Genomic DNA, 57671 nt, shown 5'->3' with positions numbered 1-57671 from the left:
CAGCTCGTTTCCGCGGCGAGCCGGTCCGGATCGGCTCGAGTATCGTGCTCGACTTCGACACGCTCGTCGTCGAAGGTGACGTCGTCGGCGTCGAGTGACTCGTCGGGCAGGCGTCGTGATTGCGTCGAGCGGTCGGTCCCGAAGTTACGACGGTGATTGGCGAGAGACCGCTCCGGAGATGGGGTTGAAACGGGGGACGATTCCCACGGGCTGGGAAACCACCCGTTATACATGGGGTTTTGAAACCTACTCTCGAGCGAGAACGCCACACAACCCCAAAATCGCTGGCGTTCAGTTACGTATGTCCCGAACGACCGCCACCGCCGTCGAAAACCAGCGGCCGGAGGAAAGCGAGCACACTACCGCGGCCCCGGAGCGGGAGCAGGGGCAGATGCGAGAGCGGGCAGAGCGGGAACCGGAACCGGAACGAGCACGCTGTCCCGAATGTGCGGGCCGAATCCGTCCCGACTCCGATCGCGGCGAACGCGTCTGTGCGGACTGTGGGTTAGTGTCCGACGGCGACGAGATCGATTACGGTCCCGAGTGGCGCTCCTTCGAAGGCGAGACGAGCGATCGAAGCCGCGTCGGCGCACCGATCACGGAACGGAGACACGACAAGGGACTCAGCACCACGATCGGCTGGGAGAACCGGGACGCCTACGGAAACACGATTTCCGGCGAGAAACGAGCACAGCTGAACCGGCTTCGCACCTGGAACGAACGGTTCACGTCGAAAGACGCCCGAGAGCGCAATCTGAAACAGGCCCTCGGCGAACTCGAACGCATGGCCTCGGCGCTTGGCCTCTCCGAGCCCTGTCGGGAGACTGCAGCGGTGATCTACCGCCGCGCCGTCGAGGAGGAGTTGCTCCCCGGTCGCTCGATCGAGGCGATGACGACCGCTTCGCTGTACGCTGCCGCCCGCCAGCAGGGTACCCCGCGGACGTTTTCGGCGTTCGAATCGGTCAGCCGCGTCGACGACGAGTCGACCAAACGCGCCTATCGCTATCTCTCGAGCGAGCTCGAACTCGAGATCGCCCCGCCCGAACCCGAGCAGTACCTCCGGCAGTTCGCCTCCGATCTCGCGGTCAGCGACGAGACCGAACGGCTCGCTCGAGACGTCCTCGAGGCGGCGAAAGCCGAGGAGTTGCACATCGGCAAGAGCCCGGCGGGGCTCACTGCGGCCGCGATCTACGCGGCCGGTCGGCTGACGAACGATCGAGTAACCCAGGAGACGATCGACGAGACGACCGGCGTGAGCAAGTTCACCGTACGGAATCGGTATCGGGAGCTGCTCGAGGCGTACGGAATCTACGACGCCGACGAGGCGGGTGCCTGAGAGCGATCCGGCCAGTGGGAACGGAGTGCGAACGCGACCCCCCTACTGGAGAGGCCGGCGAACACGCCGACGCTGACCGATCCCGCGGCACCGATCAGGGAGTGGGATGTCCGCACGGAACCGAGTCCGAAACCGGGTCCGTACCGCCGAACGGCTCGGGAAACCAACCGGAGTCGATCTCGGTGGCTACGCTCGCTCGTCCTGCTCGGCGTCTCGGAGTTCGACGCGGCGGATTTTTCCGCTCGAGGTCTTGGGCAGTTCGTCGACGTACTCGATCCGACGCGGGTACTTGTACGGTGCGGTCTCCGCCTTCGTGAACGCCTGGAGTTCGTCCGTGAGTTGCTGGGTTGGCTCGTAGTCTTCGGCGAGGACCACGTAAGCTTTGACGACGCTGCCACGCTCTTCGTGTGGACTCCCGACGGCGGCGGCCTCGGCGACGGCATCGTGCGCGACGAGTGTATCCTCGACTTCGAAGGGACCGATTCGGTAGCCCGACGAGATGATGATGTCGTCGGCCCGCCCCTCGAAGAAGAAGTAACCGTTCTCGTCTCTCGAGGCCAGGTCGCCGGTCCGGTAGTACTCTCCGGAAAGAGCCCGCTCGTCGAGATGCGGGTTCTCGTAGTAGCCGTCGAAGATCGCCGGCGAGTCGACCGGGACCGCGATCTCGCCGATCTCGCCCGGTTCGACCGGTTCGTCCTCGTCGACGTCGACGATCGTCGCGCCGACGCCGGGCGTCGGCTTGCCCATACTCCCGGGTTCGACATCGATCCCGGGATGGTTCGCCACGAGTGCGACCGTCTCCGTCTGTCCGTAGCCGTCCCGCGGGGTGACGCCCCAGGCCTCCTCGATGCGCTCGATCGGCTCCCGGTTGAGCGGTTCCCCAGCCGAGAGCGCGTCCGTCAGCTCGACATCGTAGGCCTCGAGATCGGCGTTGGCGAACATACGGTACTGGGTCGGAACCGCACAGAGTCTGGTGACGCCTTCGGTTTCGAGGACCTCGAGGAACGCATCGGGTTCGAACTCCCCGTCGTAGACGAGTTGCGTCGCGCCGGTCGTCAGCCCGACGCCGACCGGGCTCCAGAACCACTTCGCCCAGCCCGTCCCCGTGGTGGCCCACAGCAGTTCCGACTCGAGGTCGGTCTCCTCGTCGATTCCCCACCAGTACGGCGCGTTGACCGCATTGAAACAGTACATCCAGCGGTGTTTGTGGAGCACTGGTTTGGGCTGGCCGGTCGTCCCGCTGGTGTAGTTGATCGACATCGGGTCCGCGGCCGCGAGGTCGGGACCGTCGTAGGTCGTCGGCTGGCCCTCGGTGACGGCGTCGAACGTCTCCCAGCCGTCGTTCCGGACGGTGTCCGCGTCACCGTCCAGGACGATCACACGCTCGAGTGGCGTGTCCGCGATCAGGGGTTCGACCATGTCGGTGAGCGACTCGTGGACGACGACGGTCGAAGCCGCACAGTCTTCAGCACGGAACGCGACGTCGTTCGCCCGGAGCATCGCCGAACACGGGACGAGGAGCGCGCCGACGGCAAGCGCACCTAACTGGATCGCGAAGGCATCGGGATGGCGCGGGAACAGATGCATCACCCGGTCGCCCCCGACGACTTCGACATCCCCACTCGCGAGCACGGCTGCGACGATGTGCTTGCACGGAACCGTATCGTCGGGACAACTACACTCACCTTGGACGTAGCTTCCGTTCGAAAGCGACACCTGTACCTCGTACGTCGAGTTCCCTGTACGGTCGCCCAGAGCTGTTGTCGTCAAGGGCCCTCCGACTCCTGTCGCCTGTCGTGCCCACTGACGACCACTCGAGGGATGGACCCACCAGTAGCCGACCCTCGAACAACCGCGTGCGTGGTGGATAGGTGGTCTCCTGGAGCGGTCGATGGCCCCTCTCGAGGCGTACGCTGACCCCACTGTCCCCGGTCACCCGAGGACACCAGCTGTCACTGGCTGTTACTGTTCGTCTCCCGTTGTCTCGCCAGAAATTGTTGCAGCAGTTGGGAGTCCGAGCCGCCGTTCGGTGTACTCGAGGCCGTTCTTGCGTTTGGTCCGTTCGTGAGCGGCCAACTGATGATTCGAGAGAGCCAGCATAGAATCGATCACTCTTAAGACCAGCTTTTTCGCGTATATGTCGCTCACTGCGGATTTCTCCCCCGCATCGTGGAACGTGCAATCTCCTCGCGATCTAGTTTGATTTCTTCGAGAACGTCGAAGCGATCGGCGGGGACAATATTTGTATACGATGCAAACAAAGTACACAATATGGGGACGATCTCGACACGAGTGCCAGACGATCTCGAGAAAGAACTTGAACAGTATCTCGAAGAAGAGCGATTGGACCGGAGTACAGCCGTTCGAAAGTTCCTTGCGGAGGGATTAGCCGAATGGCGCCGGGAACAAGCGTTAGAGAAACTCGCTGCTGGCGAGATAACGGTCACAAAAGGGGCCGATCTCGCAGGAATGTCCGTCTGGGAGTTCACTCAACTCGCACACGAACACGACATCACGTGGGTGTCTCGAGACCATCTCGAATCCGACCTCGAGGAGTTGTGAGTTCGAATGTGGGTTTTTGATGCGACGCCACTCATCTATCTCGCGAAGGTCGATCAACTGCGGATTCTTGCACATCTCGAGGGAGAGCGGTATATTCCTACCCGCGTGTACGACGAAGTCGTTACAACCGGTCTCGAAGAAGGATACCCCGATGCGCGTCGAATCGAACACTGTGTCAGTGACGGACTTTTTGAGGTTATTTCAGTTGAGGAAACTGAGCTCACCAAGCGATTACGCCACAATCCGAATTTGAGTGAGCCAGATATTGCAGTACTGGCCTGTGCGCATTCCCGCGACGGGATTGCTGTAATGGACGAAGCGTACGGCCGAACCGCTGCGGAAGTTGCGGATATCGAGACGAAGGGAACGGCGTATCTCGTTTTGCTGGCTGCGAAAAGGGGCGATCTGTCTGTCGCTGAAGCCCGCGAGACGATTGACTCAATCATGGAGGCGGGATGGCACTGCGCTCCCGATCTCTATGCGAAACTGATTCGGAAGTTGGAGCATCTCGACGCGTAAACTACTGAACCTTCTCGTCGATCCACAGGCCGAGACGGAGAGCAAAACGCTCGAGGCCTCTACTCCGGTCCAAGACATCTGAAATTGTCGCACACGACCAGCCGTCGACGAGTTGCTCCAGCAACGACGGTACACTCCAGTGACAGCTGTTGTCGTCAGGGGTCCCTCCGACTCCTGTCGCCTGTCGTACCCACTGACGACCACTCGAGGGATGGACCCACCGGTAGCCGACCGCCGACCTCGTCCATACGGGCGAGTTGCTGGACCGGCAGGAGGTCGCCGTAGGCGAGCGTGGTGTCGTCCCCGTCTAGCGGGTCCGCACTCTCCGATAGTCGGTAGTAGGCCGCGCCGTCGTCCGTGGTGATGCGCTCGAGGCGGCCGTCGGGAACGAACTCGGCACGCAGGTGGGCTCCCTTCTCGAGTTCGCGGGCCTGGAGTTCGGCGAGTCGGTCCCTGTTGGTACTCGCCTCGTTGCAGGCCGCCTCGGCAAGACTCTCGAGGCGGGCCCGATCGGCCTCGAGATCGGCGACTCGGTCCTCGAGCTCGGCCGTGCGTTCTCGGTACTCGTCTCGCTCGGCCTCGAGTTTCTCGATTCGGTTGTCTTTTGCTTCGAGTTCGGCCTCGAGCGTGTCGATGCGCTTTGTGAGGGACCTGGTGGTTTCGCGGAGGTGCTCGAGTTCGTTCTGGAAGGAGTCGAGGTCCGTGGTGGGGGTCCGGTCGTGATCGGCGGTCTGGTGGTCGGCCGGGTTACGCTCCATCGTCCTCACCTCCCGACTCCGCGTCTGCGTTCGGCTCTGGAGGGGTGTGCGATCGGTCCTGCTCCCACCGCTCGAAGGTCTCCGGGTCCGGCCCGCGGATCGACCGCGAGCCGTTCCCCGCACGTGTCGAAGGATCGACAGCCGGGGCGTCGGCCGGCCGGTCCCGCTGTGTGTGCAACTCCCGTTCGACGGAGTCGACTTCCGCGCGGATCTCCCGGAGGTGTCGCGCCAGCGGCCCCGCCTCGAGATTCTCGTCGTCGCGGATGTCCTCGAGTAGTCGTCTCGCCGCGCGGTCGATGGCTGTGAGCCGATCGTCGTACAGCAGGGTTTCGGTGGTCGTTTCTCGAGTCGATTCCGATCGGTCGGGGGTTTCAAGTCCCCGTGAATGGTCGTTTGCCATGGCTTCCGTAGCGTGGTTACGGGAGCTTCTCGCGGACTCGGTGTCTCCACCACCGGGTCGCGATTCACTTCTGGATCGTCGCTAGATCCGTTACCCGTTGTCTAGTAAAATAATTCTCAATGACATAAATCTATGCTTTGCATCTTTTTAAGGATGTAATAGACATCTATACCACTGCTTCAGTGTAGATTGATAGAACTCCCTTTCGCAGTGCTATACAGATGCGAAAGCGTGCCGAGTGGATGACGCGGGCAGACGATGAGATTCTCGAGTACCTCGACACGCACGGTGCTGGCACACCAAAATCGATCGCAGAGGAGATCGATCGGAACAACGACTACATTGGGGTTCGGTGTCGGAAGCTCACCTCGTATGGATTGGTAGAGAAACCCTCGAGAGGGTACTACATCCTCTCTGAATCGGCCGAAGCGTATCTCGAAGGGGATCTCGATGCGAGCGAACTCGAACAAAACAGTGAGTCTTCTTCCTGAATCTCGTGTTGACACCCGATAGTTGATTTCGAACTCTTACAGAGAATGCGCCCTCGACCAGAGTGGATGTCGCTAAAAGACGGGCTCATCCTCGAGTTCCTCGCCGAGCACGACCTCGAGTTGCCAGCGAAGCCACTCTATCGAAACTTGAATCGGCACGGGCACGAAATCGGGTACTCGACTGTTCGTCAACGACTAGGAGAACTGGAAGATCACGGACTCATCGAAAAGGTCGACGACGCAGGCTACTATCAACTCACCCCAATGGGTGAGGCGTATCTGGCGGGAGAGTTAGAGCTAGAAGAACTTGAAGACTCAGAGGACTAGTACTACCCCGTCGGTTTTGGTCAAATCCCACTGACGAACACAGTCCAGAGCATGGTAATTTCCGACGTACCAACCTAATTGCTACTCGGAGACCAACGGATATAACACCGACTGTATGAATCGAACATACGATGACTGACGGGGAGACGATCAGTAGACGTGAGCAATTGCGCGCACTCCTCCGTGTCGCGCGATATCGCCCCAAACTCGTAGTTGCGATTATCGTTGGCGGTGTCTTTGCCGCGTTGTTAGAAGGTGTCGGACTAGGTTTCATCATGCCCATCGTGGAGATCGTCCAGTCTCCCGGTGATCCAACTGCGGAAGCCGATGGAGTGATGCAACTGTTCGTGATGGCCTACGACTTTCTTGGGATTCCGTTTACGCTCGGGCTCGTGGTTACCGGCGTGAGTGCTGTGCTAGCCGTACGATGGACGATGACGTTCTTCGTTCGCTGGATGCGAGAGGCGCTGGTGATCGACTACACGCGTGAGATTCAAAAGCAGGCGTTCGACAATGCACTCGACGCACGGATCGAGTACTTCGACCGCGAAGGTTCGGACGACATCCTGAACGCGATCGTGACGCAGGCGGAGTACGCTGGACGAACGATCAAGTACGTCGTAGACTTGATCGAACAATCACTCCTCGCTCTGATGTACCTATTCGTTGCGCTCGTTCTCGCCCCATTTCTCACGTTGTTCGCGCTCGTGTTTCTCGGTGGGTTTACCGTACTATTTCGGTACGTCCTCGAGCCAGGATACGAACTCGGGAATCAAGTCGCGGAGGCAAACGAGCGACTACAGGAGGCTGCACAGGCCGGCACACAGGGAATTCGTGACACCAAGCTCTTCGGACTGAAATCGGAGTTGTACGACGACTTCCTTACTTCGGTAAACAGCTTCGCCCAATCGAGCATCAAACTCCGACGTAACGAGCAAGGTATCAATAGCTTCTACAATCTGCTGACCGCAGTATCCGTCTTCCTGTTGATCTATCTCGCGATCACCTTCGCCGAGATGTCACTCGGCGCGCTCGGCGTGTTCCTCTTCGCGATGTTCCGTCTTGGTCCGAAAGCCAGCCGTGTGAACAAGCTCGTCTACAAGGTGGAAAACAACCTCCCACATCTAGTTCGGACTCAGCGGTTCCTCGACGAACTCGAGGCGAGTCGAGAACCCGAGACTGCGGACGAACCCGTCCCGGCGGAAATCGAACACGTCGAGGTCGACGCTCTGCACTTCTCGTATCAAGGTCAGGACGACGAGGCCCTCTCGGGGATTTCGCTCGAGTTCGAGAAAGGCGAGTTTATCGGATTCGTCGGCCAATCGGGAGCTGGAAAGTCGACGATTATCTCCCTGCTGGCGCGGATGTACGAGCCCGACTCCGGAGAGATCCGGGCAAATGGTCGATCGATTCACGAAATGGATATCGACGGGTGGCGTTCGAAGGTCGCAGTCGTGCAACAGGACCCATTCATCTTCAACGACACACTCCGGTACAACCTGACCATCGGGAATCGGGACGTGAGCGATGGGGAACTAGATCGTGTCTGTGAGATCGCGAAGGTAGACGAGTTCCTCGAGGACATGCCAGACGGCTACGAAACGCAGTTAGGTGATGATGGCGTTCGGTTGTCCGGCGGGCAGAAACAACGGGTGGCACTGGCTCGAGCGCTGTTGAAGGATGCGGAGGTATTGATTCTTGACGAGGCGACAAGTGACTTAGACTCGAATTTGGAACGGCAAGTGCAAGAATCTATCGAGGATATGGATCAGGAGTACGCGATGGTCGGAGTTGCACACCGACTATCAACAGTCAAAAACGCTGACAGAATATATACTGTACATGAGGGCAAAATAATCGAAATCGGTGAACATGGAGAACTCATTGACAGCGAAGGACAATATGCTGAGCTATATAAGATACAGTCGGAAGAAGTGTAATAAATGTGTGAAGGGAACGGCTATTAGACGATATTACTTATGAAAGGACAAGAACGGCCACCAAAATGAGAAGATTACTTGGGCATGCCTGGGGAGAGTATGCGAATGTAATTGATTCAATAATTAAGCGACAAGCATGCATGCGTGGAGATCCGGAGCCATCGGCTATAACGTCGCTTAAGTACGTCTCTCCGAAAAGGATCAGCTATTATTCCAATAGAGAATATGAGAATACGAACTCAATAAAAGACGAGATCGGTTCAATTTGTTCAGGTGAGTGGGACTGTGGTACGATTCGGCCTGTTTGCGGTATTGATGATGAAGACTGGAAAGCAGAGGGCCTTAACGATTATATCCATAAATCCATCCGTGAAAGATACGTATGCGGAAAGAAGTGGAAAAACACTCCTGCTTACCAATATGCACTTAGCCGAATTAATACTGGGTCTCCGACTTGGCATGGGTCTAAAAGTAAAAAAGAACTCCAGAGAAGATGTGAAAAGCTAGATGATCTATACGAATCCATCCAAGAAAAAGGATTGTTATCAAACCGTGAACTAACCAAACGAGGTCGAAAGTTACCCCGACCTGTTTCGAAATGTCGCCGGGGAGAAATACTTGTTGACAGAGGGAGAAACGGCCAATTATTATTTGTAGATGGCATACACCGACTCTGTCTCTCAAAGGTACTTAATATTGATTTGATTCCCGTTCAGATAGTTACTCGTCACCCGAAGTATTATGAGTAATTCATTATTTTCTACCAGTGCCATGCTGACGAGAGCTGAACTACACCAGCTTTAAATACACAGAAATATAACGTACATTATATGAAAATATTGCTCATTAGGACATGGAAGCAAAATATCGGAAACGCGGTTATTGAAAAAGGCACACGATCTCTTATTAAAGAAGCTTTCCCCAAGTCAGAAGTCATTGAGGTTAGTGCATATCCAAACTATATTTCTTCGCGTATACAATCAACGTCTGGATTTATAAGCTCAGCTGAAACAGAAATCAAATCAATGGTATCCAACTCTGATTTGCTATCTAAACTGCTTACACCAGTGCATGACTTGTTAGTTAAGAAGTCACAATCACCAACTGGAGCACAAACACCCACTAACCCAGATATCCCGACATGGATAACTAATTGGGAAGAAGGAAATACGGATCTTTCCAATATAGCGAGTCTTATTGATTTTGACCTAGCTGTTCTGCCAGGGTGTGTATTAGGTGGGGGATTGGCAGTTTGCAAGCCGATTCTCCGCGATCTCCAAAAGAGAAATATTCCCATATTCCTTGTCGGTGTTGGTGGTGCTGACTACGACAAAGGAACCACTGATTACGTTCGCGACTATTTAGATGATATTGTACCCGCAGGCATAATAACCAGAGATCCTGAAGCATACAGAAAGTATCATGATATTGCACCCGAAGCGTACTCTGGAATTGATTGTGGGCTATTTATAAATGATTGGCACTCGCCACCTTCTGCAAACAAGACGTTTATTGCTACTTGCTTTGATAAGATACAAGCACCGGAAATAAATACACAGACCACGGTTCTCAGAACTAATCATGGTCCATTTCGAAATCCAGGGATTGGGTTTTCAAATAGAATAAGCGCTTTGTTTAAATCAAATTTCTATGAGCCAATAAAGGAGGACTTCCTCTCGTCAGAAAATGCAATTATTTCCGATTGTTTAGAAGATTATTTATTCGTTTATAGTAACACAGAGGTAACCTACTCCGACCGCATCCATGCTTGTATACCCACAATATCATACGGGAATGAGGCTGCGTTCTACTTTGAAACTCCTCGAGCGAAACTCTTTGAAAACCTCCATGATCGAGGAGTAGTTTCAAAATCAGAGTCAGGTAGTATAATGGTTCCAAATGAAAGAAAACTAGAAGAAGAAAAGAACAAACAAGTAGGGGAATTTAGTCGGATGGTCAGTGAAGACGTAAGTATATAGGACAAGGTAATAATTTCGATACTAATTTGCTGTAGACCAGCACTAGATTTCTGTTAACCCAGGTCAAGGTCTCATTAAGACCAATATAAGTTCTGTTCGATCATCAACTCATATTTCATAATATTACTGTGGGAGAGGTCATCAGGACGGTTATCTAATATGTTTAGCATCAGCTATTCACTATATTAGATATTGATTGTTTGTACTTACCTAATTTTGAAAGTCCAATTACTGCAACGGGTTTCCACCATATTTGATGTTTAATTGATTTTCTGGCGTATTCTAGGGCCTCCGGAAATTCCTCACGTATCTGGTGGTGGCGTGACTTCGAATAGTAAGCCCTACTATATATACTATCTGATAGACCTGAGATATTGGGATACTCAGTCTCAATTATTTTTGCCAGTTTCAATCGCTCTTGATACCAAAGTTTGTGATCTCCATCATTAGAAAGACTCTCATCATGCTTCCTAACCGTAACAATATCTGGACAAAGACAAACATCAGATTGCAGTGCTGCTTCAATCATAAAAAGATGATCCTCAAACCTTTCTAGTTCTGTTCTGAACTGTACATCAACCTTATTGGTGTCTATAGTAACTGACGAGGTTGGGCAAGATATTGACTCATTTATCCTGTTTGTAATAAAAGTGTTGGAGTCTTCGGGATTTCCTTCTACAGACAATCCTGCACCCGTATTTTCCATCGCCGTTAACTGCTCTTCTAATTTATTCGGTTGCCATAAATCATCAGCATCTAAAAATGCGATATATCTTGTGTTTGCCTGTTGCATTCCTTTATTTCTAGCCCAAGATGGACCCCGCTTCTCAGGGTCCTCGATAACATGTATTTCGGTTGGGACAGATTGTTTTTCAACGGATTCTATTGCATCTTCTAGCATTAATCTAGGAGTGAACTCTTCACAATACGGTATTATTACAGATACAACGTTGGACATAGTCATGGGCTCACTTTCCTAATGTAATGGGTCTATTGGATTCACTAAGGTTTTTATTGTTAAGTGATGGCTCTTCTAGAGCAGACATGTCATAAAGGATCAATATTCACTCTACTACATCAGAAAGCGTGTAACGGAACTTTCCCGACATAGATGCTCCAATTTGATCCACATACTCAAAATCTACTATCGTATCGTCGCCTAGTAGTGATCGCGTTTTTGCCACAATAGTGTCAGTGGTCTCCTGCGGTGGTTCACTGCCACTAACTACGATACGATACACCACTCGATTCGCCGCAGTCTGCTGGATCTGGTACTTTTCCACCCAGGGTTCGTGATACAATAGCTTCCGAAGATATCCAGGGTACACCAACTCACCGTCCGTCGTTACGAAGTGGTCGGTCACCCGGCCCGTCACGGACTCAATCACCGGAAACGGCAACTCACAAGAGCAGTCCGACGCCGCCGTAACAGCCATATCACCGATCTCGTACCGAATCAACGGCATCGTGTAGTTCGTCAGCGGAGTGATCGCGAGCTTTCCTTCTTCCCCTGGTGCAACCGGCTGTCCCTCGTCGTCGACGATCTCCACGTAATGCGTGTGGCTGAACACGTGCAACCCCTCCTGTTCCGGACACTCACACGCGACCGTGCCGACCTCTCGAGACCCATACTTGTCCAGCACGGTCGTCTCGAACGCATCCTCGATCACATCGCGCATCGGCTCCGTGAGCGTCCCAGCCGTCGAGAGGATGCCGTTCGGGGAGTGGACCTCGAGATCTTCCTCGAGAACGAACTTCGAGAGCTCGTGTATCGACTCGGCGTAGGCCTCGATGTCGGCTGGTTGAATATCGTTGATCGCCGCGACGTGCTCGCGCATATCCGATTCGCCCATACGATAACTGTTCAATACGTGCCGATTCAACACGCGATCCGTGAGTTGGTCTTTCAAACTCTCGTCTTCGCCACTGATATCGCTGGCATCTCCCCAGAGTTTGACCCAGGGCTCGCCCAGCTCGCGGCCAGCAAAGCGATGGTAGAGGTGTTGATTCCCTTTCGCCCACGCGAGGTACGTACTGTCCTGCAAGAACTCGACCGGCTCACCCGTCGTTCCACCAGAGGTGTTCGTATAGACGCCGTCCCCAGGATCGGACGACTCGAGTCGGTCCCCCTGCTCTCGGAGCACTGCTTTGGTGAGGAGCGGCAGTTCAGAGAACCGATCTAGGTGGATGTCTCTCCCCTCAACGACGCCCGCTTCTCTCAGCACTTCGGCGTAGTACGGAACCGTTTCCGCAGCGTGTTCGAGCAAGGTCGCTAAACGTTGCCGCTGAAACTCCTCGAGTTCGGAGCGTGACAGCGTGCTGAGTTCGCGGACTCGCTGTGATTTTTCGAGTGCCTCGGGACGGGCGACCCGAAAAGCAGCCTGTGCCAGGAGCGACCGTCCGATCATGCTTGCTCTGTATCTTCGTCGGTTGGCATAAGTGCTGACGGCGGACGCGATCGGCCGACCGTTTCGGTCGTAACCTCACGGTCTCGAGAAATGTATCCATCGGTCGGTGGTGAAAAAGACATCCGTCCGAGTAACTCCAGCACACGAAATGCGTGAATCACTTGCCGTCCCGATTGTAGTCGGTCGAACTGATCTCGGTCCATTATTCCCCAGATCGGGTTGTCGTCGTACTCCCTAGGCGAGATGTGGTGTCGATACAACTGCTCAACCGGATCTTTCAGCGGTGTGCCCGAAAGTGCCTTTTCGATCCGCGACACCCAGGGACTCCGTTCGTGGAACGTCTCCTGAACTTCGTCCATCGATAGGCCGGCTGCGTCTGCATACACCGATCGTACGTATCGCTCGAACAGTGACCGTTCGAATCGGTGCTCGAGCGGGACGGTCGTCCAGAAATCCATGAACTCGCGGTCCCAGAGCGGATACCAGAAGTCGTAGTCCCAGTAGTCGTAGAGATAGGTCCGAAGGATGTGTTTTGCCTGTCGCTCCTGCCAGTCCCAGAACTCGAACGCATCTGCGACGTCTTCACGAGTCCGATACTGATCGATGCCGACCACGTCACACACACGGTCCTCGAACGTAGACCGGAGAGCGGAACTCATCTCCCAAAACTCGTAGTGGCCAGAGACTATCGACGAAGCCAGTAGTTCTCGGGAACCACATTCCGCTTGCATTATTTTGGGTGGAATATGGTCGCCTGTTGTGCTGGCTGAATCGCCTGTGACGAATATCGCATCTTCGGGGACCCGTCCTTGCTCGTGGAGTTTCTTCATCGCAACAGCGGGGCCAATCGTTGGAACGGCGTCTATGATTCCTGCGGCCCTATCGATTGCTTTTCGCTCGTCGGAACGATACCACTCGTCCCACTCTTGATGTGTCTGACTGACGTACTCCCACTGAATGCCAAGCGTATCGGCGATTTCTCTACAGTATTCTCGTTCGTCTCCCGAATACTCGTAGGTGAAAGCGATCACGTCGTCATAGCCGAGACGAGTGAGCATCGAAACGAGGAGCCGGGAATCGTACCCAGCACTCATATTTACGACGATCGGTCTCCCGTCGGCATACGAAACGAGTCGGTCGAACGCTGCTTTCGTTACAGTGTCTAGCTCGGTCAGGAGCGTGTCACGTGACCCATCAGAAGTACTCGTATGACGGTACTGGTAGTGACGATCGCGGGTAATCCAGTCGGTGGGTTCATCTCGAAGAGATACGACTTCACCAGCTTGTACCTGGTGGACGTGCTCACAGAGCGTATCCGAGCCAGCGACGTATCCTGTGAGTGAATATTCGGCTTCGTACAACGGAGCATAGTCAGTACAGTCTACTTGCGTAGCAATCTGATGACTATCAGTTCCGACAGCCAACCCGTCTTCCGTATTTGCGTAAAAAAGTGGTATACTCCGGATTTGATCTGTGGCTAGTAGTAGTTCGTTCTCCAACTTCCGAATGATCGCAAAAAATCCGTTCGTATCCGTGAGGAGGGATTTCAACTCCTCTCGAGAGGCAGTGTTCGTATATACTGTTAGTAGATCCTCTGTAGTGTGGAATTCGCCGTTTATGAACCCCCTTCCTCGAACCAACGTTTCATCGTCTGCAATCCACTTACGGTCGTTCGTTAGAGAAACGCTGTAATTCATTGGTACTCAGTATGTCGGACGCTCCTCATAAACTGTCGTGAAATCCCCAACCATCCGCTCAAGTGAAAAATCGGTAGTGGCAACGTGTGTCGCTTCGTCGCTAATCGAAGTTGCAAACGACTCTTGAGAGAGCAGTCGACAGATCGCACTTGCTAGTGCATCTGGAGCTTGAACTGGAACGAAAAGGCCGGACTGCTCGTCGTCGAGTAGTTCGCTGTTCCCATCGACCGGCGTCGCCACGATCGGCAACCCCGCAGCCATCGCCTCGAGTAGCGCCCCGGGCAATCCCTCGAAATGTGATGGAAACGCGAACACGTCCATCAAATCGAGCAACGCGGGAACGTCATCCCGAGTCCCGGGCAAATGAACCGAATCCCACACGCCGAGCTCTCGAGCCCGCGCTTCGAGTCCGTCTCGCTCCGGACCGTCACCGACGATTACTAACTGGGCGTCCGGGTGGTCATCTAATACTAGCGGCCACGCCTCGAGCAAATCGTAGTGCCCTTTCCGCTCGATCAGCCGGCCGACGGTCCCGACCACAGGAGCGTCCGGCGGTATCTCGAGAGACTCCCGCAGTTCGGGCGTCGCTTCGCCGTTTCGATACGCCTCGAGATCGCGACCGTTGTGAACGACCGAGACGGAACCTGGATCGGCACCGTGCTCGAGAATGAAGTCGATACCGGCTTCCGAGTTCGAAACGATGTGGTCTGCGAGCCGGCACGTGACACGGCGGACGAGACTCCGAGGGATACTCGGATCGTTCGGCACAGCACGGACACCCGTGATGACCGTCGTCTGAGAACACGCGAGTCCGGCAATCGTCGCCAGGGTGTTGTCGTAGAAGAGAAACGACTGGAGAATATCGGGTTGGTGCCGCCGAAGTGCCGAGACGAATCGTAGCGGTGCGCGCAGGTCCGCTTTATTCGCCGCCCCAAGCGACCGTACCGTGACGTGTTCGTGAACGTCGCCAGCCAGTGGCCCGGGTTCCAGGATCGTCCAGATCGTAACGTCGAACCGGTCGGGGTCGAGTCCGTTCGCTAGATCGACGAGGGTCCGTTCCGCACCACCGACCGAGAGAGTACCGATGAGATACCAGATGTCCGTCCGTGACCCACCCATTGAGGTTGCGAAGGCTACTGTACGGATATTGTTCAAAGTATCGAAAGACCGCATCACGTGTCCGTCACTCGGGTACTGAAACAGGAAATCTATATATCCCAGATCCGTATCGAAAAGGTGTGCTTACAGTAGCTGTCGTTCTTTTCCTTTTCGTCGTATGCAGTCGCATACTGGACCTCGACGACTTCTATTTCTATGCGGGCCTCGTTGCGTTGCTCGGGCACGTTGTTCTCGCGTACCTCGTTCTACCGTTCGTCCCGTACGGGTGGGACATCAGGAACTTTCATACCGTCGGCACGGAGTTGATCGACGGGGAGTTCTCGACGGCGTCTACAACTGTCACCGCTTTCGGGACGTTTCAGGGCCTCTTGTACGCGATATTCGGGGTCGATACGACTGTCGTGTCAGTGGTGAATAGTTTGTTCGCGGTGCTGGTTCCGATACCAGCCGTGTATCTTGCAAAGGAGCTATACGGTGAGCAACTGGTGAGCACGAGCGGCGTCACCGCGATCGTTCTGTTCTTGCCCCTCCCGTTTCTCTTCCTTACGATTCCGATGAGAGACGCGCTGTCGGTATTCGTGACGTTTTGTGCACTCGCGGTGATCGTACACGCACTCACGAAACGTGACGTGTGGATGGCAATACCCCTCCTCCCGTTTCTCGCCACGATCTACCTGCTGCGACCGGAGTTAGCGATGGTGCTTCTCCTCGGGCTGGTTGCTGGTGGAGTATTCCTCGGCTACGAGCTACTCGACATCGAGACGGGCTTTCACTCGTTGATCGCAGTCATTGGGGGGCTCGGTGCGATCGGGTTCGTGCTTTTTGCCGAGTTCATGTATTCGTTCGAGCGGATCAACGCGGAGCTCTCGTACCGGGCCAGCGGCGGGGCCGCCTACCTCGAGGGAATGCAGTACTCGTCCTGGCTCGACGTACTCGTCACAGCGCCCGGACGCGCTCTCTATTTCCAGTTTGCCCCGTTCCCTCTCCACGTCGAAACGGTCTTTCATCTCTTGGGATTCGTCTCGAGTCTCTACATCGTCGTGTTCGCCATCGCTGCGGTCCGTTCCCTCTACAGCTGTGAGACGAACGAGGTCGTACTCGTGGTGTTGCTCGTCGTCTATCTCGGCGGAATCACTGGGTACGGACTCATCAACTCGAATTTCGGCACGAACGTCCGCCACAGAATCCCCTTCGTGTTCATGCTAGTCGTCTTCGCCGCGCCGGTGATTCAGCGGTGGGAGCTAGCCGTCCGTGAGTGGCTTGGTGTATGGCCAGACGAGAGCAAGCAAAACGACAACGAGCAATGCAAAGCTCAGGAATTTGACCGTCACGTGCAGTCCGGAGAGTAAGAGTCGAACGAGACTTACCAGCAAGAGCATGCACACCCCAGCGACGAGTACTTTCGAGTTTCCGAAGAGACGAGCAACGAGGCTGTGCTCGGCGGCACGACGGAACCGAACCAGTAGCTGATAGAAGAGTGAATTTTCGAGAACGTCCGTTTCCTTCGAGCCCATAGGTAGTATCTGCTGCAGTTATTTCTTAGAAGTTCCGGTCGGTAGTTCGGTCAATGCTGCAGTCGTCCGATCGACGGTGTCTTGCCAATCGTGAGTGCTGCCGACGACATCACGACCATGTTCGCCGAGCTCCCGGCGGGTGTGACGATCCCGAATGAGTCGACCGATTTCGTTCGCGAACTCGTCGACTGCCCCTACGGAAACTGCTTCACCTCCCTCCGTCGCAATCGGTGCCACCTGTGGCAGATCACTGACGACGACAGGAGTCGCAGACGCCATCGACTCGAGGACGGTTCGTGGAAGCCCTTCAGCCCGACTGGGGAGGACGAGGACGTCCGCGCTGCGGTAGATCGTCGGCACGTCCTCGTAGGGAACGTGACCGACGAACTCGATGGCATCCTCGAGGCCGCGCCGGATGACCTCGTCCTCGAGGTCGGATCGGAGTGGGCCATCTCCACAGAAATAAAGGGTAGCCTCCGGACACTCGCCGCGAACTCGCTCGAGCGCCGCTATCGCGTCCCGAGGCCGTTTCCCCTCCACTAATCGTCCGACGAACAACACGACAGGACCGTCCGCGTCCACGAGATCGCTCTCGGGACCCTCGGGCGAGAACCGCTCCGTATCGATCCCGTTTGGAACGACTTCGATTCGACTCGAGACCCCGAACTCTCGAACCCGCTCCTTATCAGTCTCAGTATAACAGAACACCACGTCGGCCTGATCGAACGTCCACCGACCGAGCGACCGCAAGTACAGATCGAAGACCCACTCGGGGGCGTTCTGGGAGTACAGTCCGTGGTTCGTGATCGCCAGCGGAATATCGCCAAGGAACCGCTTCAACGCGGCCAAATTCGTCGAGAAGTACAGATGCGAGTGGGCATGCATTACGTCGAAGTCTTTCGCGTCAGCCAGATACTGCGCGATGCCGGGACTGATGTCGTTCCCGAGCAAATTCACCGCGGGATCGTACCGCACCACGGTGTACCCGTCCCGTCCTTCGACGTGTGGCAACGAGTCGTCCTGCCGCACCGTCACCACGGTCACGTCGTGTCCCATCGCCGCCTGATCTCGCGACATCGCGTGGACGTGGTACGGCCCCCCGCCTTTCACGTCCGGATAGACCTTCTGTGCGACCCGTAGAATCCGCATTACCGTACCGGTTTTCAGGCACGCGGATATGTCGTTCGATTCACGTCAACGCGATAGAACGCCGAACGCACTCGAGGCCGACTCACACCATCACTCGAGACACAGCACGAAGTCCCCACTGGTATCGCCACTACAGATGTCCCGGGCCCGAGTATCCGTCAGAAGTTCCGTCACCGTCGTCGTTCGCTTCGTCAGTTCCTCGAGTGCGACCCAGAAATACCGAGGGGTACTACCACACCCAACCTTGATTCACGTAGAGCGTCAACGCTGTCAACAAGAATGTCACGGCAGATCCGTCTCGAGGACGACGTCTACGAACGCATCAAGGCGAATAAACGTGACGACGAGTCGTTCAGCGATGCCGTCGATCGGCTCATCGGTGGGCAGTCACTTCGCGATCTCCGCGATGTCTTCGACGACGAGCAGGTGAGCGAGATGCGCGAGGCCATCGATGCTGCTGATCAGACGGACCGCGATGAAGTCCGTGAGGTCGCGGAGCGGTTCGAATGATCGTCGATACGAGCTTCGTGCTGGATGTCATCGACGACATCGAACCGGCCGTCCAGAAAGAACGAGAACTCGAGGCGGAGAGCATCCCCCTGGTCATCCCGTCGATGACAGTTCTCGAACTCTTCGTTGGCGTCGGAAAGGTGGCAAATATTCTGGAGGAGCGACAGCAAGTCGAAGCCGTTCTCGGTTCCTACCCGGTGGTGGAGATGACGCCGAGCATCTCACGGCGCGCGGGACGATTGCTCGGAGAGCGAATGGCCACTACGGACAACGGAGACAGGCCGGGTATCGGGAAAGGCGACGCCGCAATTGCAGCAACTGCCCTGGAACGGGATGAACCGGTCCTGGCTGGAGACGGCCACTTCGGGAATATCCCCGGCGTTACCCACGAAAGCTATCGGTAGTGTGATTACTGTCGTGACGTGAGCCGTCTCTTCCTCGATCGCCTCGAGACCCACACCGAAACGCTCGAGAAACGACGAGAGTCGAGTTCGCCCCTACTGACGAACCGTTCCCCACACGTCCTCGAGCACGCCCCATATCTGCCGAACCACGATCTTCAGATCGAACCAGAACGACTGTCGCCGAATGTACTCGAGGTCGTAGCGCAACTTCTCCCGGGGTGCAGTACTAGTAACGCCGTTGACCTGGGCCAATCCAGTCAACCCGGGTTTCACGAACCACCGTTTGCGCCACGCAGGCGCATCGCCCTCCAGCAGTACCTCTTCTTCGGTCCACACAGCTCGAGGGCCCACGACGCTCATCTCCCCAACCAAAATAGACCACAGTTGCGGTAACTCGTCTAGATGGGTTCGCCGTAACACCCGTCCAACACGCGTGATCCGCTCGTTTTCCTCCTCGTCAGACGGTGTGGCCGACGCCCCTTCGGGAATCATCGTCCGGAACTTGTACACCGAAAACGTCTCACCGAACCCCGCAGTTCGGTCCTGGCTGTACAGTACGGGTCCCGGACTCTCCATCTTGATCGCGACCGCAATCGCGCCCATGACTGGCGCGAACGCCACGACGCCGACGCCCGCAAACACGACATCGAACAGTCGCTTCCCGAGGTGATCGAGCGGGTCCCACGGCTCGATGTCTACGGTCACTAGCTCCCCGAGCCCACCCCCCGTGACCAACACGCTGTCGGCGTACTTCCGGTGGACGTTCGCGTCGACGCCGTGTTCGTGACACGCGTCCAGGGCTCCGAAGAATTCCGCGCGATCGGCGTGGCGAAACGCGAGCACGACGGTATCGATGTCGAACTCGAGTATCGCGTCCTCCATCCGAGATAAGCCGCCGATCCGATCCAGTGACTCGAGTTGCGAGCGCGTGACGCTGGCATCACCCGAGCCAACGGAGATACCGCCATCGGTAGCCGGCTCGAGCGACGCCAGTTCGTCCCGGACACCGACGACGGACGGACAGAGGTATCCGAGGACGGACGCATCGATCGACGGCGAGATCGCCGCAATCTGCTCGAGGTCGTCACCGACGACGAGCACGCGCTCCGACCCGTCGGTCGGCCGCCGCCGAATCCAGACGAACCAGGCCGGCACCGTGATCGCCAGGAGCCCAAACGTCATCACCAGCGTCGCCCGGGGCAACCGGTACGAGTAGTTGAAATAGCCCAGCGTCGCCAGCGCGAGCGCGGCCACCAGCACCCGCTTCTGGACCACGAAGACGGTGTCGAGCACGCGCCGCGGCTGTGGCTTGTACAGTGGGACCAAACTCCCGACGACCACAGCCACGCTCAACGCGAGCGCCAGGGAGAGCGCCCGCCCGGACAACACGGTCACCTCGAGCCGGGCGAACACCGGAACGTACGTGGTAAACAACCGCTGGGACAGTCCGTGGTTCGCGACGAGCACTGCACCGACGGTCAGTACGACCACGCCGAGGACGCTCGCGAGCCGGTATCGCCAGCCCGTAAACATTCGTCCGATGACACACCCACGAGCGGTATAGTATATTCCATATTTTATATTGAGGATTGATGCCTGGAATATGAACTGTAATTCGAGCAGTACAGTTCGGCTCGTCTGACCCTCGACAGCACTGGGCGACGGCTCCAGCGCTCTTATCAGTACCGGGCCGCCAACTCGAGTCGATGAACGCCCCGACGATCGCCGCGTGGGTATTCGAACCGGGGGCCACCGAAACGGTCCGGACGGCCGTCCCGGCTCCGTTCCGACCCGCCATCGAAGCCGCGACCCACCTCGGCGATCCGGCTGTCCTGCTCGTGATCGCAACGGGGTTCTTCTGGTACCACGCGGACCGTGACCGGGGCGCTCGAGTCCTCGGTATCGCGCTCGTCGCGTTCGGGCTCACGGCCTGTCTAAAAGGGACGATCCTCCTCGAGCGTCCCGTCACCCACCTCGCGTTCGCCCCCGACGACTACGGCGGATACAGCTTCCCCAGCGGCCATACGCTTGGGGCCGCGGCGGTTTACGGTGGGCTGGCGATCACTGCTGACTGGAGAACCCCCACTCACCGACATGCCCTCGGCGCTGGCGTGATCACATTGGTCGCCCTCTCGCGGCTCGTCCTCGGCGTGCACTACGTCGGTGATGTCGTCGCCGGTGCGGTGCTCGGCCTCACCATTGCCGTGATCGCCAGCCGTCCCGCTCTCGATCCGGGCCACCTTTTCCCAGCAGCGACTGCCCTCGCACTCGTCGCTGTCGCACTACCGTCCGGGGCGTTCATGCCGGCTACCCTCGGCGCGGCACTCGGAACGACTGCCGTCTGGTACGGTCGCTCGAGTGTTCCCCATACTCCATTCCCTCAATCCAGGGGATTCCTCCTCCCTCTGAGCGTCGTCATTCCACTGCTGCTCGGTGGCCGACTCGTCTCGACCAGCTGGGGGCTCCCCCGGGGCCTCGAACTCGTAACCTACGCCCTTGCGATGGGGTTCGCACTCGCCGTCCCACTCCGACAAACACACGGCGTCCTCGAAAAATAGCGAGATTTCAGGAGTTTCTCACGAGCGGATCGTACCACTGCTGGTTCTCCCGGTACCAGTCGATGAATTTCGAGACGCCCTCGCGAATGTCGACCGTCGGCTCGTACCCCAGCAGCTCGTTTGCCTTCGAGATGTCGGCGTGGGTGTGTTCGGCGTCGCCCTCTCGAGGATCGGTGTACTCGAGTTCGAGCGATGGATCGATCTCGTCCCGCACCACTTCGGCGAGCGTCTTGATGTCGATGTTGTCCGTCGAGCCGACGTTCAGGACCTCGCCGTCCGCGCTGTCGTCCTCCAGGAGCTGCGCATTGACCCGTTTCACGTCGTCGACGTACGTGAAGTCACGCGTCTGCGTTCCGTCACCGTAGATCACCGGCGGCTCGCCGTGCAGACAGCGCGAGACGAAGTTCGTCATCGCCATGTTCGGCCGCATACGTGGTCCGTATACCGTAAAATACCGCAGCGCAACGGTCGGCAATCCGTACACTTCGTTGTACACGCGAGCGTACTGCTCGGACGCTAACTTCGAGACGCCGTACGGCGAGACCGGCGTCGTGGGGTGAGCTTCGTCGTACGGGAGGTACTCGGGCTTGCCGTAGACCGAGGAGGACGACGCGATCACCGCGCGCTCGACGTCGTGGCGACGCGCCGCCTCGAGTAACGTCATCGTCCCATCGACGTTGTACTCGTTGACCTTCGCGGGCTGTTCGACGCTCTTTCGAACGCCGGCCTGTGCGGCCTGGTGGTAGACGACGTCCGTCTTTGCAACCAGTTGGTCTACGCGCTCCTCGTCGGTGATCGATCCCTCGACCAGCTCGTAGGAACCGCCAGCCGCCTCGGCGGCGTCCCGTCCGACCTCGACGTTTCGCTCCTTGATCCCGCGGTCGTAGTACGGTTCGAAATTGTCGAGCACGACCACGTCGTGGCCGTCGCCAGCGAAGTGCTCGGCGAGGTGGCCGCCGATGAATCCGGCACCGCCAGTGACGAGAATCTGCATTGGTGTCAACTCCACTAGCCACCGTCAAAAGTAGTGTGACTCGGGTTCGGAGGCCCGATCGAAGCGGCCAGAGACCGGTAGACGGCTCGAATGAGCTGCAGCGGTTCCCACGACTCTGACGAGAAAGCAATCCAATCTCGACGAAAAGCAGCGTCAGTCGGGTGCGACCGTCCCCCCGTTCTCGACGGCTTCTTCCGAAACCTCGACCGTCTCATCGCCAACGCTGTACTCGCCTGCATACGGCACTCGAACCTCAAGCGAGCCGTCCTCGTCTGCCGTCTCGACCCGTTCGTAGACGAGTGTTTCACCGGACACCTCCTGTTCCGTTGCCACTGTCACCGTCTCCCCTGGCTCGAGCTCGGCAGTCACGTTCGCGCCGGGCACGACGGCGAATGCGGTCGCCTCGTCGTCGACGTAAAGCGCCTGATAATGCTCGAGTGGCTCACGATCGGAGTCGCCGGTACCGAGGTTGTCGTGAAGGTGCGCCAGCGAGGTTTCCGGTGGGGCTTCACCTCGGTCCCCAGTGATGACGACGTAACCAACCTGATCGTCGAACTCGTCGTGCCAGCTGTCGGGATCGGTATCCGTTACAAAGTCGTCGAACGTACTCTGCGCGTAACTGTATCTCTCGGCCTCTCCGTTGACGAAGTAGTTGTGCATCCGGCTGTCGCCCCACTGACTTAGCACGAAGTCCTCGGGGTACTCGCGATCGGCGTCCATCGCGTGCTCGTCGATCGCGAGTGTCGCGTCGACCTGTGCGTCGCTGTAGGCCGTCTGTGCGCTGAGCGACGGCACGAATATCAGGCTCATCCCGCAGATTAGCAACGCGATCCAGAACAACATCACGAGCTGTCGCCAGTCGCGTGAAACGACGACGCTTGGCTCGCGTTCGCCGCCGTCGGCCGCGGTCTTCCGTTCCCGAAGCCTGGACCGTCCCGTCTCGTCGGTTTCGGACTCGCGGAACCGTTTCGGTACGCGGGCCAGATCGACCCACGCCAGCAGGTACACGAGCCCCATGCCGCCGAGCACGGACAGCGGAACCGCAAGCTGTGCCGCAAACCGGACCTGGAACGCCGCGAGCACGAGCCAGAAGGTCGTCGAAACTGCAAGCACCAGCCAGCCCGGCTCGTAGCGCTGGTAGACGAGCCAACAGGCCCAGACCAGCACTGCCAGCGCGAGATAGAAGTTGAGCCCGAGTTGTGCCATCGGCTCGAAGATAATGGAGTTCTCCGTCGCGAACAACGAGCCGGTCTCGGTCGCCCCCATGTGATCCCGGAAAAACAGGTCGTCCGCTCGCCCCCAGAGCCGCTCCCAGTCCCCGGGACGTACCGATCGGAAAGCCAAGAGTCCGAAACCAGCAAGCACGGCCGTGACGCCAACGAAGCCGCCGACGGGCCACTCGAGTTGCCGCCAGCACTCTCCGAGTGCGACGACGGCCAGTGCCCCGACGACGACGACCGCCGGGATCACGCCGGTGAACGTCTCGTGCCAGCCCCAGCGGAAATGCAAGAACGCGGACAGCACCGCACTCACCACGAGCCCGGCCACCAGCGGCGCGTTCGCTAACGCAGGTGACAGCCCGTCCCGAACGTCGATCGCAGCCTTCAGGGCGACGTATCCCGCGACGGGTACGAACATCAGTACCGAGCCACCCCAGGCGAACGCCGACAGCGTCAGCGCGATCCCTAACACGAGCCCGGCGACCCATGCCCACGGACACGCTAGGTGTTCTCGAACGGCCGTTCGGGCACCCGTCTGCTCCCGTTCCCGTCCGTGCCGGCGCTGGACATCGACGCCGAGCCAGGCCAGCGTCAGTAACGTCACGCCGAGCCAGAAGTACTGGTGGAGTCGGTGCTCGAGAAAACCCACGCCCGAGTACACGGCGTGAACGGGCGCGAGTGCAAGCAGGACCACCGACGCGACGCCGACGCGGACATCGTCGGTGACGACGACGGCGAGCCAGTAGACGACGACGCCGAGTGCGAGCGTCGCGACGACGGGCAGTCCCGCGGCGACTACGTCCGCGGCCCACTGATCGCCGCCGAGCAGTTCCGCAAACCACCAGTTCGCGGCGTGGGTCAACGGCCGCGTCCCTGCGGCCCCGTCGGGCATGTCGGTGAGGATGGACCAATCCGTGAGCCCGTTCGATGCTGCCAGCAGTTCCTCCATCCAGTATCGGTAGTAGTAGGGGTCGTTCCCCGGCGAGACGACCAACCCGTCACGAAACACCGACCGGACGTTCAGCAGTCGCATCGCGACCAGGAACGCGAGTGCCCCCACCAGTGCTCCGGCCGCCCGCGGATCGAACGCGATCGGACTCGAGAACGGGACCGGCAGCGGCTCGTCCTCGCTCTCTCCGCTTTCGTCAGCGATCTCCCGACCCTCGAGTGTGGCACGGACGCCGTCGCGACTGGCGACTCGATACTCGCCGTCGGTTTTCGCCACGATATCCCGCGAGACGAGTTCTCCGAACGTGCCCGAATCGAGCGGTAGCTCGTCGAAGGTCCAGGTCTCGTACTCGTCGTCGACCTCGAGAAGGGTCTCGAGGACCGCCTCGCCGTCGTCGCGGTCGTCGGCGTCGTCGCGGAAGGCGGCCGCGGCGTCGGCGACGGCAGCGGGGTCCCGTTCCGGTTCCCGGTCGTCGGCCATTGTACAGTACCTCCGGCCGAATCAAGATAAAAACTGTGAGTAGCCGTGTACTCCGTTGCCGATCGCGCTCACCACCAGCCAGGCGGGCTCACAATTCGAACTCGAGCACGTCACCCGTCTGAACACCGTGTTCGGCGGTCCACTCGTAGACGACCTCCAGGACGTACTGTCCCGTGTCGAAGTAGACTTGCTCGGACCCGTCCTCGTCGGGGCCGGGTGCGCGGGCCCGATAGATGCTCGTGATCGTCCGGTCGGCGTCGGCAAAGATGATGTCGATGGCGAAGTCCATGTCTGGCATCGTAAACGTGAGTTCTTGCATCTCGTCGTAGACGAAGAGCATCCCCCGATCCGGAGGTAACTCGTCGGTCTCGCTCAATCCGGTCCGTTGGAGGTCCGACGTGTCCGCGATCGCCGCCATTACCTCTCCCGAGACATCTCCCTCACTGTCCGTCACCTGGACGTCCGTCGTCTCGTGCTCCGGATGGACCTCCTGCGATGTATCGTCTGCTGTCTCGCCGTCTCCGGCGAACGTTCCAGTACATCCCCCGAGAGTAGCGATGCCAAGACTCGTCGCGATGCCCGTCAACACGGTTCGCCGGTCGGATCGGAGCGATCCCGAAGCGTCCATACCAATACTGAGGAACCACTACGCGACGCAAAAGCGTTTGTGACGGCCGTGATGAGTCTCATCGAGAGCCAAGTTCCAAGTTTCACTCTTCGCGTATCCGCGAAAGAAAAGAGAACGGTTGGCTCTGATCGAAACACGACGGCAACTGTGTCACCGACGAACCATCGCTATCACGTCCTCGAGCACGCCCCATATCTGTCGAATGACGATTTTGACGTCCAGCCAGAACGACTGCTGTCGGATGTACTCGAGGTCGTAGCGCAGTTTGGCGTTCGGGTTCGTACTCTTCGCGTCGTTGATCTGTGCCAACCCGGTCAGTCCGGGCTTGACGAACCAGCGCTTGCGCCAGGCCGGGGCGTCCTGCTCGAGCAGTAGTTCCTCTTCGGTCCACGCGGCCCGCGGTCCGACGACGCTCATGTCGCCGACGAAGATCGACCACAACTGGGGCAACTCGTCTAAATGCGTCCGGCGCAACACGCGGCCGACCCGCGTGATCCGATCGTTTGCCTCGTCTTCGGTCGGCGTTACCGACTCGCCCTCTGGCACCATCGATCGGAACTTGTACACCGGGAACGTCTCGCCGAAGCCGGCGGTCCGGTCCTGGCTGTACAGCACGGGGCCGGGACTGTCCAACGTGATCGCGACGGCGATCACGAGCATCAACGGCGCGAACACGACCAGTCCAACCGTCGCAAACACGACGTCGAACAGCCGCTTTCCCAGGTGGTCGAGGGGGTCCCACGGCTCGAGATCGACATCGACCAACTCACCGACGTCGCTTTCCGAGACCAGGACGCTGTCGGCGTACTCCCGGTGGACTTTGGCCGCGACACCGTGCTCGTGACAGGCGTCTAGTGCGCCGAAAAACTCCGCGCGGTCCGCTTCCCGAAACGCCAGGACGACGGTGTCGACGTCGTACTCGACGAGTACGTCCTCGAGCCGCGAGAGGCCGCCGAGCCGCTCGAGCGACCCGAGTTGATCGATGTCCTGCGTCGCCGACGCCACCGCTTCGGAGCCGTCGTACTCCAGCGCGGTCCCACCGTCGGTCGCCAGGTCGGGACCGTCCTGATCGTCGACGCCAGCGACGATCGAGGGGCAGAGATAGCCCAAAACGGGCGCGTCGATCGCCGGCGCGATCCGGTCGATCTGTGCCAGGTCGTCGCCGACGATGAGCGTCCGTCCCTCACCGTTCTGTGGCCGTCGCCGGATCCAGACGAACCAGGCGGGGAGTGTGATCGCGAGTACCCCGACGACCATGACGAGCGTCTGCCGTGGGAGCCGGTGTGACCACTTGAAATAGCCCAGGGCAGCAAGGGCGAGTCCGCCGACGAGCACGCGCTTTTGCGCGAGGAAGACCACGTCCAGCACGCGCCGTGGCTGTGGTTTGTACAGCGGGAACAGTGCGGCCCCGACGAAGGCGACGCTCAAAAGCAGCGCCCAGCCGAGCGACCGCCCCTCGAGCACCTGGGGATCGAGCCGGTCGAAAAGCGGGACGTGACTGGTGAACAACTCCTGTGGGACCGGGTGGTTCGAGAGCAACACCGCCAGCACGACTATCCCGACCGTGCCGGCGAACGCAACGAGACGGTACCGCCACCCGGTAAGCATCTGGTAGGGTACAGGGGGGAGCAGAGTCATAAGTTTGGTGAACGAACGGCCCGGTTACAGTGTCCCATCTCACTCGAGGGTGGGCTTGACCCCGGGGGACCATCGACCCGGGGCGACGAACCACGATGCGTCCCCGCGAGGTCAATCCGTCGTCGACTCGGGGGACTGTTCGACCTCTGGCGGTTCCGTCTCCTGTTTCGGCCCGACGATTCGGCCCGACTCGGTCCGTAGGCGTTCCGCCGCGCGGTCGCGATCCTCGGGATACCCGACATCGACGCGCCATCCCTCCATACGGATCGCGTCGATCGTCCGGCCCGACTGGATCAACAGGTCGATCGCGTCCGGCAGTTCGTACTCGCCGCGGTCGCTTTGCTGGACGAGGTGACAGGCGTGGAAGATCGCCGGCGTGAACGTGTAGAAACCGGTCATCACCAGGTTGGAGGGTGGCTCCTCCGGTTTCTCCACGACCTCGACGATCTCCCCGTACTCGTTGGTATCGAGGACCCCGTACCGGGAGGCTTCCTCCTCGGGCACTTGCTCGACCAGAAAGGCGGCGTCGGCCCGTTGCTCCCGTTGACGGTTGACCACGTCCGCGAGGTTCGCCCGAAAGACGTTGTCCCCGAGCAACAGCACGAAATCGTCATCGACGTACGGTTCGACCTGTAAGATCGCGTGAGCCAGCCCCAGTTGCTCGCGCTGGTGGGCGTAGGTGATCGGGACTCCCTTGTAGGAGTCCCCGTACCGATCCATGATCTGCTCTTTCAGGTAGCCGACGACCACGATCAGCTCGTCGGCACCGATCTCGAGGAGGTTGTCGAACACGTCCTCGAGGATCGGACGGCCGTCTACCTCGACGAGCACTTTCGGCTTCTCTTCCGTGAGCGGCCGAAGGCGGGTTCCCTTGCCAGCCGATAAGACGACAGCTTGCATGTGCATCGACAGTCCGAGCCAGGATAAATAGCTGCGCCCTTTAACTGCCGGATATCGACGCGTACGTGTACTTTACTCGGGACTCGGTGTCGGACTCTCGACTCGCTTCGAATCCAACCCAACGGCGATCGACAGCCAAACCAGGAGAGTCGGTCGGCGTTTCGGTCAGGTGACGTCGACGGGGTGTGTGGGTTCGAACCCATCGATTTCTCGAACCTACCGAGCGATTCCAGCCCGCAAATACGAAAAGACGATTACGATCCTCGAGAAACGGTTCGGCGAGTGAACTGGGGTCTTTCTCTAGGTCGACCGGAGAGTGCTAGTGCTAGTGCTAGACTCGGACGGAAAGGCAGAAGATGAACGCGGAGAAGACCTACGCCAGACGCTGATGAGACGATACCCGCACCACCCCCTAACGTCCCCGAACCGATACCCATGACTCGAGGCGTCGGCGTCACCGAACTGCTCCGCGAAACGCTTCCGGAGTGGTCCGTCCGGGTCTTCGAGTTCACGGCGCTGCTGGGTGACGAGTTCCTCGTCGGTGGCGTCCTCCTGGCACTCGCCTCTCTCGACGCGTACCGATCGTTCCGCCGGGGAGACGATCGGCTCATCACCGACCGGACGGCGTTTATCCTGGCAGTCGTCCTCGGCGGGCTCGCGCTCACCCTCACGCTCAAGACCGCCTTCGGTCTCCCCCGGCCGCCGGAATCGCTGCAGGCCGTCCCCCGGGAGAGCGAAGGCTTCCCGAGCGGTCACACGATGGCTGCGACGATACTCTGGACCAGCCTCGCGCTGTGGACCACGCGCTCGACGCGACGCAAACGTCTCGCCCTCGCTGCAGGTCCGATCGCGGTCGTCGCGTTCTCCCGACTGGCGCTTGGGGTCCACTTCCTCGTCGACGTGATCGCCTCGGTTGGCTTCGGCGTCGGTTACCTGCTACTCGCGGCGAAACTCACCGACGGAGAGCCGTCGAACGCGTTCGTGGGCGCGGCGGTGCTTGGTACCGTCGCACTCGTGGTCACCGGCGGTAGCACGGACGGGTGGCTGGCGTTCGTCGGCTGTCTCGGCGGGGCCGTCGCCTGGTGGATCATCACCCGACCGACCGTCCGGGAGCTGTGGGTGTCGGTCTCGAGTTGAGCGTACTCGTTTCGTTACTGGGGAGCGAAACCGCCGTCTTTCGAGTCGTTCGCTGCTGTCGGTGACCGATGCTCGTTTCACTCTGGATCATCTGACCCGTCGCCGGCCGTCCCGTCACCAGCTTCGTCGTCGCCGTTATCGTCCCGGTGTTTCGCAAGCGCCTCCTCGATCGTCAACTCGCCCGCGGCGACCCGTCGCGCGAGGACATCGTCGATCGCGCGGTTGGTTTCGCTTTGCTCCCGGGAGCGATCCTTGATCACCTGGAGTTCCCCCGCCGTGGGTTCGATCTCGCGGGCATCGACGACTTCACCCTCGAGTCGGGCGATGTTTACCGCCGCGAGCACGTCCTCCATCCCACGTCCGCCGGTTCCGAGATAGGGGGTCGTTCCGGTCTCGTCGACGAGTTCGACCCTGACGTCCTCGAGATCGTTGACGAGCTTCGCCCCCTGGAGTCGGGAGCCATCGCCGATTCGGACGACCGGGTTGGCGGCCTCGCTGACCTCCCGCTGGATGACGTCGACGGCGTCGGCCAGCGGGACCTGGAAGGCGGCGACGACCATCTCGCCAGCGAGGACGGCGATACCTGGTTTGCGACCCGGATCGACGCCGACGATGGTCCGGCCGCCGTTGCCACGGACCGCAGTCATCGCCTGGTCGACCGCCCGCCGCGGGGCGTCGGGGTCAGCGACGATCGTGGTAACGTCTGCGAACTCGTCGGCGTGGTCGGCCGCGGTGACGACGACGGCCGTCCCCTCGGGGAGCGGGTCGCCCGGCTCGACGGTCGTAAACGTCGTTCCGCGGTCCCGTAGCTCGTTGACGACGCCGTGGTACACTTCGAAGTCCGACGTTGCGACGACGATCACGCCACCCAGTTCGCCCCGCGACCGAATAAACGTATCCGGACGGAACGGTCGACACGGACACACCACGAGCCCCCAGTCGAGACGAAAGCGGTGGTCCCCGGCCGGTTCCGGGGGGTTTTTGCGCCGACCGTTCGAACTCCGACCGTGAACGACGAGGCGATTCCGACCGGCTGTGACCCGGTCGACGACCTGCTCGGCGGGGGGTTCGAGCGCGGGACGGTCACGCAGCTGTACGGCCCGCCGGCCGCGGGGAAGACGAACCTCGCGCTCTCGGCGGCAGTCGAGACGGCCGCCGACGGCGGGACGGTCGTCTACATCGACACGGAGGGGGTGTCGGTCGACCGCTTCGAGCAGTTGTTGTCCGCGCGGGCGAACGGCAACACCGGCACGAAAGCGACCGATACCGAACCCGAGCTGCTCGAGCAACGCGACACCTCGAACGCCGCTGCTGACGACCTCACGGTCGAAGATGTCGCGTCACGGATCGTCATCGAGGACGCCGTCGACTTCGAAGAACAGGCCGAGGCCGTCCGCGACGCCGAGGAGTTCGCCGAGCGCGCCGACCTGATCGTCCTCGACAGCGCGACCGGCTTCTACCGTCTCGAGCGCACCGGCGACGGCGACGAGGGCGAGGCGTTGCGGCGGGTCGCTCGGCAGGTCACCCACCTTCTCTCGCTGGCCCGGAAACACGACCTCGCGGTCGTACTCACGAACCAGGTGTTCGCCGATCCCGACTCCGACCGAACGCGCGCGCTCGGTGGGAATACCCTCGAGCACTGGACAGGAGTCGTCCTCCGACTCGAGCGGTTTCGCGGCGGTAACCGCCGTGCAACGCTCGAGAAACACCGCTCGAAGCCGGCGGGTGAAACGACCCAGTTCCGGATTACGGACAGCGGCCTCGAGGGCACGGACGAGAGTCAGCGGTTCTGAGCGGCTGGTCGAAAACGAGTCGAAAGCGAGCGATCGGCCGCTCGAGCCACGATCGAATCAAGCGGGCTCGAGATCGAAGTCAAGAGAGAAATCGGGGCCGGGACTGAGATTGAGGTCGAGGTCGAGGTCGGTGCCGACATCGACGAACCCGCTACGACCGTGCCGCGTTACAGCTCGTTTAGTTTCCGCAGCAGCTGGCCGCGGTACTCCTCGTCGCTCGTGATGCCCTTGACCTCGAGGACGTTGCGCTCGAGTTTGTCCAGGGCGACCCGGAAGGCGTTCTCGGCACCGTAGCCCTCGCCGGTACCGGCGACCTGGCCCTTGTTCGTACGCAGGCGGACCTGGCAGTGGATCAGCGGCGTGCCCCGGAGTTTCTCCTTGTGCTCTTTGAAGCGGACGTGGGCGTGCAGCACCTGCATGTCGGCGTACTTGTCCGACACCTCTTCGATGCTCTCGTGGACGGATTCGCGGGAGATCGTATCGAGCAGGGAAACGTTCGTGATCTGGACGTCCATTCGCTCTTTTTCGGTGAACGTCAGCGCCCGCAGGACGTCGGTCTTGGTGACGACGCCGATGACGACGCGGTCGTCGTCTTCGGGCGTGACCATCAGTCCAGCGTAGTCCTGATCGAGCATCCGCTCGACGGCGTCCTTCGCGGTCGCTTCACGTGTGATCGTCTCGACCGGGCTGTTCATAATGTCGTAGACCGGCACATCGAGCAGACGCTGGGAGTCGCCGACGCGGTCGCCGGTCGTGGTCGTCTCGTTCTTTCGGATCGCGAAGTCCGCGATGTCGTAGGTCGTCACGACTCCGGAGAGGTAGCCGTTCTCGTTGAGAACCGGCAGCCGAGAGATTCCGTGCTCGCGGAGGAGGTTGATCGCCTTTCCGACGCCGTCGTCTTCCTGAATCGTCACCGATTCCGACGTGTAGATGTCTTCGACAGTCAGCGTATCGAGGTTGTCGAGGACGGCCTCGAGAATGGCCTCGTCGCTGATGACCCCCCAGAGATCACCGTTCTCGAAGACGGGGGCGACCTTCGAGTTGCTCTCGATCAGCAGGCGGGCGGTCTCCCGGACGTCTTCTTCCCGGTCGACTTTCGGGGAGGGGTCGTTTCGGCTCGGTTTGATCAGGGCGGAGACTTTCGCGTCGTCTTCGACGTGAGACTGGAGGACTTCCCGCTCGCTGATGACGCCCTCGTATTCCCCGTCGTTAGTGACGATAATTCCCTTGGGGCCGCCGTTCTCGAACGTAGAACGGACCTTCCCCATGCGCGTGCCGACGTCGACTTCGATGTAATCCTGGGTGGCGATATCAGCGATATTCATCGTTCCGGGTAGGTGTACTGCCGCCGGGGTTTTGAAGATATTGCCTGTTCCCAGACGCGTCCGGAACGCTGAGACTCTTTGGCGAGACTCTGGTAACGTCGGCCAGTCACGGATGGCACCGAAACCCGATATCAGCGTTTTCGGCCGGTACACGTATCTGGCAACCGAACTGTTCTGGGGAACGATCGCGGTAGTTCTGCTCCGTCGACAGAACGCGCTCCGCAAGGCCGCGGTGACGATCCTCGCGCTGTATCCGATCGCGTACGTCTGGGACCGATACACGCTCTCGGTGGGCGTCTTCGACATCAAGCTCCGGACCGGGATCGACGTGGCCGGCATCCCCCTCGAGGAGCACCTTTTCATGGCGGTCGTGCCGGGGCTGGTGATCGGCTTCCACGAGACGATTTTCGGGGAGGAAAGCGACGACGGTGATCCCTCACTCGAGAAACCCCGGCTGTAAATTGCCTCGGGGTCAAGCCCCGTGGCATCCGCCTCGATTCTTCTGTGAACCGACACAGCCCCTCGAGATCGGACGCCGTCGACGCGTCTCACGGTCGGGGGACTCTCAACGCCTGCAAGCGACCGTCGATATCATAGTCGGGGAGAGCCCACGTTTCGACGATGGCGAGTCCGGGACGGGATCAGGAGCAAACGCGAAAGCGGGAACGAGCATCCGCTGCCGACGAGACGAGCCGTACGAGAGCGGCGGCTGCTCCGGGCCCTCGGAATCGCGCGCTCCTGCGTTCGCTGTTTACCCTCGGGTTCGTCCTTCTTCTCGTCGGCACCGTCGTCCTCGGAGGCCTCCTCGTGGGGCCGACAGTGCTCGAGACGATCGACGACCTCGAGAGCGCCGACGAGATCGAGGTCGTCGACGGGCCGAGCCCGAGCGCCGAACCGCCACCAGCCGGCGAGCGTGACGTCGACGAGACGGACCCGGACGATCCCGGCGAATCGAGTTACGAGACGGACGTGGAGACGATTTCCTCCGAGGCGGTGGAGGACTTCGTTCACGCGGAAGTCAACGACCGCCGGGCCGAACACGACCTCGAGCCGATCGAGTGGGACGGTACTATCGCGTCGGTCGCGCGGGCCCACAGCTACGACATGGCTGACCGCAATTACTTCGCGCATACGAACCCGGACGGGGAGGGGCCGTACGACCGGTTCACCGACGTCGACGACTACTGTCGCGCCTACGGCGAGAACATCGCACTGACGTGGGTCGATCGTCCCGTCGACGAGCCCGGAAACGGCGATGTCGTCGAATACCGGACCGCGGAACACGTCGCGAGCGGGCTGGTCGACCAGTGGATGAACTCCACCGAACACCGGGAAGCGATCCTCGAGGAGCACGCCTCCCACGGCTGGGACCGTGGCGGCGTCGGAATCTACGTCGACGACGATGGTGCGGTCTATGCATCGCACAACTTCTGTTACACGCTGTGACAGGCGATGTGTTACCGGCAGGATTGCTCGGCCTCGCCCCCGCCCTCGTCATCGTCCTCGCTTTCTCCCTCGCCTCGCTCTTGGGAGTGAGGGCGAGAGTCCACCAGCTGCAACGAACTGTCACACTCTTGGCCGCTCTCGTCGAACGACCACCATGGACCTCCGGGACACGCTCGTCGCGATCTATCGAACGGCGAGCGATCGCGACATTACCCTCCTCGCGGCGGCGTTTGCCTACTACGCGTTCGTCTCGCTGATCCCGCTCGTGTTGCTCGCGCTCGTCGTGGGCTCGCTGCTCGGCGGCGAGCAAGCCGCCGAGCGGTTGGTCCTGGTCGCGGGTGATTTCCTTCCGGAGGCCGGTGAGGAACTTATTACCGAGGCGTTGGCGGCCGAGACCGGGCGCACACAGGCGACGATCGTCGCGCTCGCGGTCGGGGGCTGGGGTGCGCTCAAGGTGTTTCGAGGCCTCAGTACGGCGTTCGATCTGCTCTACGACGAGGCGGTCGAAACGTCTCTGGTGGACGAACTCCGCGACGGCCTCGTCGTGATCGTCGCGGGGACCGGGGCGCTCGCCCTGATGGTCGTGATCGGAACCGTTCTAGGGATCGCCGCGGACCACGTGCCGTTCGTGGGGCTGCTGAGCTGGGTGGCGCTGTTGCTCGGACTCGTGCTCGTCTTTCTACCGCTCTACTACGTTCTCCCGCCGATCTCGGTCGGCGTGCTCGAGGTGCTACCGGGTACGGTCGTCGCCGCGGTCGGCTGGACGATCCTGCAGGTCGGGTTCCAGATTTACGCCGCCAACGCCGGTCGCTACCAGGCCTACGGAGCCGTCGGGGCCGTGATCCTCTTCGTTACCTGGCTCTACTTCGCCGGGATCATCATCCTTCTCGGGGCCGTGATCAACGTCGTGCGATCCCGACCGGCGCTGGCCGAGGCGTGATTCGATCGGATCGACGCGGTGACGGACCGGTCGTTTCTTGATCGACCCGATAGCGTGGGAGAAAGGTTATGGTGTCGCGCCCACCTCTCACACACAATGAGCAACGATCGAGAGCGAGCGACGGACGACGGGGGTGACGGGGACGGCGAGGAAGCCGAAGACGACCAGGGGACGCTAGCTGGCGGAATCGAAACCGGCGGCGGTCCCCAGCGCGTCGTTGCCGAAGAGAGCGTCGACGACATTCTCGAGTCGATCGGGGACGAAGAGACGGAGACGGAGCCGGAACAGGAGACGAAGACGGAGACGGAAGCCGAGACCACGTCGCAGGGACACTCCACGGACGAGACCGGGACTGAAGCGGACTCGAGTGGGGAGTCCAACACGGCATCGGGCGCGAGCCATGAACCGAGCGAAGAACCGGACGCGGGTGTGGGGACGGACGCGGACGAAAGTGCGAGCGGAACCTCACGGTTGGAATCGGACGCGAGAGTCGACGACGTCGACGACGTGAGGGAGACCGACAGAAACGACGAGAGGGAGACCGACGACGCCGGAAGCGACGACGCTGGCACGGACGAAACCGGCAGCGACGATTGCAACGGCGAAACCGAACCGACGACACCGGAAGGCAGCGACGTGTCGAACCCACCGGACGACGACGCGACGCCCGGCGACGGTGACGGGCCAGAGATCGATGCCGCAGCAGCCTCGCTTGCCGAGTCGGGCGGAGGGTCGCTCGACGGCTCCGACGACGCCCCCTCCACGAAACCCGACGCCGATCGCGAGAGCGACGCCGGGACCGGCGACGATACTGACGCTGCACCCGACCCCTCCAGGGACCCCGACGAACTCGCCGCCCGCCTCGAAGGCGGCGAGGTAAGCGGTGCGGACGTCCGCGCGGCCGAGGCCGGCGAGGGCCGGGACTCGACACCCGATATCGGCGAGGTCGACCTCTCGATGGACGACATCGAGACCGGCGTCGGCGGATCGTCGACCGACGGCGCGGACGGCCCGCTTGCAGGTTCGATCGATCCGAACGACGGCGACTCGGGGACGGGCGACTCGGCCGAGATTGAAGACGATGACGGCGGTTCGGGTCTTTTCGGCCGGATCAAACGTCTCTTCTCGGGCTGAGCCGGACGGCCGTCGAGTCCTGCTCACCCGACGAGCGCGATCCGTACACAGCGTCCGGCCGAGGGTCGTTGTGAGCACACGCGGCGACGTTCGGCGTAGCCATCGATGTCCTACCAGGGCCGAGATTCACACCGGATCGGCCACGTCCTGCCGTGAGCACGACCGACCCGGGGGAGGGAGAAGCTGCCAGCAGAGTCGTGTTCCGATCCTCGTACCGAGCGGGGAATAGTCTGCTCGCGTAGTGTTGAACCGTTATTGATTCGGATTTATGGTATTTGATGTGAGATGATCGCCTCGACGAACGCTATAGAGCGGGGCTGAATGGAATCCACCGTCGACAGACGTTGCTCCGCTCACCGTGTTGCCTAGCAGTCAGTTTCGGATCTCCCGGACAGTACGATAGTGGCCTCGAGAAACAGCTAGCGAGACGACTGTTCGAGCCACGTCTCGAGACGCAGCGGAAGTGCCGGATTACTTCTACGGGTATAGTCCGGGACCGGTTTCGTGGAATAAATAACCGGCTCCGATCGTAACCGTGGGCCCGATTTAAGAGTGAAAGCGGTGACACACTCTATCGGGGAGCAGCTCGGAGACGACGTCTACCGCCGTGAGAGACGTCTCCATCGGTCCGATAGGGTCGCGTCGGTCTCGAGCGTTCCCCGTTCACGACCATGACTCGCGCACTCACGATCACGATTACGGTCGCGGTAGCAGTGGGGTGTCTGGTACTCGTCGGTGCAGGAGCAGCTACAGCGGACGAGCACGGAGTCGAGAACAGCATAGAAGGGATCACGGTAACCGACGATCGCCTCGCTATCGACGGCGACGGCGACGACGGCGGCGTCGTCGTCGGTGGCTCCGCTGACGGAACGAACGGCGGAAGCGGCGGGATCGCGGTCGGCGGCTCGGCCGACGGCGGTGACGGCGGCGACGGCGGCGACGCCGCAGCCGCAGGTGGCGACGGCGGATTCGCAGCCAGTAACGACAGCGACCGCGACGCAAACGCTAGCGGCGGCGATGCACTCGCAGCCGGTGGCGACGGCGGTAATGGCGGTGACGGCGGCATTGCAGTCGGTGGCACCGCTTACGGCGGTGACGGTGGCGACGGCGGTAGCGCCGCAGCCGCAGGCGGCCCCGGCGGTGTCGCACTATCGGACGCCGGCGACGCCGATGCCAGCGGCGGCAACGCGTACGCTATCGGTGGCGACGGCGGTGACGGTGGTGACGGCGGTCTCGCCGTCGGTGGGCCAGCCCACGGCGGCGATGGCGGTGATGGCGGTGACGCCGCTGCTGCCGGCGGCCCCGGCGGGGAAGCGATTTCCGAGGACGGTGATACCGATGCCGACGGCGGCGATGCACTCGCCGTCGGTGGCGACGGTGGCGACGGTGGTGACGGTGGGTTCGCCGTCGGCGATTCGAGCGACGATGGCGACGACGGTGAAGACGGTGAGTCTGAAGCCACCGACGGTAACACCGGCTAACGGCAGCCACAGCCGGACTGCTCACTCGAGCACACGACGGTCCAGTTCCCGCACGGACCGTCTTCGGAGCCGACTAACCCGCTCCCCAGCTGCGTGTCCCCGTGTACACTCCGGGAAACACGGACACGGTGCTCGTTTTCCGCGTGCCGTCGCTAGCTCCATCCCCACTCGAGAGTTCGTGTGCAGTCGCTGGGACGGATGCGACGCTCCATCTCGTTTTGAAACGCTGCCAAAGATTACTATAGTATGACATCATACCGCTGTCGTAATGGCCGACGAATTCTGCTCTCGCCGAAGATATCTGAAAGTAGCCGCGGCCACCGGTGGTATCGCCACCGCCGCAGGCTGTAGCGGTTTCGGCCAAAGCGGCGATCAGGCAGGCAATTCTGAACCTAACGGCGAGCCTGAAGCACCCGACATTCCCGCTCTCAGACTGGAGACGGCCGACTTCGCTTCCGTTCGGCAGTTCGAGGCGGATACCTACGAGCGAATCCACACGTATCGGAAGCGACGGGCGATCGAAACGCTGTTGACCGATCCAGCAGTCAACGACGTTGTCAGCGACTGGATCGGCGGCTTCGAAGCGTACGAAGTCCTCACGAACCACCTGGAGACGATCAGCATCCAGGGCCCGACCTCGCTACACGTTCGAGAGACCGGCTTTCCCGACGGCGACGAAGCCGAGTTCGAGGTGACGGCGGAGAATCGACGAACGATCTACGGACTCGTCGACCGCCACCGCGACGAGCTCGTCGCACTCGAGATGACCGAGCCCCAGGACGTCTCGTGGACGGTGACCCAAACCCCCTACCAGATGGCGATCGGGCAAGGTATCCATCGGACCGAAGCGGTCCAGGACGCTTTCGGGGATATGAGCGATCGGGAGTGGTATCCGTCGTGGAAAGGTGCTGCCGGAGGGTATGCCGGTATCGGTCAGGCGGATCTCCGTCACGGGAACGGATCGACGGCCGTCATGCACGTGAAAGACGACGGCGATCTCCGAATTATCAGTGCGTTCGTCGACGGGACGGACCCGGAAAACCCCGAAATCGTCGACGTTGCGGTCCTCGACCACGCCGTCGTGTACCCGCTCTACGAGATCGCCGAGAGCATCGATCCGGCTCCGGAATCGGTGCTCGAGGCCGTTCCGGACGTGCCGGCGGAACAGCGTCCGTACTATACGGCAAACGACGGCTACCACCGCATCGAGCGCCCGGACGAGTCGTTCGAGCGGGACGGGTGGTCGATCGACTGGGAACACTCGGAGGTGCAAGGCGTGACCGTCTCGGCGTCGTACAACGGGAGCCCCGTCTTCGAGGCGATGAACTCCCCGATCACGTACACGGCGTACTACTTGCCTCCACGAGACGGTCGAAACACCCGCGAGTGGTACTTCCCCGACGACGATACCGTATTCAACGGCGACCTGCTCTTCTGGGACATCCACAGCGAGGAGGTCGGCGGCCCCGGATTACTCGGCCGACTCGAGTTCCCTGCCCGTGGTGATACGCCGCCGGGCTTCCAGTTAAAAACGCACTACCACCCCAGTGCGATCGGCCAGGAGAGCATCGACTTTCACTCCGGTGTTCGCTTCGGGCCGTACAACTACGACATCGCCTACGAGTTCTACGCGGACGGCGTGTTCGCGCCGACGTTCCGCCGGACCGGCCCGGGATTTATGACTCACTTCCAGCAACGACGCGACGAAGACGCCGAGAGCTACGACGAAGCCGGGTCCTACGAGGAGCCGGTCATTCAACACTACACGTCGACCCAGGCACTCGATATCACTCCCGGGACCGACGACGGCGCGGCAGTGGAACTGTTCGACGGCGAAGAGTGGACCGAACCCGACGAGGAGTTCTACCTCGAGGGCGACGCCGGAACGATCGCCCGGTTCAGTAACCCGGACGGGACCGAGACGATCGACGTGCCGCTCCGGGACGATCTGGAACTCGTCGTCGTGCGCCGAGACCCAGAGGAGATCGGTCCAGGGGAGTCTCAGGCCCACCGACTGTACGACGAAGGGACGCCCTCGGAGCTGTATCACCCAGCCCAGTACGTCGACGGTCAGCCGATTCAGGGAGAGCGACTCGTCGTCTGGCTCCTACTGACCGGCGCGACGAATCAGATGCCGTACCCGTCGGGAGTGACGAACTTCGCGACGACGGCGCAACTGGAACTATCCGGCTACTGAGATCGAGATGTCACCACCGACCGACGACCACACGGACTCGAGGTCGACGACGGACCTCTCCCGGCGAGCCTTCTCCCGTAAGGCGGTCGCAGCCGGCGGGAGTGGCGCACTCGCAGCGTGTCTCGAAAACAGCGACCGGACATCGGTGAACGCTCCCGAGGGCGTTTCGGACCCCGAATCGCTCCCGGATCGACAGCACGCCTGGAACGACGTTCTGAAGACCGACGACGCCGGGAACGTCGTCCCGCCCGCACATCACGTCTTTCTGAGCCTGTCGCTCTCGAGCGGGAGCGACCCGGTGGCTGGGGCTCGCGGGACCGTAAGGGCGGCACTGCGGGCAGTCGAACGGGCCCTCGAGTGGAGCGGCGACGGACTCGTCTTTACGCTGGGCTATACGCCGGCGTACTTCGATCGGTTCGAGGCGGAACTCGACGCCGCCGTCGACCTTCCGAACCCCGATCCGATCACCGTACTCGCCGCTGCCAGTGACGTGACGGTCGATACGAACGACGCCCTGTTGCACCTCGCGAGCGACGACCCCGCCGTGGTGCTCGCCGCGGAGGAAACGCTGTTTGGCGAACGCGAGCAACTCAACGGCCACTCGCCGTCGGCGTCGCTCGGGGGCGTCTTCGAGCGGAGGGGACGTCGAACTGGATTCGTCGGTCCGGGGCTGCCGGCCGAGCGACAGCACGGTCTCGACGGCATTCCGGAGAGCGAGCCGGTTCCCGAAGAGGCACCCTTTTTTATGGGCTTTCGAGCCGGCTTTCGGGAGAGCCAGGCGACCGAGGACCGAGTGACGATCCGTGACGGTCCCTTTGCCGGCGGCTCGACCCAGCATTTCGAGACCCTCGAACTCGACCTCGAGGTCTGGTTCGAGGAGAGCGATCACGAGCAACGCGTCGCGCGACTGTTCAGCCCGGACCACGCCGAACGAAACGCGGTCGGTGAGTACGGCGAACGCCTCGGGCGTGACCCTGGCGTCGCGGCGACCGTCGACGACGCACACGACGACGCGCGCGAACGCGGTGTCGTCGGTCACGCACAAAAGGTCGCTCGAGCCCGTGAAGACGGGGACCCGGTGTTGCTCCGGCGGGACGTGAACACGACCGACGGCGACACCTGTGGGCTGCACTTCGTCTGTCTTCAGCGGGACATGTCGGAGTTCGTCCGCGCGCGGGAGGCGATGGTCGGGGACGACTTTCGCCAGTACGGGCTCGGGCCGCGCGGAAGCAACGGCATCCTGCAGTATCTCAGGCTCCGACGCTGGGGGAGCTATCTGGTTCCACCGCGTTCACGGCGGGCGCTGCCGAGGCCCGATCCCGGCGCGTGAACCGCTGTCGGACGGGGATACCTGACACCGGCTGAAGCGCGAAAAAAGGGTTGGGGCGGATTTTTCCCCTGCCCTACTGCGTCCTCAGAACGCGAAGCTTCCGATGTGCAAACGAGAGTCCACTCTCGTTAACGCTGCTCACTCGCTTTGCTCGTTGCGGTGTCGTCCGAAATCGGAGATTTTCGGGATCACGAGAACGACTCCTCGAGGACGGGGACTCCACTCGACAAAGGTGAACCACGTCGGGACGTACCCGGTCGCTCGCTTCGTTCGCGTCCCGAGTACGACTCGTTCGGTTCAGATCACCCTTGACATCCTCCCCACGCTAAAGGGCGAGGATTCCCCGAAGGGGATATTCAGGTTGCGCGTTTTCTCGGGCCTCAAGTACGCTTTCGCGTGGGCCGTCAACGGTCACCGTCCAGTTGTGACCAAGGACGTGCTTTCCAGCGCGTGTAGCCCTGTCAATGGGGCCTTCCGCCCCGCATACAGCGGGCGTCAACGACGACTGGCTATTCAACCAGCGAGGTAGCACGGTTCGCCTCACCCGAAGTGTTAGGCCGTGCATGGTTCTCCCTCCCGTTGTGCGATATTCGCTGAAGCGTTCAGATCGGCGTGGCGTCCACGGCCGCACTCCGAACACAAAAAGTGGTCGCCATCACGTGTTCCCATCGAACCACACGCCGAACACCGCTGGCTGTATGGTATGCATCGACCTCTCCGACCCGGATACCAGCGCGTTCGGCTTTATACGTGATGAACTGTCGGATTCATCCCTGCCCTGAAGGGCGGGGCTTTCTCCTTGCACTTCCGTAACAACTTCCGACGAGCGCACTCCTGGCTGCGCTCGTCGTATTGTATTCGTCAGAAATGGGTTGGGGCAGATTTGAACTGCCGGCCTCCTCCATGTCAAGGAGGTGTCATAACCAGACTAGACCACCAACCCGTCTGGCTTTCACCGCGGCGCGTCGCGCCACGTCGTCTGCACTCATTCGTTGCTGGCCACCGTAGTTGAAGGTTTCGAATCGGCCGCCGTACGCGAGTGATCACCACGGGGTCGAACCACCGGCATCCTTAAGTTCATGTACTGATTTGAGCATTACAAGACAACTACGTACATTGGTGATCACTATGCAGGAATACGTCGAACGCGTCACCGAGGGCGAGGATCTGAGCCAGGCCGACGCTCGAGCGGCCTCGAGTGCGGTCTTCGAAGAGGCGACGGAGGCACAGATCGGCGCGCTACTGGCTGCGCTCCGTGCGAAAGGCGAGACCGAGGCCGAAATTGCCGGCTTCGCGGAGGGGATGCGCGAGGCGGCACGGACGATCTCGCCCGACCGCGAGCCGCTCGTCGACACCTGTGGCACGGGCGGGGACGACTACGATACGATCAACGTCTCGACGACGAGCGCGGTCGTCGCCGCAGGGGCTGGCGTCCCCGTCGCGAAACACGGGAACTACTCGGTGTCGTCCTCCTCGGGCAGTGCGGACGTACTCGAGGTCGCGGGCGTCGACGTGGAAGCCGAACCGCCGGCGGTCGAAGCGGCGATCGAAGCGGACGGCATCGGCTTCATGCTCGCACCTGTCTTTCACCCGGCGATGAAGGCCGTCATCGGCCCGCGCAAGGAACTCGGGATGCGGACCGTGTTCAACGTGCTCGGTCCGCTGACGAACCCCGCGGGTGCGGACGCACAGGTCGTCGGCGTCTACGACCCGGACCTCGTTCCCGTGCTCGCGGATGCGCTCGCGCGGATGGACGTCCAGCGGGCGCTGGTCGTCCACGGTGCGGGCACCGACGAAATCGCGATTCACGGCGAGACCGTCGCTGCGGAGGTCACCGGAAACGAGGTCGACGAGTACACCCTCGAACCCGCCGACCTCGGGCTCGAAGACCACGACATCGCGGATATCGCCGGCGGGACGCCCGAGGAGAACGCCGCGGACCTCCGTGGGATCGTCGCGGGCGACGTGACCGGGGCGAAACGCGACGTCATCCTCGCGAACGCGGGAGCAGCGATCTACGTCGCCGGCGAGGCCGACACTCTCGAGACGGGAGCCGATATCGCCCGCGCGGCGATCGAGGAGGGTGATGCCGCGGCGAAACTCGAGCAGTTGTGTGCGACCACAGCGTCCGACCACACCGATACGGAGGCACGACGATGAGCGGCGCTCGTACCCGCACCAAGATCTGCGGGCTGACGAACGAACGGGATCTCGAGACGGCGGTTGATGCCGGAGCGGACGCGGTCGGCATCGTCTGTGACGTACCGGTCGACACCCCCCGAGAAGTCTCGGTCGAGCGTGCAGCGGCCCTCGCCGCCGCCGCACCACCGTTCGTGACTGCGGTACTCGTGACGATGCCCGACGATCCCGGGGCCGCGATCGAACTCGTCGACCGAGTCGAGCCGGACGCCGTCCAGCTCCACGGCGAGTTCCCGCCGGGTGATCTGGGCTACCTGCGGTCGCGAGTCGACGCGGCCGTCCTCTATGCGGTCGATGCGGACGAGCCGGACGCCGCAACGAGGTACGACGATGTCGTCGACGGGTTCGTCGTCGACACTGCCGACGAGGACGGCGGCGGCGGTACCGGCGAGACCCACGACTGGGAGCGGACGCGTGCGGCCGCCCGAGACCTCGCGTCGCCGCTGATCCTCGCGGGCGGGCTCGAGCCCGACAACGTCGCGGCGGCGGTCAAGACGGTCGAGCCCTTCGCGGTCGATGTCGCGAGCGGCGTGGAGGCAACCGGGGGCGAAAAAGACCCCACAGCGGTTCGGTCGTTCGTCGAGCGTGTGGCGAACGGCACCACGACCGAAGCCACCGATCGGAGGGCAGAACCGTAATGACGTTCGAACTGGATCTCGACCGGGAGGCGTTCCGGGAGCACGTGACGGCCGGCGGAGACGACGAGGAAGACGACCGACCCGTCGTCGTCCGCACGGTCGCCACCCTCGAGGTCGAGACGACGCCGCTGTCGGCGTACGCCGCCCTAACCGGCCGTGCGCCGGGAAGCGACCGCGAGCGATCGCCCTACGCTTTCCTGCTCGAGAGCGCCGAAAAGACGGCGTCGAGTGATCCGGACGGCGCGTTCCGGCCGAGCGCCGCGGGGGCCGAACGCCACGCGCGGTTCTCCTACGTGGGCTACGATCCCGACGCCGTGGTCACGGTTGATCCGGACGGGACGACCGTCGACGCGCTGTCGGCGGATGCCCCCCTCGAGTCGCTCGAGCCCGACGACGAGCCGGCCGACACAGTCGACACACTCCGGGCCGCCATGCCCGACGTTCGACTCGAGAACGCGCCCGAGCGCGACCGCCAGCTGTTGACCGGCGGGCTCGTCGGTTTCCTCGCCTACGACGCCGTCTACGATCTCTGGCTCGAGGAAGTCGGCATCGAGCGCCCCGACTCGCGGTTCCCGGACGCGCAGTTCGTGTTGACGACGAAGACGCTCGCGTTCGACGAGCGCGAGGGGACGGTTTCGCTCGTCTGCACGCCGATTCTGGCGGCCGACGACGACCCGGACGCGGTCTACGACGAGGTCCGTTCGGAGGCCGCCGCAGTCGCGGAGACGCTACGTGAGAACGGAGCCGAGAAGCCCGACACCGGCGGCTTCGTCCGCGAGGACGAGACCGCGGGCGCGAAAGCCGACTACGAGGACAGCGTCCGGAAAGCGAAAGAGCACGTCCTCGACGGGGACATCTATCAGGGCGTCGTCTCCCGAAAGCGGGAACTGTACGGGGATGTCGATCCCCTCGGGTTCTACGAGGCGATGCGGGACGTGAACCCCTCGCCGTACATGTACCTGCTCGAGCACGACGAGCTGACGGTCGTCGGCGCGAGCCCCGAAACGCTGGTCTCCGTGCGCGGGCGAGAAGTCATGTCGAACCCCATCGCCGGGACCTGCGATCGGGGGACCAGCCCCGTCGAAGACCGACGGCTCGCGGGCGAGATGCTGGCCGACGAGAAAGAGCGTGCCGAACACACGATGTTGGTCGACCTGGCTCGCAACGACGTGCGCCGCGTTTCGGAGGCAGGCACGGTCCGGGTCGACGAGTTTATGAACGTCCTCAAGTACAGCCACGTCCAGCACATCGAGTCGACGGTAACGGGCCAGCTCGCGGCCGACGCCGACGTTGCCGAACCGCGTTCGGCAGCCCGGGAGACGAAGGCTCCCGATGCGTTCGACGCGATCAGGGCCGCCTTCCCCGCGGGGACGCTCTCGGGTGCGCCGAAGGTCCGTGCGATGGAGATCATCGACGACCTCGAGGCCGAACCTCGAGGGCTGTACGGCGGCGGCGTCGGCTACTACTCCTGGACGGGCGACGCGGACTTCGCGATCGTCATTCGGACCGCAACCGTCGAAGACGAGGGCGATCGGGACCGCATCACGGTACAGGCCGGCGCGGGTCTGGTCGCCGACAGCGATCCCGAACGGGAGTACGAAGAAACCGAGAAGAAGATGGGCGGCGTGCTGGCCGCGCTCGAGGCGATCGAAGAGGACATCGACTCGAGCGGGGCCGACGAGCGCGAGCCGACGCCGGAGGTGAGCCGATGAGCGCGACCAGCGAGACGAACGAGACGACCGAAGACTCGAGCGGGGACGAAGACGCGGATGCAGAAGTCACACGGGTCCTGTTCGTCGACAACTACGACTCGTTTACCTACAACCTCGTCGAGTACGTCAGCCAGCTTCCCGACACCGAGACCGAGGTACTGAAAAACAGCGCCTCGCTCGCGGACGTGCGTGCGGTCGATCCCGACGCGATCGTCATCAGTCCCGGCCCCGGCCACCCGGAGAACGATCGCGATGTCGGCGTCAGCACGGACGTGTTACGGGAGGTGAGCCCCGAGGTCCCGACCCTCGGCGTCTGTCTCGGTCTCGAGGCGGCAGTCTACGAGTACGGCGGCAGCGTCGGACGCGCACCGGAGCCGATCCACGGCAAGGCGTCGGCGGTCGATCACGACGGGACAGGCGTCTTCGACGGCCTCGAGCAGGGCTTTCGGGCCGGTCGGTACCACTCCCTGGTGGCGACCGAGGTGCCGAACTGTTTCGCGGTGACGGCGACCGCCGAGCACGGGACCGAGACGCTCGTCATGGGCATTCGCCACCACGAGCACCCGATCGAAGCCGTCCAGTTCCATCCGGAGAGCGTGCTCACGGCCGTCGGACACGACGTGATCGAGAACTTCCTCGAGGCCGTGTAGGAACGGAGACCGACCCGGTTCGGAGAATTAGACGCCGGGCAGCAACTCGAGCGTGCCAGTCGCGTACAGCGCAGCGAGGACGATCGCAGCGATGATGCCGACGCGGACGGCCAATTTGATCGCGATGCGGATCGCAATGACGGCGACCGCGAAGGCGGCGAGCGCGGCCAACGCGAGGAGGACCGTCGATCCCGTAAATGGTTCGAGCATAGCGGACACCCCGTACCGAAGGGACGTAATCTTTCTGGATGTGATGAGAGACACGAAACGACGAACGTGGGTCTGACTGAAACGGTAGCGGCGCAAATACCGCCGTGAGACGGCGTTTCACTTTCAGGATGGTCTGAAAATCGTTAAGGCCTCTGCCGCCGTAGCCTCCGACGGAGGGAGAGACGACCGTTTCGACGGTCGTGCTCGACTGTCATCAGACCCAACAGACACATCTCTGAAACACACATTGTACTAGTCCAATAAAAATGGGACAGCTAGGACAGCTTTATGGTGAATGCACGAATACCGAACCTTCGTCACGAATGATGAGAGCCAGGACCCGGACTGTCGTCAAAATCGATACGTGCCGACCGGATAGCAGCGAGGTGAGCCACGCGTGAGCGAAAGCGAACTCTCCGCGGAAGAACTTACCCTCCCGATCAAGCGCACCGAGGGGGACTCCCTCGAGGATCGGTTGACGAGCAACGCCTACCACAACATCCTCCCGGCTCGGTATCTCCGCAAGAACGCCGACGGGGACCTCATCGAGGAACAGGAGGACCTCTTCGAGCGCGTCGGGAAGAACATCGCGCTCGCGGAAGCCGTCTACGAGGCCGAGAAGCAAGGGGTCGAGATTACGGTCACGCCCGATCAGCTCAAGCCCGATCACCCGCGACGCGACGAGCTCGCCGCGGACGTCTTCGGCGCGGGCGTCACTGCCGACGACGACGCCGAAACGACACTTTCCGTCTACAACGTCAACAAGTTCGCCTACGAGACCGTCGTTCCCGACCTCCCCGACGACGTGCAGGCACACGTCGAGTCGGTCGCCGAGGAGTTCCAGGGGATGATGGCAAACCTGGATTTCATGCCGAACTCGCCGACCCTGATGAACGCCGGCGACGAACTCCAGCAGCTTTCGGCGTGTTTCGTCGACTCCCCAGAGGACGACATCGACGATATCCACCAGACCGCCAAGGAGGCCGCACAGGTCTTCCAGAGCGGCGGCGGCATGGGGTATGCCTTCTGGCGGCTCCGTCCCTACGGCGACGCGGTCGGCTCGACCGGCGGCATCGCCTCCGGGCCGATCACGTTCATGCGCACGTACGACCAGATGTGCGAGACGATCGCCCAGGGTGGCGCGCGACGGGGCGCACAGATGGGCGTCATGCGCGTCTCCCACCCCGACGTCATCCAGTTTATCCACGCCAAGAACAAGGACGTCTCGCTGGCAGAGACGCTGCGGCTCAACGACCCCGACGACTACACGCACACCTCCTTCCAGGACGCCTTAGCGGAGGCCCGTGAACTCATCGACGACGAGGGCCGGGTCCCCAAGCACCTGCGAAACGCCGTCGAGGGCCATCTCTCGAACTTCAACATCTCCGTCGGCATCACCGACGACTTCATGGACGCCGTCGAGAGTGGCGAGGAGTTTACGTTCACCAATCCCCGCACCGGCGAGCCCCACATCGCGACCCAGGAGACCAAGGAACTGTACGAGATGTTCGGCCTCGGCGAGCACGTCGAAGTCGGCGAGGAACTGTCGATCCCCGCAGAAGAGCTCTGGGACGACATCGTCGAGGGCGCTCACGAGAACGGCGAACCCGGCGTGATCTACCTCGAGCGCGTCAACAAGGAACACTCCTTCGACATCGAGAAACATCCCGACCACCGTATCCTCGCGACCAACCCCTGTGGCGAACAGCCCCTAGAGGAGTACGAGGCCTGTAACCTCGGCCACATCAACCTCTCGACGCTCGCCGACCTCGAGGCACCCGACTGGCGCGTCTGGTACGACGAGCACGGCGACGAGTACGACACGCTGGAGGACGCGGTCGACACCTTCCTCGCAGAGGCCGTCGACTTCGAGGAGTTTGACCACCGCATCGAGATGGGGACGCGCTTTTTGGAGAACGTCGTCACCATGTCGGATTTCCCGGTCGACAAGATCGAACAGAAGGTCCGGGAGATGCGCAAGATCGGGCTGGGCATCATGGGACTCGCCCAGCTGTACATCCAGCTCGGGATGGAGTACGGCAGCGAGGCCTCCAACGAGGTCGCACGCCAGCTGATGACCCACATCAACCATACCTCGAAGTGGACGTCCCACGAACTCGCCGAACAGCGTGGGAGCTTCGATGAGTGGGGCAAATCCAAGTACGCGAACCCCACCGAGTACCGCGAATGGTTCGAACACCAGACCGGGCTCGACGCCGACGAGTGGGAAGACGGGTTCCCGATCCGGAACCACAACACGACGACCATCGCGCCGACGGGCACGACGAGTATGGTCGGCAACACCACCGGCGGCTGTGAGCCGATCTACAACGTCGCCTACTACAAGAACGTCTCCGACGACGTCCAGGGCGACGAGATGTTAGTCGAGTTCGACGACTACTTCCTGCGTGTTCTGGAGGACAACGACATCGATGTCGACGCGGTCAAAGAGGAGGCCCAAGAGCAGATGGCCACAAACCAGTTCAACGGCGTCGAGGGCCTCTCGACCGTTCCGGACGCCATCGGCGAACTGTTCGTCACGACCGGCGATCTCTCGGCGAAAGAACACGCCGGTATCCAGGTCGCCTGTCAGGAGGGCGTCGACTCCGCCATCTCGAAGACCGTCAACGCCCCCAACGACTCGACGGTCGAGGATGCCAAGGAGGTCTTCGAGTACATCTACAAGCACGGCGGCAAGGGCGTCACCTACTACCGCGACGGCACCCGTTCGAAGCAGGTGCTGACGACCCGTGCCGACAACACCGAGTTCGCCGACGAGACCGAAGCCGCGGAGACGCTCGTCGAACAGATCGACGAGATATTCGGCGGCCTCGAGGAGTTCCTCGAGAGCGAGGAGGTCACGGACGTTCTCGAGACGGACCTCGACTCGGTGGTCGGCGAGACAGACGACGAGAAGCCGGTCCACGTCGACTTCACGAAGAAACGCGATCGGCCGGACGCCTTGCAGGGAGTCAGCCAGCGCATCGACACCGGCTACGGGAAAGTCTACGTAACGATCAACGAGGACCCCGAAACTGGCCAGCCGTTCGAACTGTTCGCGAACATCGGCCACTCGGGAGGGTTCACGAACTCCTTCACTGAGGCCTTAGCGAAGGTCATCTCGACCTCGCTGCGCTCGGGCGTCGACCCCGAGGAGATCGTCGACGAACTCTGTGGGACCCGCTCCCCGAAGATCGCCTGGGACAAGGGCGAGCAGATTCAATCGATCCCCGACGCCATCGGTACCGCGATGCGTCGCTATCTCGAAGACGAGATCGACAAGCCGTACCCGACCCAGCAGACGCTCGAGGAGTCGGCCGACGCAAGTGCCGAGCCCGGCTACGACGGACCACAGACCGACGGCGGCGCGGCGACGGCGGAGACTGGCGGCGACGCGACACAGGATCTCATCGACGCCGGTGAGTCGCCGGAGTGTCCCGAGTGTGGATCGCTGTCGCTGTACTACTCCGAAGGCTGCAAGACCTGCGAGTCCTGTGGCTGGAGTGAGTGTTGACGGGAGCGTAAGGCTTCGTCACTCGGTGTTTCTGTTCTTCTAATCTTCTGTTCTTCTGTTCTTTCGTTTTCCGTTCTTTCGTTCTATCGCGTTCGAGTCGCTGCGCTCACGTCCCGAGTCTCACTTCTGGTATCTCGGTTCCCGAACCCGAGTGTCGATTCCGAACACTCAGCCCTGCACCGACGAGACGCGGCCGGACCCGAACACTTAGCACGACCGACCCGTTGGTCCTCGTACGGACATGACTGACGACGGGATCGAAGACGTCGGCGGCCGTCCCTGTCCCCAGTGCGAGCGGCCGCTGTTCAAACGCCACTGCAAGTACGTCTGCCCCGAACACGGCGTCGTCTACGACTGTGCAGACACGTTCTGGTGAGCCATCGGGCGATCGCCACTGGAACCCGAGAACTCGAGAAACTCGAGAACGGAACGAGGAAAACTCGCACGCCGGAGGCTCGACTCATTCCTCCCGGTGACGGTCAATCGCCGGAACCTATTTAGCCCAGAATCACCCTGCATCCAACGATGCGAATACCTACGGGCGTTCCGGGGTTCGACGAGCTAGTCGACGGCGGGCTCCTGGAAGACCGGCTGTACATCGTCAGCGGACCGCCGGGCAGCGGCAAGACCACGTTCTGTTCGCAGTTCCTCACGAAGGGCGTCTTCGAGGGTGATACGGCGCTGTACCTGAGCATGCACGAGTCCAAGGAGGAACTGGTCACCGACATGACGAACTTCGAGTTCGGCTTCGAGCAAGCCATCTCCTCGAGCCAGATGAAGTTCCTCGACGTTTTCGACGCGGAGACCAAGCGCCTGTTCTCCTCGTCGTCGCGATCCGCGGGGGACTCGCCAGGCAGCGTCGAGAATCTCTCGAACAAGCTGGTCTCGTTCGTCGAGTCGAAAGGCGTCGACCGACTGGTTATCGACTCGACGATGCTGCTCGAGTACTACTTCTCGGACGACGTCGACGAGCTCGTTACGTTCCTGACGAAGCTCAAGCGCTCGGACGCGACCGTCCTGCTGATCTCGGAGATGACCGATCCGACCTCCTACTCGGACGGCCACTACCTCGCACACGGCGTCGTGTTCATGCACAACTACCTCGAATCGGGCGGGATGACTCGTGGCGTCCAGATTATCAAAATGCGTGGCACCCAGATCGACTGTGACATCCGGAAAGCGGAGTTTACGGATCGCGGGCTGCGTGTCAACCCCAACGAGAAGATCCAGTCGTAGCATGTACGAGCGTACGTTCGGCACCGACTGGGAGTCGATCGCCGACCGCGATCGGATCGTCCGGCGGGCGTTCGCGCTCGGCGTCGCGGAGGAACTCGGTGCGGAGTATCCCGGCGAACTCGAGCGTCTCAGCGACGAGATCGAGACGGCCTACGACCGGAGCTTCGTCGAGATCGCCTACCAGAAAGGACGGGAGAAAGCGGGCAACCGGAAGTCGTCCGCGTCGGCCGACGGGCACGTCTGGGAGGAGTTGATCGAGGAGAAGACCGCGATCGACCCTGACGACCAGCCCGACGGCGTCGACCTGGACGAGACAATGGGACTTCCAGAGCCGCTTCGTGGGATCGATATCGGCCGGTACCAGGTCGACAGCACGGATCGGGTCCGTCGACCGAGTTTTCTCGAGCGCGGCGAGTCGGGGCGAGGCGGTGCCGGTTCCCGGTCCGGAGGGAACGGCGGAAACGGCGATCGGAGCCCGTTCGGTCACACGCCCGGACGGGATCGCCAGCGACGGTTCGGATCGAAAAGCGACGAGAAAGACGAAACTGGACGGACCGAAGACGAAACGGACGACAGCGAGGGCGACGAATCCGCGAGCGAGACAGCCGACTCGAGTGACTCGAGTACGGCGGACTCGAGAGAGTAAAACGGAGCCGTACGGAGCGAGCGACGATCGGTAGCCCCCGTCAGTCGGACGTTTTTGCGGAGCGATTCGAGTGTGATTCCGCGACCCCCGATCCTCGTCCGTTCAGCGCCCGATAAGCGGGTCCGGCGAGCAACAGTACGGCAGCGAGCGCGCAGGCGACCGACAGCGCCAGCCCGAGGTCACCGAGCCCGCCAGTCGTGATCGTCGCGGCCGAGGCACCAACGACGACCGCCGCGATCGTCCACGGGAGTTCACCGGCGATCGTCCCGGCGACGAGGTGGCGGAGTTGGACGCCGCTGACAGCCGCCGCAGCCGTCGATACGTCCGAGGGGATCGGAGCGAGCCGTGAGGCCGCGACGCCCCGGATCGGTCCCGCCGTGTCGTAGTACCGTGCGACGACCGCACCCGTTCGATCGAGTAACGATCGCTCGTCGCTGGCGTCCGTGTTGTCGCTGTCGCCGTCACCGTCCACGTTAGCGCCGGTGTCGGCCCCGCGGTCGGTCGGCGACACAGCGGAAACGGAGCCGTCGGTCCCACCGTCTGCGAGCCAGCGAACCGCGAGGAACACCGGGATCACGGTGACGACGACCCCTGCAAGTGCGACTGGCACACCGAGTGCGACACCGTATCCGTAGCCGACGACGACGGCAAGCGGTGTCGTCGGCCAGGCTAACGCCGGTCGCACGAGATAGAGGGCAGCCACGACGACCGCGAACCGGTAGGGGTCGCCAGTGACCGACTCGAGCGCGCCGAAGATGGTCCCGGGGGAGAGCACGAGTCCCGTGAGGACGATCGCACCGGCCACGAGCGCACCGAATGCGGCACGGGTCGGAACCGACTGGAGGGGCTGAAGCTGGAACGGGGACGACGACGCCATCGATTCGAACCCGGATTTCGGCTCGAGTACCGAATCTTTTGTGCCTCGCGACGGTCGGGTCTCGTCGAGCGTGCCAGTTCCGGCCGGTGGCCAACGGCCGCAGCCCCAGCCCACACCCCCGGCCCGCAGTCCCAGCCCGCACCGGCCCGAAAGAGAATTGTCGCTCCGGACCGACATCTCGGCCGATGGCCGGAGAGGGTAGCGAGTCGGGAGCAAACGGTAGACAGGGACCACGTTCCGACGCCGGCGTTGGAAGCAGTAGCGTCAACAGTGACGTCGATACCGGCGACAACGGCGGCGACGGCAACGCCGACAGCGACGGCGATACCACCGATGCCGATCGTCGCCACACCGACGACCGTGTCGAACTCGGTCTCGCACTCCTCGAGCGCCTCGAGCACGAGTCGCTCCCGCTTCCGGCGGTCGTCGACCGTATCGAGACCATCACGAGCGATCCGACGGTGACCCGCACGATACTCGACGAAGCAGAACTCCGGGGGATCGTCGAGCGCGAGGACGGCATCATCCGTCCGAAGAGTCGCCAGTACGTCCGGTTCGATCAGGATGTCATCACCAAAGAAGGCGACTTCACCTGCCGACGCTGTGGCTCGGGACTGTCGACCGGCTACTTCGTCGACCTCGAGGCGGGTGAACTCGGCCCGTTCGGTTCCTCGTGCATTCGGAAGGTCACGGGCCGAGAGTGAGTCGGGCGTCGGCGTTCGGGGACGCGATTACCGGACCCGCCAGAGTTTTGACTGTCGTCACCACTCACACGCATACCGCATGACCGACTTCGACTCCGATTTCGGCTCCGTCGATCTCGATCGGTACAACTCCAGACGCTCGACGGCCTACGGCAACCGGGGCATGGTCGCCACGAGCCAACCGTTGGCCGCCGAGGCCGGTCTCTCGGTGCTGCGCGACGGCGGCAACGCCTTCGACGCCGCCGTCGCCACTGCAGCCGCGCTCAACGTCGTCGAGCCCACGTCTACCGGGCTGGGCGGTGATGTCTTTGCCCTCTATCGCACCGCCGACGGCGAGGTTGGCGCGATGCGCTCCTGCGGGCACGCGCCCGCCGACGCTACCATCGAGACCGTTCGCGGGGCGCTCGAGGAGGCCGACGAAGACGAACTCGAGTCGTACTACCCCGAGTCCCGCGGCTACGCCGTCGACAGCGACGACGATACCGACGACCTCGAGATGCCGTTCCTCGGTCCCCACGCGGTCACCGTACCCGGAACCGCCCGCGGCTGGGAGACGACTGTCGAGGACCTCGGTCGAAAATCCCTCTCGGACGTGCTCGAGCCCGCGATCCACTACGCGACGGAGGGGTACCCCGTCTCGGAAGTCATCGCCAGCCACTGGACCGGCGCGGAGGAGCTGTTCACCGACGCGCACGCCCGCGAGGCGTACCTCTTCGACGGCGAGAGTCCTGACCCTGGCGAGACCGTCACACTGCCCGAACTCGGCGAGTCGCTCCGGAAGATCGCCGAACAGGGAGCCGATGTCGTCTACGAGGGCGAGATCGCCGACGCGATCGTCGACGAGATCCAGTCCGCCGGCGGGTTCATGACCCACGAGGACCTGGCTGCGTTCGAACCCGAGTTCGTCGACCCCGTCAGCACGACCTACAACGGGACCGAACTCTACGAACTCCCACCGAACAACCAGGGATTGCTCGCACTCGAGGCACTGAACATCGCCGAGGAGATCGGCGCGGGCGAGCACGACTACGACTCTGCCGAGCGGATACACGCTTTCGCCGAGGCGATGAAGCTCGCGTTCGTCGACGGCCACCACTACGTCACCGACCCCGAGTTCGAGGAGATTCCACCCCTCGCGTCGAAAGAGTACGCCAGGGAACGCGCCCAGGCGATCGGCGACTCGCCCATCTCGGACCCGCAGGTCGGCGTCCCGAACGCAAACGCGGAGGACGCCGACACTGTCTTGCTGACCGTCGGCGACGAGGAAGGAAACCTCGTCTCCTACATCAACTCCCGGTTCGCCGGCTTCGGCAGCGGGCTCGTCGCCGGGGAGACGGGTATCGCCCTGCAGAACCGCGGGGCGTCGTTCTCGCTCGACCCCGACCATCCCAACAGCCTCGAGCCCCGCAAGCGGCCGTTCCACACCCTCGTGCCGGCAGTCGCGAAGCTCGACGAAGACGACTGGATGGCTTTCGGCGTCATGGGCGGCTACATGCAGCCCCAGGGCCATCTCCAGGTCGTCTCGAACCTGGTCGACTACGGCATGAGCCCGCAGGCGGCGCTGGATGCTCCGCGCTGGCGCTACCGCGAGGACGGGACGATCGGCGTCGAAGAACGGCTTCCGGCGAAGACGAAACTCGCCCGGAAAGGACACGACGTCGGCGTTCTCCCGCCCGTGATGTTCGGCGGCGCTCAGCTCGTCCGCCGACGCGGTGACACCCTGGCCGGTGCGACGGAGCCGCGAAAGGACGGCGTCGCGATCGGGTTCTGAGTGGCAGATAGCGGCCCGGCCGAGCCGGCTGCTTTCCCTACTTTTCGAGATCGAACGGCGATGGGGCCGTTTCGAGTCGCCAGTCCCCAGAGTGTCGCAGCTGGCTCGCCCCATGGCGAAACGATTGCTGCTTGCCATGGCGGGCGCAATCCTACTCGAGTTGCTCCAGTTACAACTGGCGTGTTCTTCGATCGATGAGTACGATTCGTGCCACCGTCGACGACACCGTGCTCGATTTCGCACACAGGTACGGTCTCGCGTTCGTGATGGTTGCGAGCTACTTCGGCTCGGGTTCGGTGTTCATCGTCAGCCAGGCCGGCGTCCTGCACGGGTATACCCTGCTGTGGGCAGCCGCAGGTGCCGCGCTGCTCGGGTTCATGGCCCAGGACATGAGTGCGCGGCTCGGCATTCACGGCACCCCGTTGATGGTCTTCGTCCGTCGGAAACTCGGCCAACCGATAGCCGTCGGGCTCGCGGCCGCCGTCGGTGCCGGCGTGTCGTTCATGACCGGCGGCGTCGTCGGCTGGCAACCGATCGCCGTCCTCGCGACACTCGGTGCGATCGCGGTCGGGCTCCTGAACTACGACAACGTCGAGAACCTGATGATCACCCTGCTGGTCGTCGACACGCAATCGAACGTCAAGCAGGGCTCGGACATGGTCCAGTTCTATCTGCGAGAACTCGTCCAGGATGTTGAGGAAAATCTCGTCGACGCGGTCGAAGACGAGCTCGGAGCCAGCGTCTCGAAGACCAATGTCCGAGAGCCAGCCTATGTTGTGGCGATGCGCCAGCCCGAGATCGTCGCCGAAGAACTCGAGCGCTGGGGATTCGAAGACGAGTAGGGGCCAACTCGAGATTGAGGTCGGCATGTTCGCGGTCGTGGGAACAAGGTCGACAAGCGGTCTGGCATGCAGCGAACTTCGACGGGGCCTGGGAGCAGCGGTGCTCTCGGTACACCTTCGCCGACGACCATCGCGATCAGTTCCAGACCGAGAGCGTGAGATACTCGAGCAGGTCAATGAGCTCGCGGCTACGACCGAAGCAGAGGTTGAACTACGAAGCCCGGGGCCAGTGACGACCTTCTTGAGAATGGGCCGGATGATGGACACGAGGACGAAGAGACAGTCGGTCCACTCGAGATACGATCAAGTCTGAGCGACCGTGGAGGAAAAGTGTGAACCGCCGTTCTGCTTCCGGGAGAATCTTTCAGGCATAATCCTGGGACAGGTCAGTACGCAGTCGTAGTTACCTGAAACGATTCACAACGTCTTGGAGTTACTCAGCTTTGAACGTTAGCGTCGGCTGTTGAGTGAACGAAAAGGTGGTCGATCTCTTGCATAAGGTCATCGACGTCACGATCATCGTTGTCTCGAACCCACGAGAGCAGGTTGTAAACGGCTTCCTTCAGGGAATGTTCGAGGTTCGCTCGAAGCGATGACGCTTTCGAGCGAACCGTCCCCAAGGCGCTCGATTCGGGATCAAGACGAACGAGACTGTAGGCAGCCATCAGAAGGGGCCAGTGCCGACTGGCACCTTCGTCAGTCTGCATCTCGCAGTCTCCTAGGCCGAGATCCTGCTTCGAGTCCTCGAAGAACGTCTCGATGCGCCATCGCATTCCGTAGGAGCGGANCCCAGTTGGGAGACGGGAAGCTTCTTTGTCCAGATGTGGTAGGTCTCGTCCTCAACATCACGCTCGACGGTGTCGATGCGCTCTGCCAGCGCATCGACGCTGATCTCTTCGCCGGCGTAGGTTACCTGTCGGTTGCTCCGGAACGGGCCGATCCAGTCGTTGCCGTAGGATTCGATGTGTTCGACGAGGGCAGAATCGTGAGCGAACCACGAGTCGAAGAGGTAGGTGTCCGCCGGGACCCCTACCTCGTCTTCGAGTTCGGTGACGATCTCACGGGCGAGATCGTACTTGGTGTCGTGGTTTTGGTCATCTTCGTCTTGTTTTTCGTAGAGGCGGAAAGTGAGTGGGTAGGCAGTTTTGTCGTCGGCGTAGAAGGCGTAGATGAGGGCTTGGCCCCAGACAGTGTCACCTTCGGCGTGATCATAGAAGTGTCCGACGCCGGGGACTTCGTCCCCGGCTTTCTCGGTGATCGTGTCGTCGAGGATGATGTACCCATCCTTCGACCAACGTGTTTCGCCGTGTTTTTGGAGTTTTTCGAGGCGTTCGTGGTTAAATTGCTGTTCGTCCCAGTCGTACTCGGTGAGGAACTTGTTGAGAGCGCGTTTGTCTCCAGCTGGAAGG

General features: G+C 61.4%; 50 protein-coding genes, 1 tRNA gene and 4 pseudogenes (1 of these 55 running past the window's edge). 33 read left to right on the top strand and 22 right to left on the bottom strand.

Going from position 1 to position 57671, the window contains the following annotated elements:
• Positions 1–98: the end of a DUF4330 family protein gene (locus tag C446_RS00380; protein ID WP_006671053.1), read on the top strand. It extends 814 nt beyond the left edge of the window; the window shows 98 of its 912 coding nt (coding positions 815–912); the start codon falls outside the window, past its left edge; it ends in the stop codon at positions 96–98.
• A gap of 203 nt (positions 99–301) precedes the next feature.
• Positions 302–1336, top strand: coding sequence for a transcription initiation factor IIB (locus tag C446_RS00375; protein WP_006671052.1), 1035 nt, complete (start codon positions 302–304; stop codon positions 1334–1336).
• A 186-nt stretch (positions 1337–1522) separates the two neighbouring features.
• Here the strand turns inward: C446_RS00375 and C446_RS00370 are convergent, their stop codons facing one another.
• Positions 1523–3106: an AMP-binding protein gene (locus C446_RS00370; RefSeq protein WP_083861034.1), complete on the bottom strand. Its 1584-nt coding sequence runs from the start codon at positions 3104–3106 to the stop codon at positions 1523–1525.
• A gap of 192 nt (positions 3107–3298) precedes the next feature.
• Positions 3299–3481, bottom strand: a pseudogene (locus tag C446_RS19720) (hypothetical protein); the annotation flags it as partial.
• Between the two features lie 126 nt (positions 3482–3607).
• Between C446_RS19720 and C446_RS00365 the strand changes: the two are divergent.
• Together C446_RS00365 and C446_RS00360 are read left to right on the top strand one after the other, a co-directional pair.
• Positions 3608–3898 carry a UPF0175 family protein gene (locus C446_RS00365; RefSeq protein ID WP_006671049.1) on the top strand — a complete coding sequence of 97 codons (291 nt, stop codon included), beginning with the start codon at positions 3608–3610 and terminating at the stop codon, positions 3896–3898.
• 6 nt (positions 3899–3904) lie between these two features.
• Entirely contained in the window at positions 3905–4417 is a 513-nt protein-coding gene (locus tag C446_RS00360) for a DUF3368 domain-containing protein (protein ID WP_006671048.1), read from the top strand.
• Between the two features lie 155 nt (positions 4418–4572).
• Here C446_RS00360 and C446_RS00355 read toward each other — a convergent pair whose 3' ends face one another.
• Together C446_RS00355 and C446_RS00350 are read right to left on the bottom strand one after the other, a co-directional pair.
• Positions 4573–5175, bottom strand: coding sequence for a hypothetical protein (locus C446_RS00355; protein WP_006671047.1), 603 nt, complete (start codon positions 5173–5175; stop codon positions 4573–4575).
• A complete protein-coding gene (locus tag C446_RS00350) occupies positions 5165–5575 on the bottom strand; it encodes a hypothetical protein (RefSeq protein WP_006671046.1) in 411 nt (136 codons plus the stop codon). Before C446_RS00350 ends, C446_RS00355 begins: the two co-directional genes overlap by 11 nt.
• 242 nt (positions 5576–5817) lie before the next feature.
• On the opposite strand from C446_RS00350, the gene C446_RS00345 reads away from it, so the two are divergent.
• From C446_RS00345 to C446_RS18340, 5 genes are all read left to right on the top strand, one after another.
• On the top strand, positions 5818–6066 hold the full coding sequence (locus C446_RS00345) for a helix-turn-helix domain-containing protein (protein ID WP_204365904.1): 249 nt from the start codon (positions 5818–5820) through the stop codon (positions 6064–6066).
• Between the two features lie 66 nt (positions 6067–6132).
• Positions 6133–6393: a winged-helix domain-containing protein gene (locus tag C446_RS00340; protein WP_006671044.1), complete on the top strand. Its 261-nt coding sequence runs from the start codon at positions 6133–6135 to the stop codon at positions 6391–6393.
• Between the two features lie 131 nt (positions 6394–6524).
• Entirely contained in the window at positions 6525–8333 is a 1809-nt protein-coding gene (locus C446_RS00335; RefSeq protein WP_049919941.1) for an ABC transporter ATP-binding protein, read from the top strand.
• Between the two features lie 65 nt (positions 8334–8398).
• On the top strand, positions 8399–9082 hold the full coding sequence (locus C446_RS18345) for a ParB N-terminal domain-containing protein (protein ID WP_152419328.1): 684 nt from the start codon (positions 8399–8401) through the stop codon (positions 9080–9082).
• An 81-nt stretch (positions 9083–9163) separates the two neighbouring features.
• The gene (locus C446_RS18340; protein ID WP_152419327.1) at positions 9164–10312 is read left to right on the top strand and encodes a polysaccharide pyruvyl transferase family protein; all 1149 of its coding nucleotides are present in this window, start codon (positions 9164–9166) and stop codon (positions 10310–10312) included.
• Between the two features lie 169 nt (positions 10313–10481).
• On the opposite strand, the gene C446_RS17710 is transcribed toward C446_RS18340, so the two are convergent.
• The 4 genes from C446_RS17710 to C446_RS00315 form a co-directional block, all read right to left on the bottom strand.
• A complete protein-coding gene (locus C446_RS17710) occupies positions 10482–11276 on the bottom strand; it encodes a glycosyltransferase (protein ID WP_083861033.1) in 795 nt (264 codons plus the stop codon).
• A gap of 100 nt (positions 11277–11376) precedes the next feature.
• Complete coding sequence (locus tag C446_RS00330; protein ID WP_152419326.1) at positions 11377–12579, bottom strand: phenylacetate--CoA ligase family protein; 1203 nt, start codon at positions 12577–12579, stop codon at positions 11377–11379.
• Between the two features lie 137 nt (positions 12580–12716).
• Positions 12717–14417 carry an asparagine synthetase B family protein gene (locus tag C446_RS18335; RefSeq protein ID WP_152419325.1) on the bottom strand — a complete coding sequence of 567 codons (1701 nt, stop codon included), beginning with the start codon at positions 14415–14417 and terminating at the stop codon, positions 12717–12719.
• 6 nt (positions 14418–14423) lie between these two features.
• The gene (locus C446_RS00315; protein ID WP_006671038.1) at positions 14424–15536 is read right to left on the bottom strand and encodes a glycosyltransferase; all 1113 of its coding nucleotides are present in this window, start codon (positions 15534–15536) and stop codon (positions 14424–14426) included.
• A gap of 119 nt (positions 15537–15655) precedes the next feature.
• On the opposite strand from C446_RS00315, the gene C446_RS00310 reads away from it, so the two are divergent.
• Entirely contained in the window at positions 15656–16885 is a 1230-nt protein-coding gene (locus C446_RS00310; RefSeq protein WP_006671037.1) for a hypothetical protein, read from the top strand.
• 183 nt (positions 16886–17068) lie between these two features.
• Here the strand turns inward: C446_RS00310 and C446_RS00305 are convergent, their stop codons facing one another.
• Entirely contained in the window at positions 17069–18199 is a 1131-nt protein-coding gene (locus C446_RS00305; RefSeq protein ID WP_006671036.1) for a glycosyltransferase family 4 protein, read from the bottom strand.
• A 279-nt stretch (positions 18200–18478) separates the two neighbouring features.
• Here C446_RS00305 and C446_RS00300 point away from each other — a divergent pair, with 279 nt between their 5' ends.
• Together C446_RS00300 and C446_RS00295 are read left to right on the top strand one after the other, a co-directional pair.
• On the top strand, positions 18479–18709 hold the full coding sequence (locus C446_RS00300; RefSeq protein WP_006671035.1) for an antitoxin VapB family protein: 231 nt from the start codon (positions 18479–18481) through the stop codon (positions 18707–18709).
• Positions 18706–19113 carry a PIN domain-containing protein gene (locus C446_RS00295; RefSeq protein WP_006671034.1) on the top strand — a complete coding sequence of 136 codons (408 nt, stop codon included), beginning with the start codon at positions 18706–18708 and terminating at the stop codon, positions 19111–19113. Before C446_RS00300 ends, C446_RS00295 begins: the two co-directional genes overlap by 4 nt.
• A 93-nt stretch (positions 19114–19206) precedes the next feature.
• Here C446_RS00295 and C446_RS00290 read toward each other — a convergent pair whose 3' ends face one another.
• Positions 19207–20646: a sugar transferase gene (locus C446_RS00290; protein ID WP_006671033.1), complete on the bottom strand. Its 1440-nt coding sequence runs from the start codon at positions 20644–20646 to the stop codon at positions 19207–19209.
• Positions 20647–20819: 173 nt separating this feature from the next.
• Here C446_RS00290 and C446_RS00285 point away from each other — a divergent pair, with 173 nt between their 5' ends.
• A complete protein-coding gene (locus C446_RS00285) occupies positions 20820–21671 on the top strand; it encodes a phosphatase PAP2 family protein (protein WP_006671032.1) in 852 nt (283 codons plus the stop codon).
• A gap of 7 nt (positions 21672–21678) precedes the next feature.
• Here the strand turns inward: C446_RS00285 and C446_RS00280 are convergent, their stop codons facing one another.
• The 5 genes from C446_RS00280 to aglF form a co-directional block, all read right to left on the bottom strand.
• Positions 21679–22665, bottom strand: a complete 987-nt coding sequence (locus tag C446_RS00280) for a GDP-mannose 4,6-dehydratase (protein ID WP_006671031.1) — start codon at positions 22663–22665, stop codon at positions 21679–21681.
• A 153-nt stretch (positions 22666–22818) separates the two neighbouring features.
• Positions 22819–25314 carry a hypothetical protein gene (locus tag C446_RS00275; RefSeq protein ID WP_006671030.1) on the bottom strand — a complete coding sequence of 832 codons (2496 nt, stop codon included), beginning with the start codon at positions 25312–25314 and terminating at the stop codon, positions 22819–22821.
• Between the two features lie 88 nt (positions 25315–25402).
• Positions 25403–25942: a DUF192 domain-containing protein gene (locus C446_RS00270; protein ID WP_006671029.1), complete on the bottom strand. Its 540-nt coding sequence runs from the start codon at positions 25940–25942 to the stop codon at positions 25403–25405.
• 150 nt (positions 25943–26092) lie between these two features.
• Positions 26093–27550, bottom strand: coding sequence for a sugar transferase (locus tag C446_RS00265; RefSeq protein WP_049919940.1), 1458 nt, complete (start codon positions 27548–27550; stop codon positions 26093–26095).
• A gap of 141 nt (positions 27551–27691) precedes the next feature.
• Complete coding sequence (gene aglF / locus C446_RS00260) at positions 27692–28480, bottom strand: UTP--glucose-1-phosphate uridylyltransferase AglF (RefSeq protein ID WP_006671027.1); 789 nt, start codon at positions 28478–28480, stop codon at positions 27692–27694.
• A 435-nt stretch (positions 28481–28915) separates the two neighbouring features.
• Between aglF and C446_RS00255 the strand changes: the two genes are divergently transcribed.
• Positions 28916–29617, top strand: a complete 702-nt coding sequence (locus C446_RS00255) for a phosphatase PAP2 family protein (RefSeq protein WP_006671026.1) — start codon at positions 28916–28918, stop codon at positions 29615–29617.
• A gap of 77 nt (positions 29618–29694) precedes the next feature.
• On the opposite strand, the gene C446_RS00250 is transcribed toward C446_RS00255, so the two are convergent.
• Positions 29695–30480 (bottom strand): hypothetical protein, encoded by a 786-nt coding sequence (locus C446_RS00250; protein ID WP_049919949.1) that lies wholly within the window; start codon positions 30478–30480, stop codon positions 29695–29697.
• Between the two features lie 144 nt (positions 30481–30624).
• On the opposite strand from C446_RS00250, the gene C446_RS00245 reads away from it, so the two are divergent.
• On the top strand, positions 30625–31410 hold the full coding sequence (locus C446_RS00245; RefSeq protein WP_049919948.1) for an AAA family ATPase: 786 nt from the start codon (positions 30625–30627) through the stop codon (positions 31408–31410).
• A 167-nt stretch (positions 31411–31577) separates the two neighbouring features.
• On the opposite strand, the gene C446_RS00240 is transcribed toward C446_RS00245, so the two are convergent.
• A complete protein-coding gene (locus tag C446_RS00240) occupies positions 31578–32735 on the bottom strand; it encodes a CBS domain-containing protein (protein ID WP_006671023.1) in 1158 nt (385 codons plus the stop codon).
• A 112-nt stretch (positions 32736–32847) separates the two neighbouring features.
• Here C446_RS00240 and C446_RS00235 point away from each other — a divergent pair, with 112 nt between their 5' ends.
• The 7 genes from C446_RS00235 (at position 32848) to C446_RS00205 (ending at position 41263) form a co-directional block, all read left to right on the top strand.
• Complete coding sequence (locus tag C446_RS00235; protein WP_006671022.1) at positions 32848–33195, top strand: lycopene cyclase domain-containing protein; 348 nt, start codon at positions 32848–32850, stop codon at positions 33193–33195.
• A gap of 161 nt (positions 33196–33356) precedes the next feature.
• Entirely contained in the window at positions 33357–34181 is an 825-nt protein-coding gene (locus C446_RS00230) for a CAP domain-containing protein (RefSeq protein ID WP_006671021.1), read from the top strand.
• A 154-nt stretch (positions 34182–34335) separates the two neighbouring features.
• The gene (locus C446_RS00225; RefSeq protein ID WP_006671020.1) at positions 34336–35121 is read left to right on the top strand and encodes a YihY/virulence factor BrkB family protein; all 786 of its coding nucleotides are present in this window, start codon (positions 34336–34338) and stop codon (positions 35119–35121) included.
• A 96-nt stretch (positions 35122–35217) separates the two neighbouring features.
• Positions 35218–36255: a hypothetical protein gene (locus tag C446_RS00220; protein ID WP_006671019.1), complete on the top strand. Its 1038-nt coding sequence runs from the start codon at positions 35218–35220 to the stop codon at positions 36253–36255.
• 671 nt (positions 36256–36926) lie between these two features.
• Positions 36927–37736: a hypothetical protein gene (locus C446_RS00215; RefSeq protein WP_006671018.1), complete on the top strand. Its 810-nt coding sequence runs from the start codon at positions 36927–36929 to the stop codon at positions 37734–37736.
• A gap of 268 nt (positions 37737–38004) precedes the next feature.
• Entirely contained in the window at positions 38005–39933 is a 1929-nt protein-coding gene (locus tag C446_RS00210; RefSeq protein ID WP_006671017.1) for a hypothetical protein, read from the top strand.
• Positions 39934–39940: 7 nt separating this feature from the next.
• Entirely contained in the window at positions 39941–41263 is a 1323-nt protein-coding gene (locus C446_RS00205) for a DUF7405 family protein (RefSeq protein ID WP_006671016.1), read from the top strand.
• A 552-nt stretch (positions 41264–41815) separates the two neighbouring features.
• Here C446_RS00205 and C446_RS20340 read toward each other — a convergent pair.
• A pseudogene (locus tag C446_RS20340) lies at positions 41816–42030 on the bottom strand (zinc ribbon domain-containing protein); the annotation flags it as partial.
• 101 nt (positions 42031–42131) lie between these two features.
• Positions 42132–42206 (bottom strand) — tRNA-Val (locus tag C446_RS00200).
• A gap of 185 nt (positions 42207–42391) precedes the next feature.
• Here C446_RS00200 and trpD point away from each other — a divergent pair.
• Genes trpD through trpG form a run of 4 tightly spaced genes read left to right on the top strand, consistent with a single transcriptional unit; the run spans position 42392 to position 46462 of the window.
• Positions 42392–43423, top strand: a complete 1032-nt coding sequence (trpD, locus tag C446_RS00195; protein ID WP_006671015.1) for an anthranilate phosphoribosyltransferase — start codon at positions 42392–42394, stop codon at positions 43421–43423.
• Positions 43420–44100 (top strand): phosphoribosylanthranilate isomerase, encoded by a 681-nt coding sequence (locus C446_RS00190; protein ID WP_006671014.1) that lies wholly within the window; start codon positions 43420–43422, stop codon positions 44098–44100. The genes trpD and C446_RS00190 overlap by 4 nt, the downstream gene beginning before the upstream one ends.
• Positions 44100–45812 carry an anthranilate synthase component I gene (gene trpE, locus C446_RS00185; protein ID WP_006671013.1) on the top strand — a complete coding sequence of 571 codons (1713 nt, stop codon included), beginning with the start codon at positions 44100–44102 and terminating at the stop codon, positions 45810–45812. Before C446_RS00190 ends, trpE begins: the two co-directional genes overlap by 1 nt.
• Entirely contained in the window at positions 45809–46462 is a 654-nt protein-coding gene (trpG, locus tag C446_RS00180; protein ID WP_006671012.1) for an anthranilate synthase component II, read from the top strand. Before trpE ends, trpG begins: the two co-directional genes overlap by 4 nt.
• A 27-nt stretch (positions 46463–46489) precedes the next feature.
• Here trpG and C446_RS00175 read toward each other — a convergent pair whose 3' ends face one another.
• Positions 46490–46672, bottom strand: coding sequence for a hypothetical protein (locus tag C446_RS00175; RefSeq protein WP_006671011.1), 183 nt, complete (start codon positions 46670–46672; stop codon positions 46490–46492).
• A 397-nt stretch (positions 46673–47069) separates the two neighbouring features.
• On the opposite strand from C446_RS00175, the gene C446_RS00170 reads away from it, so the two are divergent.
• The 4 genes from C446_RS00170 to C446_RS00160 all read left to right on the top strand — a co-directional run bounded on the left by C446_RS00170 (position 47070) and on the right by C446_RS00160 (position 52068).
• Positions 47070–50186: an adenosylcobalamin-dependent ribonucleoside-diphosphate reductase gene (locus C446_RS00170; RefSeq protein WP_006671010.1), complete on the top strand. Its 3117-nt coding sequence runs from the start codon at positions 47070–47072 to the stop codon at positions 50184–50186.
• A 241-nt stretch (positions 50187–50427) separates the two neighbouring features.
• Entirely contained in the window at positions 50428–50562 is a 135-nt protein-coding gene (locus tag C446_RS20180) for an HVO_2523 family zinc finger protein (RefSeq protein ID WP_006671009.1), read from the top strand.
• A gap of 149 nt (positions 50563–50711) precedes the next feature.
• Positions 50712–51422, top strand: coding sequence for an RAD55 family ATPase (locus C446_RS00165; protein WP_006671008.1), 711 nt, complete (start codon positions 50712–50714; stop codon positions 51420–51422).
• 1 nt (position 51423) lies between these two features.
• Positions 51424–52068: a hypothetical protein gene (locus tag C446_RS00160; RefSeq protein ID WP_006671007.1), complete on the top strand. Its 645-nt coding sequence runs from the start codon at positions 51424–51426 to the stop codon at positions 52066–52068.
• Between the two features lie 40 nt (positions 52069–52108).
• On the opposite strand, the gene C446_RS00155 is transcribed toward C446_RS00160, so the two are convergent.
• Positions 52109–52945, bottom strand: coding sequence for a TVP38/TMEM64 family protein (locus tag C446_RS00155; RefSeq protein WP_006671006.1), 837 nt, complete (start codon positions 52943–52945; stop codon positions 52109–52111).
• Positions 52946–53130: 185 nt separating this feature from the next.
• Here C446_RS00155 and C446_RS00150 point away from each other — a divergent pair, with 185 nt between their 5' ends.
• The 3 genes and pseudogenes from C446_RS00150 to C446_RS00140 all read left to right on the top strand — a co-directional run.
• Complete coding sequence (locus C446_RS00150) at positions 53131–53649, top strand: DUF5830 family protein (RefSeq protein WP_006671005.1); 519 nt, start codon at positions 53131–53133, stop codon at positions 53647–53649.
• Between the two features lie 79 nt (positions 53650–53728).
• The gene (gene ggt / locus C446_RS00145; protein WP_006671004.1) at positions 53729–55420 is read left to right on the top strand and encodes a gamma-glutamyltransferase; all 1692 of its coding nucleotides are present in this window, start codon (positions 53729–53731) and stop codon (positions 55418–55420) included.
• Positions 55421–55614: 194 nt separating this feature from the next.
• A pseudogene (locus C446_RS00140) lies at positions 55615–56040 on the top strand (iron transporter); the annotation flags it as partial.
• A gap of 659 nt (positions 56041–56699) precedes the next feature.
• On the opposite strand, the pseudogene C446_RS00135 reads toward C446_RS00140, so the two are convergent.
• Positions 56700–57671 (bottom strand): annotated as a pseudogene (locus C446_RS00135) (transposase); the annotation flags it as partial.

The sequence above is a fragment of the Halobiforma nitratireducens JCM 10879 genome (genome assembly GCF_000337895.1).
Lineage (GTDB): Archaea > Halobacteriota > Halobacteria > Halobacteriales > Natrialbaceae > Natronobacterium > Natronobacterium nitratireducens.
This window is presented reverse-complemented; position numbering and strand designations above follow the sequence as displayed.

Bases quoted from the DNA above. Each gene is read 5' to 3' on its own strand.
- C446_RS00375 (WP_006671052.1), top strand. From the start codon at position 302: ATGTCCCGAACGACCGCCACCGCCGTCGAAAACCAGCGGCCGGAGGAA.
- C446_RS00365 (WP_006671049.1), top strand. From the start codon at position 3,608: ATGGGGACGATCTCGACACGAGTGCCAGACGATCTCGAGAAAGAACTT.
- C446_RS00360 (WP_006671048.1), top strand. From the start codon at position 3,905: ATGTGGGTTTTTGATGCGACGCCACTCATCTATCTCGCGAAGGTCGAT.
- C446_RS00355 (WP_006671047.1), bottom strand. From the start codon at position 5,175: ATGGAGCGTAACCCGGCCGACCACCAGACCGCCGATCACGACCGGACC.
- C446_RS00350 (WP_006671046.1), bottom strand. From the start codon at position 5,575: ATGGCAAACGACCATTCACGGGGACTTGAAACCCCCGACCGATCGGAA.
- C446_RS00345 (WP_204365904.1), top strand. From the start codon at position 5,818: ATGACGCGGGCAGACGATGAGATTCTCGAGTACCTCGACACGCACGGT.
- C446_RS00340 (WP_006671044.1), top strand. From the start codon at position 6,133: ATGTCGCTAAAAGACGGGCTCATCCTCGAGTTCCTCGCCGAGCACGAC.
- C446_RS00335 (WP_049919941.1), top strand. From the start codon at position 6,525: ATGACTGACGGGGAGACGATCAGTAGACGTGAGCAATTGCGCGCACTC.
- C446_RS18345 (WP_152419328.1), top strand. From the start codon at position 8,399: ATGAGAAGATTACTTGGGCATGCCTGGGGAGAGTATGCGAATGTAATT.
- C446_RS18340 (WP_152419327.1), top strand. From the start codon at position 9,164: ATGAAAATATTGCTCATTAGGACATGGAAGCAAAATATCGGAAACGCG.
- C446_RS17710 (WP_083861033.1), bottom strand. From the start codon at position 11,276: ATGACTATGTCCAACGTTGTATCTGTAATAATACCGTATTGTGAAGAG.
- C446_RS18335 (WP_152419325.1), bottom strand. From the start codon at position 14,417: ATGAATTACAGCGTTTCTCTAACGAACGACCGTAAGTGGATTGCAGAC.
- C446_RS00315 (WP_006671038.1), bottom strand. From the start codon at position 15,536: ATGGGTGGGTCACGGACGGACATCTGGTATCTCATCGGTACTCTCTCG.
- C446_RS00305 (WP_006671036.1), bottom strand. From the start codon at position 18,199: ATGCGGATTCTACGGGTCGCACAGAAGGTCTATCCGGACGTGAAAGGC.
- C446_RS00300 (WP_006671035.1), top strand. From the start codon at position 18,479: ATGTCACGGCAGATCCGTCTCGAGGACGACGTCTACGAACGCATCAAG.
- C446_RS00295 (WP_006671034.1), top strand. From the start codon at position 18,706: ATGATCGTCGATACGAGCTTCGTGCTGGATGTCATCGACGACATCGAA.
- C446_RS00290 (WP_006671033.1), bottom strand. From the start codon at position 20,646: ATGTTTACGGGCTGGCGATACCGGCTCGCGAGCGTCCTCGGCGTGGTC.
- C446_RS00285 (WP_006671032.1), top strand. From the start codon at position 20,820: ATGAACGCCCCGACGATCGCCGCGTGGGTATTCGAACCGGGGGCCACC.
- C446_RS00280 (WP_006671031.1), bottom strand. From the start codon at position 22,665: ATGCAGATTCTCGTCACTGGCGGTGCCGGATTCATCGGCGGCCACCTC.
- C446_RS00275 (WP_006671030.1), bottom strand. From the start codon at position 25,314: ATGGCCGACGACCGGGAACCGGAACGGGACCCCGCTGCCGTCGCCGAC.
- C446_RS00270 (WP_006671029.1), bottom strand. From the start codon at position 25,942: ATGGACGCTTCGGGATCGCTCCGATCCGACCGGCGAACCGTGTTGACG.
- C446_RS00265 (WP_049919940.1), bottom strand. From the start codon at position 27,550: ATGCTTACCGGGTGGCGGTACCGTCTCGTTGCGTTCGCCGGCACGGTC.
- aglF (WP_006671027.1), bottom strand. From the start codon at position 28,480: ATGCAAGCTGTCGTCTTATCGGCTGGCAAGGGAACCCGCCTTCGGCCG.
- C446_RS00255 (WP_006671026.1), top strand. From the start codon at position 28,916: ATGACTCGAGGCGTCGGCGTCACCGAACTGCTCCGCGAAACGCTTCCG.
- C446_RS00240 (WP_006671023.1), bottom strand. From the start codon at position 32,735: ATGAATATCGCTGATATCGCCACCCAGGATTACATCGAAGTCGACGTC.
- C446_RS00235 (WP_006671022.1), top strand. From the start codon at position 32,848: ATGGCACCGAAACCCGATATCAGCGTTTTCGGCCGGTACACGTATCTG.
- C446_RS00230 (WP_006671021.1), top strand. From the start codon at position 33,357: ATGGCGAGTCCGGGACGGGATCAGGAGCAAACGCGAAAGCGGGAACGA.
- C446_RS00225 (WP_006671020.1), top strand. From the start codon at position 34,336: ATGGACCTCCGGGACACGCTCGTCGCGATCTATCGAACGGCGAGCGAT.
- C446_RS00220 (WP_006671019.1), top strand. From the start codon at position 35,218: ATGAGCAACGATCGAGAGCGAGCGACGGACGACGGGGGTGACGGGGAC.
- C446_RS00215 (WP_006671018.1), top strand. From the start codon at position 36,927: ATGACTCGCGCACTCACGATCACGATTACGGTCGCGGTAGCAGTGGGG.
- C446_RS00210 (WP_006671017.1), top strand. From the start codon at position 38,005: ATGGCCGACGAATTCTGCTCTCGCCGAAGATATCTGAAAGTAGCCGCG.
- C446_RS00205 (WP_006671016.1), top strand. From the start codon at position 39,941: ATGTCACCACCGACCGACGACCACACGGACTCGAGGTCGACGACGGAC.
- trpD (WP_006671015.1), top strand. From the start codon at position 42,392: ATGCAGGAATACGTCGAACGCGTCACCGAGGGCGAGGATCTGAGCCAG.
- C446_RS00190 (WP_006671014.1), top strand. From the start codon at position 43,420: ATGAGCGGCGCTCGTACCCGCACCAAGATCTGCGGGCTGACGAACGAA.
- trpE (WP_006671013.1), top strand. From the start codon at position 44,100: ATGACGTTCGAACTGGATCTCGACCGGGAGGCGTTCCGGGAGCACGTG.
- trpG (WP_006671012.1), top strand. From the start codon at position 45,809: ATGAGCGCGACCAGCGAGACGAACGAGACGACCGAAGACTCGAGCGGG.
- C446_RS00175 (WP_006671011.1), bottom strand. From the start codon at position 46,672: ATGCTCGAACCATTTACGGGATCGACGGTCCTCCTCGCGTTGGCCGCG.
- C446_RS20180 (WP_006671009.1), top strand. From the start codon at position 50,428: ATGACTGACGACGGGATCGAAGACGTCGGCGGCCGTCCCTGTCCCCAG.
- C446_RS00165 (WP_006671008.1), top strand. From the start codon at position 50,712: ATGCGAATACCTACGGGCGTTCCGGGGTTCGACGAGCTAGTCGACGGC.
- C446_RS00160 (WP_006671007.1), top strand. From the start codon at position 51,424: ATGTACGAGCGTACGTTCGGCACCGACTGGGAGTCGATCGCCGACCGC.
- C446_RS00155 (WP_006671006.1), bottom strand. From the start codon at position 52,945: ATGGCGTCGTCGTCCCCGTTCCAGCTTCAGCCCCTCCAGTCGGTTCCG.
- C446_RS00150 (WP_006671005.1), top strand. From the start codon at position 53,131: ATGGCCGGAGAGGGTAGCGAGTCGGGAGCAAACGGTAGACAGGGACCA.
- ggt (WP_006671004.1), top strand. From the start codon at position 53,729: ATGACCGACTTCGACTCCGATTTCGGCTCCGTCGATCTCGATCGGTAC.